Origin of the sequence: Streptomyces sp. WAC04114 (genome assembly GCF_019733245.1) — a bacterium.
Taxonomy (GTDB): Bacteria; Actinomycetota; Actinomycetes; order Streptomycetales; family Streptomycetaceae; genus Streptomyces; species Streptomyces massasporeus_A.
Window position 1 is genome coordinate 1 of sequence record NZ_JAIGQA010000044.1, and the last position, 48,039, is coordinate 48,039.

45 protein-coding genes and 1 pseudogene are annotated in these 48,039 nt (G+C 71.7%); 15 read left to right on the plus strand and 31 right to left on the minus strand.

The window, feature by feature from the left end:
- The 7 genes and pseudogenes from K4G64_RS14675 to K4G64_RS14705 all read right to left on the minus strand — a co-directional run.
- Window positions 1–1,738 (minus strand): annotated as a pseudogene (locus tag K4G64_RS14675) (5,6-dimethylbenzimidazole synthase); the annotation flags it as partial.
- Between the two features lie 367 nt (window positions 1,739–2,105).
- On the minus strand, window positions 2,106–3,326 hold the full coding sequence (gene cbiE / locus K4G64_RS14680) for a precorrin-6y C5,15-methyltransferase (decarboxylating) subunit CbiE (RefSeq protein ID WP_221756482.1): 1,221 nt from the start codon (window positions 3,324–3,326) through the stop codon (window positions 2,106–2,108).
- A gap of 145 nt (window positions 3,327–3,471) precedes the next feature.
- Window positions 3,472–4,104, minus strand: a complete 633-nt coding sequence (locus K4G64_RS14685; protein ID WP_221756483.1) for a GNAT family N-acetyltransferase — start codon at window positions 4,102–4,104, stop codon at window positions 3,472–3,474.
- A 141-nt stretch (window positions 4,105–4,245) separates the two neighbouring features.
- On the minus strand, window positions 4,246–5,064 hold the full coding sequence (locus K4G64_RS14690; RefSeq protein WP_221756484.1) for a MetQ/NlpA family ABC transporter substrate-binding protein: 819 nt from the start codon (window positions 5,062–5,064) through the stop codon (window positions 4,246–4,248).
- 62 nt (window positions 5,065–5,126) lie between these two features.
- The gene (locus K4G64_RS14695) at window positions 5,127–5,834 is read right to left on the minus strand and encodes a methionine ABC transporter permease (RefSeq protein WP_030842956.1); all 708 of its coding nucleotides are present in this window, start codon (window positions 5,832–5,834) and stop codon (window positions 5,127–5,129) included.
- Entirely contained in the window at window positions 5,831–6,865 is a 1,035-nt protein-coding gene (locus tag K4G64_RS14700) for a methionine ABC transporter ATP-binding protein (protein WP_221756485.1), read from the minus strand. The genes K4G64_RS14695 and K4G64_RS14700 overlap by 4 nt, the downstream gene beginning before the upstream one ends.
- A gap of 375 nt (window positions 6,866–7,240) precedes the next feature.
- On the minus strand, window positions 7,241–7,891 hold the full coding sequence (locus tag K4G64_RS14705) for an HAD-IA family hydrolase (protein WP_221756486.1): 651 nt from the start codon (window positions 7,889–7,891) through the stop codon (window positions 7,241–7,243).
- 69 nt (window positions 7,892–7,960) lie between these two features.
- On the opposite strand from K4G64_RS14705, the gene K4G64_RS14710 reads away from it, so the two are divergent.
- Window positions 7,961–8,320 (plus strand): hypothetical protein, encoded by a 360-nt coding sequence (locus K4G64_RS14710; RefSeq protein ID WP_221756487.1) that lies wholly within the window; start codon window positions 7,961–7,963, stop codon window positions 8,318–8,320.
- Window positions 8,301–8,729, plus strand: a complete 429-nt coding sequence (locus K4G64_RS14715) for a hypothetical protein (RefSeq protein ID WP_221756488.1) — start codon at window positions 8,301–8,303, stop codon at window positions 8,727–8,729. Before K4G64_RS14710 ends, K4G64_RS14715 begins: the two co-directional genes overlap by 20 nt.
- 72 nt (window positions 8,730–8,801) lie before the next feature.
- Here K4G64_RS14715 and K4G64_RS14720 read toward each other — a convergent pair whose 3' ends face one another.
- The 3 genes from K4G64_RS14720 to K4G64_RS14730 form a co-directional block, all read right to left on the minus strand.
- The gene (locus tag K4G64_RS14720; RefSeq protein WP_221756523.1) at window positions 8,802–9,299 is read right to left on the minus strand and encodes a GNAT family N-acetyltransferase; all 498 of its coding nucleotides are present in this window, start codon (window positions 9,297–9,299) and stop codon (window positions 8,802–8,804) included.
- A 57-nt stretch (window positions 9,300–9,356) separates the two neighbouring features.
- Window positions 9,357–9,851 carry an RNA polymerase sigma factor gene (locus K4G64_RS14725; protein WP_221756489.1) on the minus strand — a complete coding sequence of 165 codons (495 nt, stop codon included), beginning with the start codon at window positions 9,849–9,851 and terminating at the stop codon, window positions 9,357–9,359.
- A 107-nt stretch (window positions 9,852–9,958) separates the two neighbouring features.
- Window positions 9,959–11,119 (minus strand): glycerophosphodiester phosphodiesterase, encoded by a 1,161-nt coding sequence (locus tag K4G64_RS14730; protein ID WP_221756490.1) that lies wholly within the window; start codon window positions 11,117–11,119, stop codon window positions 9,959–9,961.
- Window positions 11,120–11,504: 385 nt separating this feature from the next.
- On the opposite strand from K4G64_RS14730, the gene K4G64_RS14735 reads away from it, so the two are divergent.
- On the plus strand, window positions 11,505–12,179 hold the full coding sequence (locus K4G64_RS14735; protein ID WP_221756491.1) for a 1-acyl-sn-glycerol-3-phosphate acyltransferase: 675 nt from the start codon (window positions 11,505–11,507) through the stop codon (window positions 12,177–12,179).
- 230 nt (window positions 12,180–12,409) lie between these two features.
- Here the strand turns inward: K4G64_RS14735 and K4G64_RS14740 are convergent, their stop codons facing one another.
- The 4 genes from K4G64_RS14740 to argH form a co-directional block, all read right to left on the minus strand.
- Window positions 12,410–13,945 carry an MFS transporter gene (locus K4G64_RS14740; RefSeq protein WP_221756492.1) on the minus strand — a complete coding sequence of 512 codons (1,536 nt, stop codon included), beginning with the start codon at window positions 13,943–13,945 and terminating at the stop codon, window positions 12,410–12,412.
- Window positions 13,942–14,493, minus strand: coding sequence for a TetR/AcrR family transcriptional regulator (locus K4G64_RS14745; protein WP_221756493.1), 552 nt, complete (start codon window positions 14,491–14,493; stop codon window positions 13,942–13,944). The genes K4G64_RS14740 and K4G64_RS14745 overlap by 4 nt, the downstream gene beginning before the upstream one ends.
- A gap of 90 nt (window positions 14,494–14,583) precedes the next feature.
- Window positions 14,584–15,555 (minus strand): aldo/keto reductase, encoded by a 972-nt coding sequence (locus K4G64_RS14750; RefSeq protein ID WP_221756494.1) that lies wholly within the window; start codon window positions 15,553–15,555, stop codon window positions 14,584–14,586.
- A gap of 202 nt (window positions 15,556–15,757) precedes the next feature.
- Window positions 15,758–17,191 carry an argininosuccinate lyase gene (gene argH, locus K4G64_RS14755; RefSeq protein ID WP_221756495.1) on the minus strand — a complete coding sequence of 478 codons (1,434 nt, stop codon included), beginning with the start codon at window positions 17,189–17,191 and terminating at the stop codon, window positions 15,758–15,760.
- A gap of 224 nt (window positions 17,192–17,415) precedes the next feature.
- Between argH and K4G64_RS14760 the strand changes: the two genes are divergently transcribed.
- The 6 genes from K4G64_RS14760 (at window position 17,416) to K4G64_RS14785 (ending at window position 23,192) form a co-directional block, all read left to right on the plus strand.
- The gene (locus tag K4G64_RS14760) at window positions 17,416–18,360 is read left to right on the plus strand and encodes a hypothetical protein (protein ID WP_221756496.1); all 945 of its coding nucleotides are present in this window, start codon (window positions 17,416–17,418) and stop codon (window positions 18,358–18,360) included.
- Between the two features lie 138 nt (window positions 18,361–18,498).
- Complete coding sequence (locus K4G64_RS14765) at window positions 18,499–19,086, plus strand: pyridoxamine 5'-phosphate oxidase family protein (protein ID WP_221756497.1); 588 nt, start codon at window positions 18,499–18,501, stop codon at window positions 19,084–19,086.
- A gap of 3 nt (window positions 19,087–19,089) precedes the next feature.
- Window positions 19,090–19,788 (plus strand): L,D-transpeptidase, encoded by a 699-nt coding sequence (locus K4G64_RS14770; protein ID WP_221756498.1) that lies wholly within the window; start codon window positions 19,090–19,092, stop codon window positions 19,786–19,788.
- Between the two features lie 129 nt (window positions 19,789–19,917).
- A complete protein-coding gene (locus K4G64_RS14775; RefSeq protein ID WP_221756499.1) occupies window positions 19,918–21,300 on the plus strand; it encodes a ferric reductase-like transmembrane domain-containing protein in 1,383 nt (460 codons plus the stop codon).
- 40 nt (window positions 21,301–21,340) lie between these two features.
- Window positions 21,341–22,396, plus strand: a complete 1,056-nt coding sequence (locus K4G64_RS14780; RefSeq protein WP_221756500.1) for an FMN-binding protein — start codon at window positions 21,341–21,343, stop codon at window positions 22,394–22,396.
- On the plus strand, window positions 22,389–23,192 hold the full coding sequence (locus K4G64_RS14785) for an FAD:protein FMN transferase (protein ID WP_308122371.1): 804 nt from the start codon (window positions 22,389–22,391) through the stop codon (window positions 23,190–23,192). Before K4G64_RS14780 ends, K4G64_RS14785 begins: the two co-directional genes overlap by 8 nt.
- A gap of 245 nt (window positions 23,193–23,437) precedes the next feature.
- On the opposite strand, the gene K4G64_RS14790 is transcribed toward K4G64_RS14785, so the two are convergent.
- The 5 genes from K4G64_RS14790 to argC are packed head-to-tail and all read right to left on the minus strand — an operon-like array spanning window position 23,438 to window position 28,280.
- Entirely contained in the window at window positions 23,438–23,989 is a 552-nt protein-coding gene (locus K4G64_RS14790) for an arginine repressor (protein ID WP_221756501.1), read from the minus strand.
- 7 nt (window positions 23,990–23,996) lie between these two features.
- Window positions 23,997–25,196, minus strand: a complete 1,200-nt coding sequence (locus K4G64_RS14795; RefSeq protein ID WP_221756502.1) for an acetylornithine transaminase — start codon at window positions 25,194–25,196, stop codon at window positions 23,997–23,999.
- A complete protein-coding gene (gene argB / locus K4G64_RS14800) occupies window positions 25,193–26,107 on the minus strand; it encodes an acetylglutamate kinase (protein WP_221756503.1) in 915 nt (304 codons plus the stop codon). Before argB ends, K4G64_RS14795 begins: the two co-directional genes overlap by 4 nt.
- Window positions 26,104–27,255, minus strand: coding sequence for a bifunctional glutamate N-acetyltransferase/amino-acid acetyltransferase ArgJ (gene argJ / locus K4G64_RS14805; protein ID WP_221756504.1), 1,152 nt, complete (start codon window positions 27,253–27,255; stop codon window positions 26,104–26,106). Before argJ ends, argB begins: the two co-directional genes overlap by 4 nt.
- Window positions 27,252–28,280 (minus strand): N-acetyl-gamma-glutamyl-phosphate reductase, encoded by a 1,029-nt coding sequence (argC, locus tag K4G64_RS14810; protein ID WP_221756505.1) that lies wholly within the window; start codon window positions 28,278–28,280, stop codon window positions 27,252–27,254. Before argC ends, argJ begins: the two co-directional genes overlap by 4 nt.
- Before the next feature lie 172 nt (window positions 28,281–28,452).
- Here argC and K4G64_RS14815 point away from each other — a divergent pair, with 172 nt between their 5' ends.
- Window positions 28,453–29,133, plus strand: a complete 681-nt coding sequence (locus K4G64_RS14815) for a DUF6215 domain-containing protein (protein ID WP_221756506.1) — start codon at window positions 28,453–28,455, stop codon at window positions 29,131–29,133.
- Between the two features lie 65 nt (window positions 29,134–29,198).
- Here K4G64_RS14815 and K4G64_RS14820 read toward each other — a convergent pair whose 3' ends face one another.
- Complete coding sequence (locus K4G64_RS14820; protein WP_221756507.1) at window positions 29,199–31,685, minus strand: alpha-L-arabinofuranosidase C-terminal domain-containing protein; 2,487 nt, start codon at window positions 31,683–31,685, stop codon at window positions 29,199–29,201.
- Window positions 31,686–31,822: 137 nt separating this feature from the next.
- Between K4G64_RS14820 and K4G64_RS14825 the strand changes: the two genes are divergently transcribed.
- Window positions 31,823–32,296: a DUF6314 family protein gene (locus K4G64_RS14825; protein ID WP_221756525.1), complete on the plus strand. Its 474-nt coding sequence runs from the start codon at window positions 31,823–31,825 to the stop codon at window positions 32,294–32,296.
- Here K4G64_RS14825 and K4G64_RS14830 read toward each other — a convergent pair.
- The 3 genes from K4G64_RS14830 to K4G64_RS14840 all read right to left on the minus strand — a co-directional run bounded on the left by K4G64_RS14830 (window position 32,278) and on the right by K4G64_RS14840 (window position 34,863).
- Window positions 32,278–32,871, minus strand: coding sequence for a histidine phosphatase family protein (locus K4G64_RS14830; RefSeq protein ID WP_221756508.1), 594 nt, complete (start codon window positions 32,869–32,871; stop codon window positions 32,278–32,280). The two genes, K4G64_RS14825 and K4G64_RS14830, sit on opposite strands and share 19 nt — an antisense overlap.
- Window positions 32,872–32,944: 73 nt before the next feature.
- Window positions 32,945–33,385, minus strand: a complete 441-nt coding sequence (locus K4G64_RS14835; protein ID WP_221756509.1) for a GNAT family N-acetyltransferase — start codon at window positions 33,383–33,385, stop codon at window positions 32,945–32,947.
- A 41-nt stretch (window positions 33,386–33,426) separates the two neighbouring features.
- Window positions 33,427–34,863: a PLP-dependent aminotransferase family protein gene (locus K4G64_RS14840; RefSeq protein ID WP_221756510.1), complete on the minus strand. Its 1,437-nt coding sequence runs from the start codon at window positions 34,861–34,863 to the stop codon at window positions 33,427–33,429.
- On the opposite strand from K4G64_RS14840, the gene K4G64_RS14845 reads away from it, so the two are divergent.
- Together K4G64_RS14845 and K4G64_RS14850 are read left to right on the plus strand one after the other, a co-directional pair.
- Window positions 34,862–35,782, plus strand: a complete 921-nt coding sequence (locus K4G64_RS14845; RefSeq protein ID WP_221756511.1) for a DMT family transporter — start codon at window positions 34,862–34,864, stop codon at window positions 35,780–35,782. The two genes, K4G64_RS14840 and K4G64_RS14845, sit on opposite strands and share 2 nt — an antisense overlap.
- Before the next feature lie 92 nt (window positions 35,783–35,874).
- Window positions 35,875–36,075 carry a DUF1918 domain-containing protein gene (locus tag K4G64_RS14850; RefSeq protein ID WP_221756512.1) on the plus strand — a complete coding sequence of 67 codons (201 nt, stop codon included), beginning with the start codon at window positions 35,875–35,877 and terminating at the stop codon, window positions 36,073–36,075.
- A gap of 1 nt (window position 36,076) precedes the next feature.
- On the opposite strand, the gene K4G64_RS14855 is transcribed toward K4G64_RS14850, so the two are convergent.
- A complete protein-coding gene (locus K4G64_RS14855; protein ID WP_221756513.1) occupies window positions 36,077–37,312 on the minus strand; it encodes a glycoside hydrolase family 10 protein in 1,236 nt (411 codons plus the stop codon).
- 174 nt (window positions 37,313–37,486) lie between these two features.
- On the opposite strand from K4G64_RS14855, the gene K4G64_RS14860 reads away from it, so the two are divergent.
- Together K4G64_RS14860 and K4G64_RS14865 are read left to right on the plus strand one after the other, a co-directional pair.
- Window positions 37,487–38,362, plus strand: a complete 876-nt coding sequence (locus K4G64_RS14860; protein WP_221756514.1) for a 3-hydroxybutyryl-CoA dehydrogenase — start codon at window positions 37,487–37,489, stop codon at window positions 38,360–38,362.
- A 193-nt stretch (window positions 38,363–38,555) separates the two neighbouring features.
- Window positions 38,556–38,813, plus strand: coding sequence for a hypothetical protein (locus K4G64_RS14865; RefSeq protein ID WP_221756515.1), 258 nt, complete (start codon window positions 38,556–38,558; stop codon window positions 38,811–38,813).
- Here K4G64_RS14865 and K4G64_RS14870 read toward each other — a convergent pair.
- The 7 genes from K4G64_RS14870 to K4G64_RS14900 all read right to left on the minus strand — a co-directional run.
- On the minus strand, window positions 38,810–39,340 hold the full coding sequence (locus tag K4G64_RS14870; protein ID WP_221756516.1) for an NUDIX hydrolase: 531 nt from the start codon (window positions 39,338–39,340) through the stop codon (window positions 38,810–38,812). The two genes, K4G64_RS14865 and K4G64_RS14870, sit on opposite strands and share 4 nt — an antisense overlap.
- A 106-nt stretch (window positions 39,341–39,446) precedes the next feature.
- Window positions 39,447–40,787 carry a transcriptional regulator gene (locus tag K4G64_RS14875; protein ID WP_221756517.1) on the minus strand — a complete coding sequence of 447 codons (1,341 nt, stop codon included), beginning with the start codon at window positions 40,785–40,787 and terminating at the stop codon, window positions 39,447–39,449.
- A gap of 268 nt (window positions 40,788–41,055) precedes the next feature.
- Complete coding sequence (locus K4G64_RS14880) at window positions 41,056–42,072, minus strand: PP2C family protein-serine/threonine phosphatase (protein WP_221756518.1); 1,017 nt, start codon at window positions 42,070–42,072, stop codon at window positions 41,056–41,058.
- Window positions 42,073–42,227: 155 nt separating this feature from the next.
- Window positions 42,228–44,741: a phenylalanine--tRNA ligase subunit beta gene (gene pheT, locus K4G64_RS14885; RefSeq protein ID WP_221756519.1), complete on the minus strand. Its 2,514-nt coding sequence runs from the start codon at window positions 44,739–44,741 to the stop codon at window positions 42,228–42,230.
- Window positions 44,741–45,868 (minus strand): phenylalanine--tRNA ligase subunit alpha, encoded by a 1,128-nt coding sequence (gene pheS / locus K4G64_RS14890; RefSeq protein WP_221756520.1) that lies wholly within the window; start codon window positions 45,866–45,868, stop codon window positions 44,741–44,743. Before pheS ends, pheT begins: the two co-directional genes overlap by 1 nt.
- Window positions 45,869–45,996: 128 nt before the next feature.
- Complete coding sequence (locus K4G64_RS14895; RefSeq protein WP_221756521.1) at window positions 45,997–47,139, minus strand: ATP-binding protein; 1,143 nt, start codon at window positions 47,137–47,139, stop codon at window positions 45,997–45,999.
- Between the two features lie 54 nt (window positions 47,140–47,193).
- A partial coding sequence (locus tag K4G64_RS14900; protein WP_221756522.1) for an RNA methyltransferase occupies window positions 47,194–48,039 on the minus strand: 846 nt, incomplete at its 5' end.

Genomic DNA, 48,039 nt, shown 5'->3' on the forward strand with positions numbered 1-48,039 from the left:
GGGGCGCCGTTGCCGCGGGAGGCTGGGTCGGGGCGGTCGCTTCCAGGGTTTCCGGAGCTTCCGGGGCTTCCGGGACCACGGGGGCAGGAGCGGGTGCCTCCGCAGGGACGGCGGCCTGGGCCACCGGCTCCGGGGCGGCCGGAGTGGCCGCGGCCTCGGGCGCCGGGACCGGCCCGGGGGTGGCGACAGCTTCGGCGGCCGGGACCGGCTCAGGGGTGGCGACAGCGTCGGTGGCCGGGGCGACAGCGTCATGGCCGAGCGTGGTGGGTTGCGGAACCGTCGGCTCGGGCTGCTGCGCGACTGGCGCGGCGTCAGGTGCCGCCGGGGGCTCGGGCTGCGGCTGAGGCGCAGCCTCTGCGGCAGTGGCGTCCGGCACCGGTGCGGTGGCCTCGGGAGCAGGGGCAACGTCGGTCGCCGGGGCCGCCGCCTCGGGGGCCTGCGCCGCGGCGTCCGGAACCTGGGCGGGAGCCTCCACACCGGGGGCCTCGGGCGGCGCGACGGCGGCCGGTTCGGCCGGTTCCGGGGCGACAACCGCCTCGGGAACCTGAACCGCCTCGGGGGCGGGGACCGGTGCGACGGCCTGCTCGGCGGCGACCGCAGGAGCCTGTTCGGCGGAGACGTCCGGGACTTGTCCGGCCACGACCGGCTCGGGCGCTGAAGCAGGCTGTGCGATGGCCTCCGGAGCGGCAACGGCCCCGGTGGGATCGCCCGCTACGGCCATGCTCTGCCCGGGAGCCGCGTACCCGGCCTCGGGCGCCTCGGCCTCGACGGCACCGGCGGCAGCAGGGGCGGCCTCACCGACGGCGGCCAGCCCTGCCTGGGCGGCGGCCACTTGGCCCGCCACCGCGTCCACGCCCAGCTCCGCGGGGTCCACCTGCGTGGGCATGACCTCCTCCGCGACGGCGACTTGGGGTCCCTCCGGACCGACGCCCGCTCCTGCGGGGTCAGCCGTCGGGGCCTCACCGGTCTCGGCGGTGGCCGCCGGCTCGCTCGCGGCCTGCTCTGCCTCGGCCGGTGACTGTGCCTGTGCCGGGGCCTGTGCCTGGGTCGGTACCGGCGGGGTCGTGTGGCTGGTCTGCGCCGTCACATCCGCTGTCACGTCCGCCGCCACAGCCGTCGCCGCGTCCGCCGTGCCGCCGGGCGCGACCGCCTGGGCCGTGCCCGCCGGTTCCGTTGCCGGAACAACCGTTTCCGCAGGCGCCACCCCGGCGCTCACCGGCGCCGGGTTCGTGACCGGCGCGCCCCACGGCGCGGCGGGCTGTGACGCCGCCGCCTCGGGGGCGCGAGGGCCGTCGAGGTACTCGGGGCCCGCCGAGGCGGGCACCGGCTGGCGAACGGGCGCGTCCGCCGGACCGCGGTCGGCCAGCGAGCGGACCGGGCTGGCGGAGCTGTCCGGCAGCGGCGGGCCGAGGTGCAGGGGCCTGCGCGGGGAGACCGGCGGGATCGGCGGCGGGTCGGGCAGACGGACCGCGCTGAGGTCGACCGAGCCGCTGTCGCGGCCGGAGATCTCGTGCGGGCCCGGCTGGTGGACGGTCTCCAGGACCGGCTCCGGCGCGGGCGGCGGGACCTCGTTGCCCCAGGCGCCCTGGGCGCCCGGCAGCAGCAGGTCTTCGTCCTCGGTCTCGGCGGTGGTCTCGGAGAGGTAGGTGTACGCACCGGGCGCGGAGGTGCCCGGGTGCTCCACCATGCCTGCGCTCTCCGGCAGTCCCTCGCCCGGGACCTGGCCGGTGTCGGTCATGCGTACCCCTCGCCCATCGGTTAGTGCTCCTACGACCTGCTCGCCCGGAACGGCGCACCGACCGCCCCGCAGTGAAGAACGAGCGTGCGTCCCCAGCGGCACGAACGGTCCGCCCGGAAAAGGCGACAAAGCCATTCACTGGCATTGTTGCGGCCGTAGCACCTTCACGGCAGCTTGATCCGCGACGGTTCCGCTGTGGACTGCGCCACGTTGCGCGTCCTCCGGTTCTGCCGTACCACACACACCCCAAAACGGGCGGGTTTTCCGGACATTGACCGACGAAGCGTCGGGCGTCCTGGTGCGGTGCAGCGATCGGCCAGCCTACCGCGCGCAGTACGACAACCCGATCACGGGGACGGTGGCGGGATCAGGCGCCGCGTCGCGGCAGCACGCCGCTGAGCAGGAACGCGACGCTCCGCTCCTTCTCCGCCCAGGCCCGGGTGTCGAGTTCGACGGACTGCAGCAGGGCGCACTCGACGCCGTAGCCGTGCTCGGTCAGATCGCGGCCGATGAGTTCGGCGGCGTCGCGGGTCGCGGCGTGCGTGACGATGCGCTGCGGACGGCGGTCGGCGACCGCCGAGACGACGGCCGCTCCCCCGCCCCCGACGCGGACGACGTCCGGTTCGGGGAGGTTTTCCAGGATGTGCGGGGCGGTGCCGTGCACGATCTGGAGTTGGACGCCGAGGCGGCGGGCGGCGGCGTCGGTGCGGGCGCAGGCGGCCAGGTCGCTGTCGACGGCGAGGACGGCGGCACCGGCGCGGGCGGCCTCGATGGCGAAGGCCCCGCTGCCGCAGCCGATGTCCCACACCAGGTCGCCGACGCGGGGCCCGAGGTGGGCGAGTTGGGAGGCGCGCAGCAGCTGGGTCTCACCCTCGCCGAGGTCCGCGCCGTACGCGTCGGCGGGCAGGGTCCAGCCGCGCGGCCCGGTGGAGGGGTCGCGGCCGGAGATCCAGCCCCCGGTCTCCCCCGCGGTGCCGGGCCCGGCCGGGCCGCCGAGGACGATGACGACGTTGGGGTCGCGCCAGGTGTGGTCGGCGGCCTTGTCGGAGGTGACGACGGAGACGCGTTCGCGGGCGGTGCCGAGTTCCTCGCAGACGACGAAGGAGCGGTGGACTCCTTCGAGGAGCAGGCCGAGTTCGGCGGGCCCGGCACCGGGTGAGGTGAGGACGGCGACCTTGGTGTGGGCGCGGCATACGTTGACCGCGCGGCGCAGGGTGCGGGGGTGTGCGACGACCACCTGTGCGTCGTCCCAGGGCATGCCCGCGCGGGCGAAGGCGGCGGCGACGGAGGAGACGGCGGGGACGACCTCCACCTCGAGTCCGAACTCGGGGGCGCGCAGGGTGCGGACGACGCCGAAGAAGCCGGGGTCGCCGTCGGCGAGCACGACGGCCGTGCCGCGGTGGGCGGCGATGCGGCGGGCGGCCAGCGCGACACTGCCGAGGCGGATGCGCTCGGCCCCGGCGGGCACCTCGGGGAGCGCCAGGTGGTGGGCGGCACCGGCCACGAGCGTGGCGGCGCCCAGGGCGGCGCTCGCCGCTGCGGTCAGCGGCGAACCGTCCCAGCCGATCACCGTGACCCGGTCGGCCATCGTCGTCAGTCTCCAGGGGTTTTCGCAGGTCGTCTGCGTGGCGTGGTGGGGGAACAACCCGGGGGCGGGCTCCGTGAGGGTACCCGGTGGAGGTGTCGGAGGGAGTTTCGGTGTCGTCGTCACCGTCGTCCTCCGGGGGGTGCGGTCAGTTCCAGTCGCCGAAGGACGTGAAACCGTCGCGGAGCTGTTCGCCGACGCCTTCCAGGTCTTCGGGGAGCAGGCTCCAGACGATGAAGTCCGTGCGTACGTCGGTCCACGCGCCGTCCTCGGCACGGGCCCGGGCTATACAGGCGTTGCGCAGCACGCCCTCGCTGATACAGCCGATCTTCTGGGCGACCTGCTGGGAGGCGGTGTTGTCGGCCGCCGTGCGCAGTTCGATGCGCTCGAACTTCTGGTCCGTGAAGAGCCACTGGGCGGTGACGAGGGCGGCCTCGGAGGCGTAGCCCTCGCCGCGGGCCCAGGGGGCGATGATGTACGACAGCTCGGTGGAGCGGACGTGCCAGTTGGTCTTGGAGAGCTGGATGACGCCGACCAGTCGCTGGGTGAGGAACTCGGTGATCGCGAAGTCGATGCCGTGTCCCTCGGTGCGCTGCGTGGGGGCGTACTCGGTGATCCAGGTGCGGGCGCCGTCCTCCGTGAAGGGCTGGGGGACGGAGGTCCAGGCCGCCACTTGTTCGTCGTTCATCATGGCGGCCAGGGAGGGGACGTCGTCTTCGTCGAGGGGACGCAGCACCAACCGCTCCGTGCTGATGGAGATGTTGGGGAAGGTGCTCGTCATGCGCCGCTCCGTAACCTTCGGTGAACCTTCAGGGCATGCTGAACTGCCCAGCATGCAGCATGAACGCACTGATCCGCACCACGGGGCCCTTCCCACCGGGTGGGGGGAAGGACCCCGTGTGCGCGGGTGCCGGGCGTGGGCTCAGAAGGAGGCGAGCACCGAGCCGGCGTACTTGTCCTGGATGAACTTCTTGACCTCGGGCGAGGTGAGGAGCTTCGCGAGCTTCTTCACGCGCGGGTCGTCCTCCTGGCCCTTCTTCACGGCGAGGAAGTTGCCGTAGGGGTTGTTCTTCGGGGACTCGAGGACGAGGGCGTCCTTGGCGGGCTTGAGGTCGGACTCGATGGCGTAGTTGCCGTTGACCACGGCCGCGTCCACGTCGTCGAGGGAGCGCGGGGTCTGGGCCGCCTCCAGCTCCTTGAACGTGAGGTTCTTGGGGTTCTTGGTGACGTCGGAGGGGGTCGCCTCGTTGCCGACGCCCGCCTTGAGGGTGATGAGCCCGTTGGCGGCGAGGAGCTTGAGGGCGCGGGCCTCGTTGACCGTGTCGTTGGGGATGGCGACGGTCGCACCGCTCTTCAGGTCGTCGGCCTTCTTGACCTTGTGGGAGTAGAGGCCGAGCGGCTCCAGGTGGACCGTGACGACGGGCACGATGTCGGTGCCGTTCTTCTTGTTGAAGTCGTCGAGGTACGGCTTGTTCTGGAAGTAGTTGGCGCCGACGGAGCCGTCCTGCGTCGCCGTGTTCGGCGTGACGTAGTCGGTGAACTCCTTGACCTCCAGGTCGAGGCCCTCCTTCTTCGCCAGATTGTCCTTGACGAAGTTCAGGATCTCGGCGTGCGGGACGGGGCTGGCGGCGACGATCAGGGGTCCGTCGGTGTCGGAGCTGTCCGCGCCGCAGGCGCTGAGCCCGAGGGTGAGGGCTCCGGCGGCGAGAACGGCGGTGGTGATCTTGGCGGTGTTACGCACGAAAAGTGCCTTTCCTTATGACCTTGCGAGTGGTGCGACCTCGTCGTGGGTGGACGAGGAGATCAGGAAGCGGCTTTGAGCAGCCGCAGTTTGGGGGCGGGGCCGGAGTGGGCGCCGCGGCGGTGCAGGGAGCGGGCCGCGTAGTCGCCGGCGAACTGGATGACCGAGATGACGACGGCGAGGATCGCCACGGTGATCCACATCAGCTGGGTCTCGAAGCGCTGGTAGCCGTACCGGATGGCGATGTCTCCGAGGCCTCCGGCGCCGACCGTGCCCGCCATGGCGGAGTAGCCGATGAGGGCGACGATCGTGGTGGTGGTGCTGGAGATCAGCGACGGCAGGGACTCGGGGACGAGCACCTTGCGGACGATGGTCCAGGTGTTGCCGCCCATGGACTGCACGGCCTCGACGAGCCCGTGGTCCACTTCGCGGACGGCCGTCTCGACCAGGCGCGCGAAGAACGGGATGGCGCCTACGGCGAGTGGCACGATGGCCGCCTCGACGCCGATGGTCGTACCGGTGATCGAGCGGGTGAAGCCCATCAGCGCGACCATCAGGATAATGAAGGGCAGGGAGCGGGCGATGTTCACGACCTGCCCGATGACCTTGTTGGCCGCGAGGTTCTGGAGCAGGCCGCCGCGGTCGGTCAGGACCAGCAGGACGCCGAGCGGCAGTCCGCCGACGACGGCGATGAGCGTGGACCAGCCGACCATGTAGAGGGTGTCCCAACACGCCTGCTCCAGCAGGGGCTGCATCTCGGACCAGGTCACTTCGCACCTTCCTTCACCAGTTCGGACTCGTGGCCCGGGAGGTCGATCTGGAGGCCCTGTTCACGCAGGAAGCCGATGGGCACGACGTTGTCCTCGTAGCGGCCGGGCAGTTCGATGCGCATCCGGCCGACCTGGAGGCCGCCGACGGTGTCGATGGCCGCGCCGAGAATCGATATGTCGATGTTGTAGGTGCGGGCGAGCTGCGAGATGACGGGCTGGGTGGCGCTCTCGCCCTGGAAGGTGACGTCGACGACCGTGCGGTCCTCGCCGGAGGCCTCGCCGTCGAGCGGGAACAGCGCCGAGGCGAGTTCGGAGCCGGGGGTCGCGAGGAGCTCGCTGACCGTGCCCGACTCGACGATGCGCCCGTTCTCCATCAGCGCGGCCGAGTCGCAGACCGACTTCACGACGTCCATCTCGTGGGTGATGAGCAGGACGGTCAGACCGAGCTGGCGGTTGAGGTCGCGCAGCAACGCCAGGATCGAGCGGGTGGTTTCGGGGTCGAGGGCGCTGGTGGCCTCGTCGGACAGCAGCACCTTCGGGTCGCCGGCGAGGGCGCGGGCGATGCCGACGCGCTGCTTCTGGCCGCCGGAGAGCTGCGCGGGGTAGGACGAGGCCTTGTCGGCGAGGCCCACCAGGTCGAGCAGCTCCAGCGCCTTGCGGGAGCGTTCCTTCCCGGACTTCCCGAGGATCTCCAGCGGCAGCTCGACGTTGTCCTGGACGGTCCGGGAGGACAGCAGGTTGAAGTGCTGGAAGACCATGCCGATGCGGCTGCGCGCCCGGCGCAGTTCCTTTCCGGCGCGCGGGCCCCGGCCGGCCAGGGCGGTGAGGTCCTGCCCGGCGACGGTCACGGTGCCGGAGGTGGGGCGCTCCAGCAGGTTGACGCAGCGGATGAGCGAGGACTTGCCGGCGCCGGACTGGCCGATGACGCCGTACACCTCGCCTTCACGGACGTGCAGGTCGACGCCGTCCAGGGCGGTGACCTCGCGGCCGCGTGCACGGTAGACCTTGGTCAGGCCCGAGGTGGTGATCACTGGGATTCCGTCACTGTCGAGTGCGCGGGCGTGGGTGTGCCCGGGCACAGGTGCATTCGGTCAGGGACGCGACACGGTTCTCGCTAGGGAGTGGAACCGGGGAGAACATGTGCGCGGGGCGGCTTCGGGTCACGCAGCGCTCAGGGCGTGCGGACAGGCCGCGTCTCGCTTCGGGGCGCGAGCTCAGGGGTGGTGCAGGGGCCCTCTAGAAGGCGCACATTCGACACATACAACGAGCACCGGGCGTCATGGTCGCCTCGGTCGCGGGGATGCGGTAGCTCGTCGTGGTCATGCCGTCAGTAAAACATGTGTACGGTCCTGACCGGCCCTCCGCTGTCCGGATGCTGGACAGCGGTGGACGGAGGTCGCGGCCTGTCAGCCGCGCGGGGAGATCTCCACGCCCTGGTCGGTGACCAGTGCGGACAGGGCCGACAGGTTCTCGACGACCAGGTCGGCACGCAGTTCGTGGGCCTGGTGGGTTGTGGTCAACGCCACGGTGGTCATGCCGGCGGCGCGTCCGGCCGCGAGGCCCGCGGGGGCGTCCTCGAACACGACGCAGTGCGCGGGGTCGACGCCGAGCGCGCGGGCGGCGAGCAGGTAGGGCTCGGGGTCGGGCTTGCCGCGCGTGATGTCGTCGGCGGCGACGAGGGTCTTGGGCAGGATGCCGACGGCGTCGAGCCGGGCCTCGGCCAGCCGCCGGGTGGCGGAGGTGACCACGGCCCAGCGCTCGGCGGGCAGCACGTCGAGGAAGGCCCGGGTGCCCGGCAGCAGGTGCACCCCGTCGTTCGGTACGTCGTCCACCTCCAGGTCCTCGATCCGCGCGACGGCCTGGGGCACGAGCTCGGCGGGCAGGAGGTCGGCGGCTATCTCGGCGGCCGGCCGGCCGTGCAGCTCGACCCGCGCGAACTGCTCCGCCGTGATCCCGTACTCCCCCGCCCACCGCGTCCAGCAGCGGTCCACCGAGGCGAGGGAGGAGACGAGGGTTCCGTCGTTGTCGAAGAGCAGGGCCTGGGCGTGGATCGTCATGTCCTCGACCCTACGGTGCAGGCCAGGGCCGGAAGCATCGGGCCTTTTCGGCCGTAATAAGGTCGCAGCATGCTTGATGCCCTGACGCTGGTGACCGGCGTCGCCGCGCTGCTGCTCGCCGCCTGGTGCGGCTGGGCGGCCTACCGCGACCAGCCGACGAAGGACTGGCACTTCATCGGGATGGCCGTGGTCACGCTGCTGTCGCTGATCCAGCTGGTGGTGGGGATCGTGCTGCTCGCGCAGGGCGAGAAGCCGGAGCAGGGCACGACGATCTTCGTGGCGTATCTGCTGGGGGCGTTCGCGTGCATCCCGGCGGCCGGGTTCATGTCGCTGGCCGAGCGGACCCGGTGGGGTTCGGTGACCGTCGCCGCCGGCGGTGTCGTGCTGGCGGTGCTGGAGGTGCGTCTCCATGACATCTGGGGAGGCTGAGGTGAGCCGGCGCCGGCTGATCAGCGGTCCGGGCACGCTGCTGGTGTGGCTGTACGGCGTGATGGTCGTGGGGGCGGTGTCGCGGTCGGCCTATCAGATCGCGACGGAGTTCGACCGGGCGCCGCTCGCGTACTCGCTGTCGGCGGTGGCGGGCGTCGTGTACGGGTTCATCACGTACACGCTGGTGCGGGGTGGGGAGACGGCACGGAAGGTCGCCCTGGCGTGCTGTGTCGCCGAGTTGGTCGGAGTGCTGACGGTGGGGACCTGGACCCTGGTCGAGCCGTCCGCCTTCCCGGACGCGACCGTGTGGTCGGACTTCGGGATGGGGTACCTCTTCATTCCCGTGCTCTTGCCGGTGTCCGCCATCTACTGGCTGCGCAAGGGTGCGCCCAAGGAGGATGCCGCCTGAGACGCGTCAGGCGGCCGCGGGCCGTCGGTGGCTCGTCACGCAGTTCCCCGCGCCCCTAAAGGAGGCCGATCATCACGCCGTCGCCGCGTAGGTGCTCGCCGGCTTCTCCAGGATGATCACCGGTACGCCGTCGGCGCCCTGGGAGGTGCCCACCGTCTCGTAGCCGACCCTGCGGTAGAGGCGGAGGTTGCCCTCGCTGCGGTGGCCGGTGTGGAGGCGGAAGCGGGTGGCGCCGTGCTGGCCGGCCAGGGCCGATTCGGCGGCACGGAGGAGTCGGGCGCCGATGCCGTGGCCCTGGAGGCGGGGGTGGACGCAGAGCTTGCCGATCGCGGCGGCGCCGTCCTCGGTGGCCGCGCCGCGAACCGAGCCCACGACCTCCTCGCCGAGCCGGGCCACGAAGACGCAGTCGCGCGCGACTTCTTCGCGGACCGAGTCGAGGGTTTGGACGAGCGGGTCGATGCGGTAGTTCCCGTACAGCGCCGCCTCCGGCTGGAAGCACAGGTACTGCAGTCTGAAGATCTGCTCCGCGTCCTGCTCGGTCGCCGCAGAGATGGTCACGCTCATGCCCATGTGCGCACGCCTCCCGCTCATCTGATCACCTGTCGTTCCCCACTCCTATCCCCGTCCTCAGCGGGCCGCAACCTCCGGCGAGAGCAATCTCCGGAGACATCCCAGGCATCTGGAACGTTCCGGCCCAAGACTCCCCTGTGAGATACCCAACTCCCCTGCGATTTCCCGGTATGTCAGGTCTTCAGGCGAGAGCAGGGCCTCCATCAGCCGGGGGCAGCGGCCCGGGAGGCGGCGCACGGCCTCGCGCAGGGCCCGGCCGCGGGCCGCTGCGAGGGCGAGCTGTTCGGGATCGCGCTCCCCGTCGTCGACGGGTTCGGCGATGTACGGCTGTTCGAGGCGGCTCGTACGGCGGGTGCGACGGGCCTCGGCGCGGACGGCGCGGCGGAGCCACCGCTGGGGGTCGGCCGGCGGGTCCTCGGCGTCGAGGCGCTCCAGGAGCCGGAGCCAGACCGCCTGCTCCAGGTCGCCCGGCTCGGTTCCGGCGGAATATGCCTCCGCGGAGGCCTCGGCGGTGAGCAGCGGGCGCAGGGCGGTGACCAGGTCGTGCGTCATATGCGGAGCGACGCGGCCGCCCGGGAGGCGGGTTGCCCGGGCGGCCGAAGCTCACTCGACCGGGGGGTGTGAGCCCGGATGTTGACGTGCTCGGTCGTCGACCGCGCTCAGCCGGTGAAGTCCGCGCGGGCCAGCAGACCCGTGTCGGGCTGGTCGGTGAAGACGCCGTCGATGCCGGTCGCGAAGTACGCCTGGTACGCGCCGAAGACGTCGCCGTAGGCGTCCGCGTCCATGCCCTTGCGGAAGTTCGCGGGCAGGAAGGGGTTCTCGTTGCGCATGGTGTACGGGTGGAGGATGAGGCCGACCTTGTGCGCGTCGGGGACGAGGGTCGTCGGCCGGGTGAGGTTGCCCTGGGCGTCGCGCGGGATGACCAGGTCCAGGGTCGGGCCGATGCCCTGCGCATAGGAGGCGATCTCCCTGAGACCGGCCGGCTTGACCAGGTCGGCGACGGTGCGCGGGTCGCCGGTCTCGACGAAGTCCCAGGGCCGGGAGTTCGCCGAGGAGAGCAGGACGACCAGCGGGTTGTCGACGAGCTTGTGCAGGCGCTGGACGCTGGTCGGCTCGAAGGACTGGAGGATGACCGGGGAGGTGCGGCGGTCCTTGCGGTACGTGCGCAGCAGCTTGGCGACGCGCTCCTCGAGCGGCAGGCCCTGCTTGCGGAAGTAGGTGGGGTGTTTGAGCTCGGGGTAGATCCACACCTGCTTGCCCCGCTTGCGGGTCTGCTCGTCCTGCCACCTCAGGACCTCTTCGAAGGTGGGGATCTCCCAGCGGCCGTTGTAGAGGGTGTTGTGCGGGCGGTTGGCCGGGATGCGCTCGACCGCGCGCAGCGTCTTCAGCTCGGCGAGCGTGAAGTCCTCGGTGAACCAGCCCGTGGTGGAGACGCCGTCGAGCAGTTTGGTCGTCCTGCGGCCGGCGAACTCGGGGTGGTCGGCGACGTCCGTGGTGCCGCCGATCTCCGGCTCGTGACGGCAGACCAGGTGACCGTCCTTCGTCGGGACCAGGTCACCCGCCTCGACGATGTCGGCGCCCAGGTCGAGGGCCAGCTGGTACGAGCCGAAGGTGTGCTCCGGGCGGTAGCCGCTGGCGCCGCGGTGACCGATGATCGTCGGCTTGGGCAGGCTCCGCACTCCGCCGCCGTGCCGGGTGGCGTCGGCACGCGCCGGGCCGGCCATGCCGAGGACCGCTCCGCCGGCGCCGAGCACCGCCGCGCCGAGCAGGGCCCGCCGTCCGGTACCGCTCGTTTCTTCGTTCGACTCCTGCGCTCCCATGAGCGTCCTCCCTGGCCGTTCGGCTCGTCAGTGCGGGCCGATCGTAGGGGCGCGTACATGACGAGTGGGAGACCCCGGGCGGAACACGCGGGTGATGTCGGATGTCGTAGTGGCTGGTGGGGAGGACGAGTTGACGGTTCGTCGCGTCCGTTCGATTCGGTGCGGCTGTTCTGGGAACGCGTCCGGTGAGCCCCGGGGCGAGGTGCGTCACATCGTGTCGGCCCTGTTTCGCGTCGTCGGCGGCGCGCCACCGCAGGTAAACACGCGTCAACAGTGCGTAAGGCCTCGGTGAAGTCGCCGTGCCCGATGTGCGCGATGACCGGGGCCACGAGTATCGTCCTCACCTGCACAGACTCATACAGATCCCTTGACACCGGAGGGCCCGTTGTCCCGCTTCGCGTTCATCAAGGCAGTGCTCGGCCCGGCCATGCGCCTGATGTTCCGCCCACAGGTGGAGGGTGCGGAGCACATTCCCGGCGATGGCCCGGTCATCCTGGCCGGCAACCACCTGACGTTCATCGACTCGATGATCCTGCCGTTGGTCTGCGACCGTCAGGTCGTCTTCATCGGCAAGGACGAGTACGTGACCGGCAAGGGCCTCAAGGGCCGACTGATGGCGTGGTTCTTCACCGGCGTCGGCATGATCCCGGTGGACCGCGACGGTGGCCGGGGTGGTGTCGCCGCGCTGATGACCGGGCGTCGGGTGCTGGAGGAAGGCCGGATGTTCGGCATCTACCCGGAGGGGACGCGGTCGCCCGACGGGCGGCTGTACCGGGGGCGGACGGGAATCGCCCGGCTGACGCTGATGACGGGGGCGCCGGTGGTGCCGTTCGCCATGATCGGCACGGACAAGTTGCAGCCGGGTGGGGCGGGGTTGCCTCGGCCAGGGAAGGTCACGGTGCGGTTCGGTGAGGCGATGGAGTTCTCCCGGTACGAGGGGATGGACCGGGACCGGTATGTGCTGCGGGCCGTGACCGACTCGGTGATGGCCGAGGTCATGCGGCTGTCCGGGCAGGAGTATGTGGACATGTACGCGAGCAAGGCGAAGGAAGCGGCGTAGGTTTTTCGGGGGCGCGGGTGGTCTCGGGTTGCCGGGGAGTGTCGGCGGCTGCGGGTGAGTGGGGGCTTGTCGCGCAGTTCCCCGCGCCCCTGGGGGCGTCGTTGGGGGGAACCCCGTGGCCGTGTCGCGCAGTTCCCCGCGCCCCTGGGGGCGTGACCTCAGGGGCGTCGCCATGAAGGACCCCGTGCCCGCTTTGCGCAGTTCCCCGCGCCCCTGAGAGGGCGGGGGTCCTACGCGTGTTCTGATGCGCTGTCTTCCAGCTTCTGGCCCCGTAGCAGGAACCACGCTGCCACCGCCGCTGCCAGCAGGACTGTCGCGCCCACGCCAGCCGCGAGGGCGAGGCCGTCGACGAAGGACGTGCGGGCCGCGTCCAGCATCGTCGCGGCGTTGTGGGCGGACATCTGCGTGGCCGCCTCGACGGCGCCGCCCAGTGACTCGTGGGCCGCGGCCGGTGTGCCCGCGGGGCCGGTGAAGTCGCGGTAGACGCCGGTCACGATCGAGCCGAGCGCGGCGATACCGAGCGCGGCACCGAGTTCGTACGCCGTCTCGGACACGGCGGAGGCCGAGCCCGCCTGCTCCTTGGGCACGCTGGAGAGGATCACGTCCGCCGTCACGGTGAACGAGAAACCGGCGCCCACGCCGACCACCAGCAGCGCGGTCCCGAGGAGCGGGTAGCCCGTGGACTGGTCGAGCACCGTCAGCGCGGCCAGAGCCAGGCCTATCGCCGCGAGGCCGCCGGAGACCACGGCCCGCACCGAGAAGCGCCGGGCCGCGCGCCCCGCGATCAGTCCGGCCACCACCGCGCCGATCGCCGCGGGCAGTTCGGCCAGCCCGGCCTCGAACGGGCGCCTGCCCTGGACGAGTTGCAGGTACTGGGACAGGAAGAACACCAGCCCGGACAGGCCGAGGATGGTCAGCAGGTCGGCCAGCACCGCCCCGCTGAAGCCGCGGTGGCGGAACAGCCGCATGTCGAGCAGCGGTGTCGGCAGCCTGAGCTGGCGGCGGACGAACCCGTACAGGGCGGCCGCACCCAGCAGACCCGCGGCAAGGGCGCTCCACGCGAAGCCGTGCGTGGCGACCTTCTTGATCGCGTACACGACGCCGATCATGCCGACCAGCGACAGCACGACGCTGACCAGGTCCCAGGGACCGGGATTCTCGGTGCGCGACTCGGGCAGCAGCTTGATCCCGACGAGGACCAGGACGACCATCACGGGCAGGTTGATCAGGAAGACCGAGCCCCACCAGAAGTGCTCCAGCAGGAACCCGCCGACGATCGGGCCGACGGCCGTACCGGCGGAGGCGGTGGCGCCCCAGATGCCGACAGCGAGGCTGCGCTCGCGCGGGTCGTGGAAGAGGTTGCGGATCAGGGCGAGCGTGGCCGGCATCAGGGTCGCGCCGGCGACGCCGAGCAGCGCCCGGGCGACGATCATCATCTCGGGTGTCGTGGCGTAGGCGTTGAACACGGATATCGCGCCGAACGCCGTCGCACCGATCAGCAGGATCCGCTTGCGGCCTATTCGGTCACCCAGGCTGCCCATCGAGACGAGCAGACCGGCGATGACGAACGAGTAGACGTCGCCGATCCACAGCAGCTGCGTGCCGGAGGGCTGCAGGTCCTCGCTGATGTAGGGGGTCGCGAGACCGAGGACGGTCGCGTCGACGGCCACCAGCAGCACGGCGAGCACGAGGACGCCGAGCGCGAGCCAGCGGCCCGGGCGCTTCACGGCCTCCGTCGTCATCGTCGGCTGCAGGGTGCTGGTCATGATTCCTCTCTCCTGAGTGCGCCGCCGAGCAGCAGCTCGACGATCATGTGCTGGAAGTCCTTGGGGGCGCCCTTGCCGCTGTGCACCATCCAGGCGCCGGAGGCCATCAGGCCGTACAGCGCCTCGGTGAGCCAGGCGGGCGTGAGGTCGATGCGGAACTCTCCGTCGAGCTGCCCGCGGCGGAACAGCGCGGAGATCCGGTCGTCGATCAGGGCCCAGCCCGCGTTCTGCTCCTCGCCCTCGAACAGCTGGTTCTCGGTGTAGAGGAACGCGAGCAGCCCGGCGGCGGGCTCCATGGCGCCGACCAGCCGGCGGACGGCCTCGCCGGCCGTGCCCTCGTCGAGCCGGGCCGCGTCCAGGGCGGCCTCGCACTCCGCGATGCCGAGCGCCTCCAGCGCCCGGACGAGGGCGTCGCGCCCCGCGAAGTGGCGGTGCAGCGTGGCCCGGCTGATTCCGGCGGCCTTGGCGACCTCGTCCATGGTCGCGGTGGATTTGCGGGTCAGCAGGGCCGCGGCGGCGCGCAGCACGTGCTCGGGATCGAAAGCCATGAGACAACGATACCCCATATGAGACATCAATGTCTCACTCGGGGCGCGCGTGACTCACGATGGGGGGCGTCGGTGTGAAAGAAGCGGTGATCAGTGCCAGGGCAGCCGCGCGCGCCGCTCCCAGTACGCGGGCGGCTCCTCCACCAGCGTGGCGAGGCGGCTCAGCTGGTCGTCGTCGAGGTCGACCACGGCCGCGTGCAGGTTCGAGGCGAGCTGGTTGGTGGTGGCGGCGCCGGAGAGGACGACACCGGCCCAGGACTGGCGGAGGATCACGGCCAGGGCGACGGCGTCGCAGCCCAGCCCGGCCTGCTCGGCGATCTCCTTGACGACGTCCGGGGCGTGCGGCCCGGCGAGCCGGCCGTTGGCCATGCCCTCCTTGACGATCACGGTGAGCCCGGCGTCGTGCGCCTCGGCGAGGGCGGGGGCGGCCGAGGTCTCCAGCGCGTTGTACGTGGACTGCACGGTACGGAAGAGGGGTTCGCCGTCGACGGTCACGGCGAGGGCGGCGCGGATCGCGTCCGCCTGGGCGGGGCCGCTGGTGGAGAAGCCGACGGTGAGGCCCTGCGCGGCGGCTTCCGCGAGCTTGGCGTGCAGTTCCTTGTCGGTGAGGGCCGGACTGTCCGGGGTCACCGAGTGGATCTGGTAGAGGTCGAGCCGGTCGCCGAGCAGGGCGTCGCTCTCCGCGCGCTGCCGTTCGTAGGTGGCGAGCGTGTGGTCCTTGACCTCGTGCTTCTCGGCGTCGGTGGACCAGTCGGCGGTGTAGGTGTAGCCCCACTTGCTGCCCACGACGATGTCGTCGAGGCCGGGCCTGTCCCTCAGCCAGTCGGCGAGGAACTCCTCGGAGCGGCCGTAGGAGCGGGCGACGTCGAAGTAGCGGACGCCCTGGGCGTAGGCGGCGTCGAGGAGTTCATGGGTGCGGGTGCGCAGCGTTTCGACGCTGCGGTCCTCTCCGAGGTCCTCGTCTCGGCCGAGGTTGATATAGCCGGGGCGTCCTACGGCGGCGAGGCCAAGGCCGATGTGACAGGTGGGGGTTGTGGCGTTCGCGAGGCGGGCGAAGGGCATCGGTGGCTCCGTTCGGTCGACGGCTGACGACCAACGTAACCCGGCAAAAGGGGTGCTTGGCGCCTACAGCAATGACCTTCGCCTTTGAGCTCGACCGTCGCGGTGTTTCGGCGAATGCGGGTCGTCGATCGTCCGCGCTTGTTCGCGCCCACGCGGCGGAGCCGCACATCGATACAGCCCCGCGCCCCCGAGGGCGATGACCTCAGCCCTGGTTCTTGGCCACCGCCCACTCGTGCTGGGCCGCCACGTCCGCCTTCACCTCTGCCAGCTGGACGGCGACCGCGCTCGGGGCCGTGCCGCCCCTGCCGTCGCGGGAGGCCAGGGCGCCGGGGACGTTGAGGACCGTGCGGACCTCGGGAGTGAGGTGCGCGGAGATCTTCGCGAACTCCTCGTCCGTCAGGGCGTCCAGCTCCTTGCCCTGCGACTCGGCGACCTTGACGCACTCGCCGGCGACCTCGTGGGCCACGCGGAACGGGACGCCCTGCTTGACCAGCCACTCGGCGATGTCCGTGGCGAGGGAGAAGCCGGCCGGGGCCAGTTCCTCCATGCGCTCGCGGTGGACGGTGAGGGTGGCCATCATGCCGGTGAAGGCCGGGAGCAGGACCTCCAGCTGGTCGATGGAGTCGAAGACCGGCTCCTTGTCCTCCTGGAGGTCGCGGTTGTACGCGAGCGGGAGGGCCTTGAGCGTGGCCATCAGGCCCGTCAGGTTGCCGATGAGGCGGCCCGACTTGCCACGCGCCAGCTCGGCGATGTCCGGGTTCTTCTTCTGCGGCATGATCGACGAGCCCGTGGAGAAGGCGTCGTGCAGGGTCACGAAGGAGAACTCCTTCGTGTTCCAGATGATCACCTCCTCGGCGATCCGGGAGAGGTTGACCCCGATCATCGCCGTGATGAAGGCGAACTCGGCGACGAAGTCCCGGGAGGCCGTGCCGTCGATGGAGTTGCCGGCCGAGCCGTGCTCGAAGCCCAGGTCCTTCGCGACCGCCTCGGGGTCGAGCCCGAGGGAGGAGCCCGCCAGGGCGCCGGAGCCGTAGGGCGAGACCGCCGTGCGCGCGTCCCACTGGCGCAGCCGCTCCGCGTCCCGGGAGAGGGACTGGACGTGGGCCAGGACGTGGTGGGCGAAGAGGACGGGCTGGGCGTGCTGGAGGTGCGTACGGCCGGGCATGGCCACGTCCGGGTGGGCTTCGGCGAGGCCGATCAGTGCGTCCTGGAGCTCGGCGATCAGGCCGCCGACGATCCGGGCGTGGTCGCGCAGGTACATGCGGAAGAGCGTCGCGACCTGGTCGTTGCGGGAGCGGCCGGCGCGCAGCTTGCCGCCGAGGTCGGGACCGAGGCGCTCCAGGAGGCCGCGCTCCAGAGCGGTGTGGACGTCCTCGTCGGCGATCGTGCCGACGAAGGAGCCGTCGGCGACGTCCGCCTCCAGCTGGTCCAGCCCGGCGATCATGCGGGTCAGCTCGTCGGCCGTGAGCAGGCCGGCCTTGTGCAGCACGCGCGCGTGGGCACGCGAACCGGCGATGTCGTACGGCGCGAGCCGCCAGTCGAAGTGGACGGACGCGGACAGCTTCGCCAGGGCCTCGGCGGGACCGTCGGCGAAACGGCCGCCCCAGAGCCGGACGTCACCGCTGTTGCTGCTCACCTGCGTGCTCCTCAAGGGGTGTGGATGTGCCTCACCGTCATGCATGAGTATTCAGTCCTCTGCATGATTCGTCAATTCGACAGGTTCGGAGAGCGGTTTCCGGTCAGGCGTGAGGAATTTGAAGATCTCTTGAACGCGGGAAACCGCTTACCCGTACCTCTCGCCGAACGCAGGCGCCGCGTCACGACACCCACGACACCCCCGACCCCTAGTGAGGCATCCGCATGTCCAGGGCTCTTCCGAAGTACAACAAGCGTCGCGTCGCTTTCATCGGCGGCGCCGCCGCGGTGGCACTGTCCGGCACCGTGATCGCCGGCTTCGCCCTCGCCGGGGAGACGCCCGACAGCGGCGCCGAGAACGCCCGGACGCTGGCGGGCCCCGGCACCATCTCGTGCCCGGACGTCACCGGCCAGTTGCCCGCGGTCCCCGTCTCGGCGAAGGCGGAGGTCGACAGCAACCTCGCCCAGCTGAACACCCAGATCCAGGAGGCCAACAAGCGCCTGGTCGACACGGTCGGCCAGGGCGGGCCCAACTTCGTCCAGAACGCCATCCTCGGCCCGCTGGAGGACAAGCGCGTCGCCGCCCTCAACCGCATCGAGACTGCCATCGGGCGGGCCGCCGAGAAGCCCGAGGGCCTGGAGGCCTTCGCGGCCTGCCAGCTCAACGCCGGCGGCGGCGCCGGAGCGGGCGAGGCTGCCGGTGGCGAGGCGGGCGCCGGTGCGGAGGCCGGTGCCGGTGCGGAGGCGGGCGGTGAGGCCGGAGCCGGTGCGGGCGCCGAAGAGGGCGGCGCGGGTGCCGAGGCGGGCGCGGGCGCGGAGGCCGGCGGGGGCGCCCAGGAGGGCGGCGCGGGTGCGGGCGAGGCGGGCAACGCCGGTGCCGGCACGATCAGCTGCCCGGACGTCGCCTCCCAGCTGCCGGCCATCCCCGCCTCGGCCCAGGCCGAGGTCGACCGGAACCTGACGCTGCTGGACACGCAGATCGCCGAGGCCAACAAGCGCCTGGTCGACACGGTCGGCCAGGGCGGACCCAACTTCGTCCAGAACGCCATCCTCGGCCCGCTGGAGGACAAGCGGATCTCCACCGTCAACCGCATCGCCACGGCCATCGGCCGCACGGCCGAGAAGCCGGCCGGCCTGGACTCCCTGGCCGCCTGCACGCTCACCAAGTGAGATGACAGGCGCTGTGGCCGCCCCGTGCGAGCGCCGGCCGGGGCGGCCACGCGGACGCCTGCCCGCGGGGTCCGGCAGAGGTGACCGGACCCGCAATTCCTTAGACGGCCGAAAGACTTACGGCAATAATCGTTCGACATGGGAAAGACTCACGAGCGCATAGACGGCCGGCTCCGCACCTTCATCGAGGCGCAGCCGGTCTTCTTCACCGCCACCGCACCCCTGGCCTCCGACGGCACCGTCAACCTCTCCCCCAAGGGCCTGACGGGCTCCTTCGTGGTGCTGGACGAGCTCACCGTGGCCTACCTCGACTTCGCCGGCTCCAACGCCGAGACCATCGCCCATCTGCGGGAGAACGGGCGGATCACCCTGATGTGGTGCGCCTTCCAGGGTCCGCCGAACATCGTGCGCGTGCACGGCAGGGGGGAACCGGTCTTCCGCGACGACCCCCGCTTCGCCGAACTGCTCGCACACTTCCCGGACATCGACCCGACGCCGCACGGCCTGCGGGCGATCATCGTGGTCACCGCCGAACTCGTCCGCGACACCTGCGGGTACGGGGTGCCCTTCATGGCGTACGAGGAGGACCGGGATCTGCACGGCAAGCGTTTCGCCCGCGAGGACGACGCTTCCCTGAGCGCCTACTTCACCAAGAAGGAGCACATCGCCACGAGCCTGGACGGACTACCCGGGCTGCCGCTGCCGCTGCCTCCCTCTACCGTCTGAGACATGCGCCCCGGTGCCACCTCCCTCGCCCTCTGCTCCCTGGCCGTGCTCGGCGCCGCGCCGCCCGCCCCGGCGCCGCCGCTGCCGGCCCGGATGGCGCACACCGGCGGCGGCACCCAGCTGATCACCGCGGTGGCCCCGGAGCGGGCCTCGACGACGGGCACGGTGACCTGGTGGAACCGCGAGGGCGGGCGCTGGATCAAGAGAGGTTCCGCACCCGCCCGGTTCGGGGCGAAGGGCCTCGCCGCCGGCGCCTCGCGCAAGCAGGGGACGAACACCACACCCACCGGCCTCTACGGCCTGCCGTACGCCTTCGGCATCAAGGCGGCGCCGCAAGGGACGGTCTATCCCTACCGCCGGGTGCACCAGGACTCCTGGTGGTGCCAGGACAACGACTCCCGTTCCTACAACCGCTGGACCGAGCCGCGCGCGGCCGACTGCCGGGCCGCCGAGTCCGAGCACCTGATCACGTACCGGGCGCAGTACGCGCACGCGCTCGTCATCGGCTTCAACTACCAGCGTCCCGTGCGGGGGCGGGGCGCGGGCATCTTCCTCCATGTGAACGGGCGGGGGGCGACGGCCGGTTGTGTCTCCGTCTCCGGGGACGCGATGCGGCGGATCCTGCGCTGGGCCGACCCCGCGCGGCGGCCGCACATCGCGGTGGGGACGCGGAGCGGGAGCACGGCCGTCACCCGCCTCTGACGGGCCGGCGACCGGCGGTGAGTGTTACCGGCGGTCACTCCTGTCCGCATCCGACTCGGCACGCGGCTGAACACTCCCGTGTCGCGGCACGTATCTGTGGGCCAAGGGTCAAGTCCCCACGGAGGAACCGTGACCACCACGCTCGCAGGCGGACGTGCCGCCCGCCGCCAGACGATGCGCCGCATCCGCCCGCGCCGCTCCCCGGCCGTCCCGCTGCTGATCGCCCTGTGGGCCGGAGCCGCGGCCGTGCTGTGGCTGTGGTGGGACAACACACCGTCCCTCGCGGACAACACGAGCAAGATCCTGGCCGCGGGCCGGATCACCGGTCTGCTCGCCGGCTACCTCATGGCGCTGGTCGTGCTCCAGATGGCCCGGGTGCCCGCGCTGGAGCGCCGGGTGGGCACCGACCGGGTCGCGCGCTGGCACGCCATGACCGGCCGCTACACGCTCTGCCTGGTCCTCGCCCACGTCTTCCTCATCATGTGGGGCTACGCCCTCCAGGCGGGCAAGGGACTCGGCGACATCGTCCAGCAGACGACCGACTCCATCAACCAGCTGCCGGACATGGGCAAGGCCGCGATCGGCACGGGCCTGCTGTTCCTCATCGGGATCCTGTCGATCGGCGGGGTCCGCCGCATGATCGGCTACGACACCTGGTACCACGTGCACCTGCTCACGTACGCGGCGGTGTACCTGACGTTCTGGCACCAGATCACCACCGGCAACGAATTCGCCGTCGAGCCCGCCGCGAAGACCTTCTGGTACGGGCTGTACGGCGTGGTGACCGCGCTGGTCGTCTGGTACCGGATCCTCACCCCGATCCGGCTCAACCTGCGCCACCGGATGCGTGTCGCGGCGGTCATCGAGGAGACCCCGGGGATCGTGTCCGTGCTGATCAGCGGGCGCAAGCTGCACCGGATGGGCGCGGAGGCCGGGCATTTCTTCCGCTGGCGGTTCAAGGCGCCGGGCATGCGCTTCAGCTCCCACCCCTACTCCCTGTCGGCGGCGCCCCGCCCGGACATGCTGCGGATCACGGTCAAGGCGATCGGCGACCACACCTCCCGGCTGCGTGACCTCGAGCCCGGCACCAAGGTGTGGGCCGAGGGCCCGTACGGCGCGATGACCGCCCAGCGCCGCAGCCGCGGCAAGGTGCTGCTGGTCGCGGGCGGGGTCGGCATCACCCCGATGCGGGCGCTGTTCGAGACGCTGCCGGGCGCGTCCGGCGACATCACCCTTCTCTACCGGGCCAACACCACCCAGGACCTGGCGCTGTGGGGCGAGCTCGCCAAGATCGCCGACGAGCGCGGCGCACGGCTGATGTACGCGGTCAACAGCCCGGACGGGGAACGCCCGGACATCTCCGCGGAGTCCCTCCAGCGCAAGATCCCGGACATCGACGACCACGACGTCTTCATGTGCGGGCCGCCCGGCTTCGCCCAGTCGGTCTACGAGGCACTGCGCGGCGCGGGCGTGCCCGCCCGCCGTATCCATCACGAGTCGTTCGAGATGTGAGCGACGGGACACCAACAGCCCTTCAGGAGTTTGGGAAACGATGAGGAAGTCTCACCCCGTCCGGCGTGCCGTGCTCGCCGGCGCAGCCACCGTCTCCGGGATCGTGCTGCTGCTGTCGCTGAAGCCGGCCTCCGACCCGGGTTCCGCCCAGGCAGCGGGTCAGGCGCCGCCCGCGGCGGCCGGGCAGGCCCCGCAGGGCGGCGTGAACGGCGCGGTCACCGGTGACGCGGCGCAGACGCAGTACGGCGCCGTGCAGGTCCGTCTGACAATGAGCAACGGCAAGATCACCCAGGCCGAGGCGGTCCAGGCGCCCAAGGGCGGCCGCAGCGACCAGATCACCGCCAGCTCGGTGCCCCGCCTCAACCAGGCCGTGGTCGCGGCGCAGGGCGCGGAGATCGACGCGGTCTCGGGCGCCACGTACACCAGCGCCGGGTACAAGAAGTCCCTCCAGTCCGCGCTGGACAAGGCGAAGGCGTCCGCCGGAGCGCAGCAGGGCTCGGGTGGCGCGCAGACGCTGACCGGCGATGTCGCGCAGACGCAGTACGGGCCGGTCCAGGTGCGCGTGACCGTCGCGGGCGGGAAGATCACCAAGGCGGAGGCGGTCCAGGCGCCCAAGGGCGGCCGCAGCGACCAGATCACCGCCAGCTCGGTGCCCCGCCTCAACCAGGCGGCCGTCGCGGCCGGGAACGCGGACGTCGACGCGGTCTCGGGCGCCACGTACACCAGCGCCGCGTACAAGAAGTCCCTCCAGTCCGCGCTGGACAAGGCTCCGGCCGGCGGTGGCTCCTCCCAGGCCGCGGGCTCGGGCGGCGGCCAGGCCGCGACACAGACCCTCACCGGCAAGCCGGCGCAGACGCAGTACGGGCCGGTCCAGGTCCGGGTGACCGTCACCGGCGGGAAGATCACCAAGGCGGAGGCGGTCCAGGCGCCCAAGGGCGGCCGCAGCGACCAGATCACCTCCTCGTCCGTCCCCCGCCTCAACCAGGCGGCCGTCGCGGCCGGGAACGCGCAGATCGACGCCGTGTCCGGTGCGACGTACACCAGCGCCGGCTACAAGCAGTCCCTCCAGTCGGCGCTGGACCAGGCCGGTGGCTGACGCGGTGGCGGACTCCGCACAGGCTCCCGCCGCGGTACGTCATGCCGAGGAGACGATGGGGACCGTCTTCTCCTTCGACGTCCGCGGCGGGGAACCGGCCGTCGTGCGCGCGGCCCTCGACGAGGCCGTCGCCGGGCTGCACCGGGTCGACGAGGTGTTCAGCACGTACCGCGAGGACAGCCAGATCTCACGGCTGCAGCGCGGGGAGGTGACCGTCGCGGAGTGCGATCCCGAGGTCGCCGAGGTCCTGGAACTGGCCGCGGAGGCGGAGCATCTGAGCGAGGGCTGGTTCAGCACGTCGTACCAGGGCCGGCTCGACCCGACCGGCATCGTCAAGGGCTGGGCGGTCGAGCGGGCGGCGCGGCTGCTGGCGGAGGTGCCCGGGGTGTGTGGGGTGAGTCTCAACGGCGGCGGGGACGTGCAGTTGCTCGGGACGCCGGGCGGGCAGCGGCCGTGGCGCGTGGGGGTGTCCGACCCGTTGCGGCCGGGGGGCCTGGCGGCGGTCGTCTCCGCGGCGGGGGTGTCGGAACTGTCCGTGGCCACGTCCGGTACGGCGGAGCGGGGGGACCACATCGTCGATCCCCGGACGGGGCGTTCAGCCGTGACCGACCTGGTGTCCGTCACGGTGGTGGGCCCTCGGCTGACGTGGGTGGACTGCTGGGCGACGGCGGCGTTCGCGATGGGCTCGCGGGAGGGGCTGGCCTGGCTGGAGTCCCTGCCGGACGTGGAGGCGCTGCTGATCACGGCCGGCGACGAGGTGCGGTGCACCGGGGGGTTGGCGGCGCGGCTGGGGTGAGTTTGTGGCTGGGGCCGGGGTGGGTCCGCAGCCCGGCGTAGCGGGGTGCCGCTCTCCTTGGGACGGGCGCCGCCCCCAGCGGCACGCATGCCCGCAGCTGAGCCGACCCAGGGGCGCGGGGAACTGCGCGACAAGCCACACACCACCCGCACACAACCATCCGCGCAACCGCCACGGCCCTCAGGGGCGCGGGGAACTGCGCGATCAGCCGCACACCACCCGCACACGGACACCCGCCCGCACCCCTACGGCGCGTGCCCGTTCTGCGCCAGCCTCAGCAGATGATCCGCCAGGGCCTGCCCACCCGTCGGGTCCCTGCTGATCAGCATCAGCGTGTCGTCGCCCGCGATCGTCCCCAGGATGTCGTGCAGCTCGGCCTGGTCGATCGCCGAGGCCAGGAACTGCGCGGCCCCCGGAGGGGTCCGCAGGACCACGAGGTTCGCCGAGGCCTCCGCGGAGATCAGCAGCTCCTGCGAGAGCCGCCTCATCCGCTCCTCCTTCGCCGACCCGCCCAGCGGAGCCCGGGGCGTACGGAACCCGCCCTCGCTGGGCACCGCGTAGATCAGGTCACCGTCGGCGTTGCGGATCTTCACCGCGTTCAGCTCGTCCAGATCCCGGCTGAGCGTCGCCTGCGTGACGTTCAGCCCGTCGTCGGCGAGCAGCTTCGCCAGCTGGCTCTGCGAGCGGACCGGCTGCCGGTTGAGGATGTCCACGATCCGGCGGTGGCGGGCGGTGCGGGTCTGCGGCACGGCGGGCCCGTTCGCCCCCGGCTGCCCGTGGTCCTGCGCCTGGCTCATCGTCGTCTCATTCCCCGGTTCGTCCGTCCCCGCTCACTGCCTGGAGGATGCCGGGCAGCGCCCCGAGAAGCGCGTCCACCTCGTCGTCGCCGAGGTTCAGCGGCGGCATCAGCCGGACGACGTCGGGGGCGGGCGCGTTCACCAGGAATCCGGCCTCCTGAGCCGCCTGGCGCACCTGGGGCGCGAGCGGCTCGGTGAGCACGATACCCAGGAGGAGTCCCGTACCCCGGACGAAATCGATCAACGGATGGCCGAGGCCCTCGATTCCGTCCCGCAACCTCTCGCTCTGCCGCTTGACGTTCTCCAGCAACCCCTCGTTCTCGATGGTGTCGAGGACGGCGAGCCCGGCGGCGCAGGCGACGGGGTTGCCGCCGAAGGTCGTGCCGTGCTGGCCGGGCTGGAGCAGGTCGGCGGCCCGCCCGAAGGCGACGGTCGCGCCGAGCGGCAGTCCGCCTCCGAGCTGCTTGGCGAGGGTGACGACGTCGGGCAGGACGCCCTCGTGGGCCTGGTACTCGAACCAGTGCCCGGTCCGGCCGATGCCGGTCTGCACCTCGTCGAGGACGAGCAGCGCCCCGGTCGCGGCGGTGATGGCCCGGGCGGCCTTGAGGTAGCCGGCGGGCGGGACGACCACGCCGAGCTCGCCCTGGATCGGCTCCAGGATGACGAGCGCGGTCTCGTCGGTGACGGCGGCGGCCAGGGCCTGCGCGTCGCCGAACGGCACGTGGGTGACGTCGCCGGGCAGCGGCAGGAACGGTTCGCGCTTGCCGGCCTGGCCGGTGAGCGCCAGGGCGCCCATGGTCCGCCCGTGGAAGGCGCCCTCGGTGGCGACGATGTGGGTCCGCCCGGTCAGCCGGCCGATCTTGAAGGCGGCCTCGTTGGCCTCGGCGCCGGAGTTGCAGAAGAAGACCTTGCCGTCCCGGCCGAAGAGACGCAGCAGCCGCTCGGCGAGGGCGACGGTGGGCTCGGCCATGAAGAAGTTGGAGATGTGGCCGAGAGAGCCGATCTGCCGGGTGACGGCCTCGACGACGGCCGGGTGGGCGTGGCCGAGGGCGTTGGTGGCGATGCCGCCGACGAAGTCGAGGTAGGAGGTGCCGTCGGCGTCCCAGACGCGGGTTCCCTCGCCGCGTGCCAAGGGCAGCAGCGGGGTGCCGTAGTTGTTCATGAGCGCGCCCTGCCACCGCTCGGCGTACTCCTGATGGGCGGTCATACGGCTTCCCCCTCGTACTCGTCGGGCACGACCATCGTGCCGATGCCCTCGTCGGTGAAGATCTCCAGCAGGATCGAGTGCTGGACCCGGCCGTCGATGACGCGGGCGGTGGTGACGCCGCCCCGTACGGCGTGCAGGCAGCCCTCCATCTTCGGCACCATGCCGGACGACAGGTCCGGCAGCAGCCGTTCCAGTTCGGTGGCGGTGAGGCGGCTGATCACCTCGTCGCTGTGCGGCCAGTCCTCGTAGAGGCCCTCGACGTCCGTGAGGACCATGAGGGTTTCGGCGCCCAGTGCAGCAGCGAGTGCCGCAGCCGCCGTATCAGCATTGACGTTGTAGACATGTCCGTCGTCCTGGGAGCGGGCGATCGAGGAGACGACCGGGATGCGGCCGTCGGCGAGCAGGGCCTCGATGGCGCCGGTGTCGATCGCGGTGATCTCGCCCACGCGCCCGATGTCGACCAGCTCGCCGTCGATCTCGGGCTGGTGCTTGGTGGCGGTGATGGTGTGCGCGTCCTCGCCGGTCAGGCCGACGGCGAGCGGCCCGTGCTGGTTGAGCAGCCCGACCAGTTCGCGCTGCACCTGCCCGGCCAGCACCATCCGAACGACGTCCATGGCGTCCTCGGTGGTCACCCTCAGGCCGGCCTTGAACTCGCTGACGATGCCGTGCTGGTCGAGGGCGGCGCTGATCTGCGGGCCGCCGCCGTGCACCACGACGGGCTTGAGGCCGGCGTGGTGCAGGAACACCACGTCCTGGGCGAAGGCGGCCTTGAGGTCCTCGTCGATCATGGCGTTGCCGCCGAACTTGATGACGACCGTCTTGCCGTTGTGCCGGACCAGCCAGGGCAGGGCCTCGATGAGGATCTGCGCCTTGGGCAGCGCGGTGTGCTTGCGTGTCGCTCCACTGCTCATGACGAGTACGCGCTGTTCTCGTGGACGTAGTCGGCGGTGAGGTCGTTGGTCCAGATGGTGGCGGTCTCGGACCCGGCAGCGAGGTCGGCGACGATATGCACCTCGCGGTAGCGCATGTCGACCTTGTCGCGGTCCTCGCCGACGCCGCCGTTCTTGCAGACCCACACGCCGTTGATGGCGACGTTCAGTTGGTCGGGCTCGAAGGCGGCGCTCGTCGTGCCGATCGCGGAGAGCACGCGGCCCCAGTTGGGATCCTCGCCGTGGATGGCGCACTTGAGGAGGTTGTTGCGGGCGATGGAGCGGCCCACCTCCACGGCGTCGTCCTCGGACGCGGCGTTGATCACCTCGACCTTGATGTCCTTGCTGGCGCCCTCGGCGTCCCGGATGAGCTGCTGGCCGAGGTCGTCGCAGACCTGCCGTACGGCTTCGGCGAACTCCTCGTACTCCGGGGTGACGTCGGCGGAGCCGGAGGCGAGCAGCAGCACGGTGTCGTTGGTGGACATGCAGCCGTCGGAGTCGACCCGGTCGAAGGTCGTGCGGGTGGCGGCGCGCAGGGCCCGGTCGAGGACGCCGTTCTCCAGGGCCGCGTCGGTGGTGAGGACGACGAGCATGGTGGCGAGGCCGGGGGCGAGCATGCCCGCGCCCTTGGCCATGCCGCCGACGGTCCAGCCGTCCTTGGCCACGACGGACGTCTTGTGGACGGTGTCGGTGGTCTTGATGGCGATGGCGGCCTTCTCACCGCCGTGCTCGCTCAGGGACCCGGCGGCCGTCTCGATGCCCGGGAGCAGCTTGTCCATGGGGAGCAGGACGCCGATGAGGCCGGTCGAGCAGACGGCCACCTCGATGGCGCCCCGCCCGAGCACCTCGGCGGCCTTCTCGGCGGTGGCGTGGGTGTCCTGGAAGCCCTTGGGGCCGGTACAGGCGTTGGCGCCACCGGAGTTGAGGACGACGGCGGACACCTGGCCGCTCTTGAGCACCTGCTCGGACCACAGGACCGGCGCGGCCTTCACGCGGTTGGAGGTGAACACGCCCGCGGCGGCGCGGCGGGGGCCGGTGTTGACCACGAGGGCCAGGTCGGGGTTGCCGTTCTCCTTGATCCCGGCGGCGATGCCCGCCGCCGTGAATCCCTTTGCTGCCGTCACACTCACGGCGCAACTCCGATCGTCGTCAGTCCGGTGGTCTCGTCGAGACCCAGGGCGATGTTCATGCTCTGGACGGCACCGCCCGCGGTGCCCTTGGTGAGGTTGTCGATGGCGCTGATCGCGATGATCCGGCCGGCGTCCGCGTCGTACGCGACCTGCACCTGAACGGCGTTCGAACCGTAGACGGACGCCGTGGCGGGCCACTGGCCCTCGGGGAGCAGGTGCACGAACGGCTCGTCGGCGAAGGCCTTCTCGTAGACGGCGCGCAGGGACTCGCCGGTGACGCCGTCGGCGGCCTTGGCGCTGCACGTGGCGAGGATGCCGCGGGGCATCGGCGCGAGGGTCGGCGTGAAGGACACGGAGACCGGCTTCCCCGCCGCCGCGCTGAGGTTCTGGGTGATCTCGGGGGTGTGCCGGTGCCCGCCGCCGACGCCGTAGGGGGACATCGAGCCCATGACCTCGCTGCCGAGCAGGTGCGGCTTGGGCGCCTTGCCCGCGCCGGAGGTGCCGGACGCGGCGACGATCACGGCCTCGGGTCCGGCCAGGCCCGCCGCGTACGCGGGGAAGAGGGCGAGGGAGACGGCGGTGGGGTAGCAACCGGGCACCGCGACGCGCTTGGACCCCTCCAGCGCGGCACGGGCACCCGGCAGTTCGGGAAGGCCGTAGGGCCAGGTTCCGGCGTGCGGGGAGCCGTAGAACCGCTCCCAGGCTGCGGCGTCGGTCAGCCGGAAGTCGGCGCCCATGTCGATGACGAGCACGTCCGGGCCGAGCTGCTCGGCGACGGCAGCGGACTGCCCGTGCGGCAGGGCGAGGAAGACGACGTCGTGACCGGCGAGGACCTCCGGGGTGGTCTCCTGGAGCACTCGGCCGGCCAGGGGCAGCAGGTGCGGCTGGAGCGCACCGAGCTTTTGTCCCGCGTTCGAGTTCCCGGTCAGGGCGCCGATCTCGACCTCGGGGTGCGCCAGGAGCAGACGCAGCAGTTCCCCGCCCGCGTACCCACTCGCTCCGGCCACTGCCGCTCGTACCGCCATAGATCCTCCTCCTTAGAGGGCATGACTATACGTTTCGCTGCACGTTTATGCAATCCCATGCATGAGTCGTGCCGCCGCCGGAACGGCGCCTCGGAAAACCAGCTTTGTCCTGGCCATGACCACAGGGTAAGGTCCCCGGGCACATTTCAGGGGATCACGGCAGGTGGGGGACATGACCGAGGAAAATGACGGGCACATCAAAGGTTCGAGCGCATGGGGGCAGGCGCTCGCGGCGGTGGTGCTGGTGGGGGCGCTCGGCGGGGGCTTCTGGGGGCTCGCCCGGACGTCGTCCGAGGAGAGGAGCGAGCCGGAGCCGGCCACCTGCTCCGAGAGCGAGACCCCGGCCGCCAAGGGCAAGCACCTCTCCGGCGCGCAGTTGTGCCAGGCGCTGAACCGGTCCGACCTCGCCGCGCTGCTGGGCACGCCGACGGAGATCGCGAAGACGGCCTCCGGCAGCGACAGCTCCATCGGGAAGATCGCCACCCCGCAGGCGCAGGTCGAGTTCGAGACGTACACCGTGACGCTCTCGGCGACCTACGACGACCTGCCGGTGGCCGGCTCGGAGGCGCTGCTCGGGACGGACGCCGTCCGGCAGAAGGTACTGGGCCGGCCGGGCGTGCTCTACTCGACCCGCACCCTCAGCATCAGCTTCCGCCTCGACGGCGAGGACGCCGAGAGCGGCCCCGGCGTTCCGGCCCGGGCCGTGACCGTGGCGCAGGACCCGAAGGACCGCGGCGGCTCCCTCGACGTCACCCTGTGGCGCGCGGACGGAGTGGTACCGGACGACGCGGTGCTGCTGCGTGTCGCGGAGGAGGTCCTGCCCACGGTCCCGGGGTGGAAGTCCGGCGGGTGACGCGCACGCGGTGACGGCGCCGCGCGGCCACCGCCCCGGGGGACATCCGGCCGCGCGGCCGGATGTCAGCTCTGCTTGATCCGCAGGAACGTCACGGAGTGGGCGGGGAAGGTGTAGGTGAACTTCTTCGCCACACCGCGGAACGTGGACGCCACCGGCGTCACCGGCGTGTCCGTCTCGGTGTTCACGGCCGTCTCGTCGGCGGCCAGCGTGGTGACACGGGCCGTGGCGGCGACCTTGGCGCCACCGAGGTCGACGGCCGTACGGGCCTCGGCCGACCGGGCGTTGACGACCTTGACGATCAGGTCTCCGGTCCGGGCGTCCTGGGTGACGACCTGGCGGAACGGCTCGGCCGGCTTGTCGTCCGTGAAGCTGCCCCACTCCTTGCCGTCGAGGAACAGGGTGACCTGACGGCCGCGCACCTTGATGTCGATGTCGTAGGCCCGGCCCGTCTCGATCGACCCGGCCTTCGTCATGAGGGTGCCCTTGCCGCCGTTCACGGCCTGCTCGATCGCGGACTGGGTGTTGTTCCAGCCGCCCAGGTTCCACCAGTAGTAGGTGCCGGTGTCCTTGAGGCCGAAGGCGACGAGGAAGCCCTCCTTGCCGGACTTCTTGGTGGCCTTCACATGCAGGTCGTAGTCCTTCCAGGCCGGGTCGCCCGCCGTGACCATGGTGTTCTCGGCGGCGGTGTCGGTCTGGACGTAGGCCCCGTCCTGGACGCTCCAGCTTCCGGTGCCGTTGTGCTTCCACTTCGAGGCGTCACCGGAGAAGTCGTCGCCGAACAGGGTCGAGCCGTCGGCGGAGGTGACCAACACGTCGTCGTACGCGGCGCTGGTCGCCCACGTCGACAGGCCGACGGCGCCGGTGATGGGACCGCTGACGTGCGGGGTCCCGGTGGCCCGGGAGGGGACCACGCGGTCGCCGACGTTGTTCATGAACAGCTTCTGGACCTCGTAGTTCGCCGAGTTCCAGGAGGCCCGGTTGTTGAACCAGATCATGTCCGGCCGCCACTGGACGTAGTCCTCGTTGGCGAGCAGCGGGGCGTACGAGGCGAGCTTGACGACGTCCGCGTTGCGCTCCAGGCCGGTCATGAAGGCGGCTTCGGCCAGGCCGTTCTTCCAGGCGTTGCCCTGCGAGGCGTACTCACCGAGGAAGACCTGTGGGCCCTCGCGGTCGTAGGAGTCGTAGCGGTCGTTGTTCTGCAGGAACCAGTTCGGGCTGTTGTAGTAGTGCTCGTCGACCATGTCGACCTTGCCCTCGCGGTTCAGCTGCCAGGCGGTGTCGAAGGTCGTGCCGGCGTCGTCCGGGCCCGAGTTGGAGATGACGGTGATGTCCGGGTACTTCGCCTTGATGGCCGTCCGGAACCGCTCGAAGCGGGCGAAGAACTCCTCGGGGAGGTTCTCCTCGTTGCCGACCCCTATGTGGGTCAGGTGGAAGGGCTCGGGGTGGCCCATCCGCGCGCGGACCTTGCCCCACGTCGAGGTCGCCGGGCCGCCTGCGAACTCGATGAGGTCGAGGGTGTCCTGGATGTGCCGCTTGAGCAGCGCCTCGTCGTCGGTGGCCTTGTTCTGGCCGCAGCCGGTCACCAGGGCGGGGACGACGGGCAGCGGCATCGCGCCGATGTCCTCGGAGAAGCGGAAGTACTCGTAGTAGCCGAGGCCGTAGCTCTGGTTGTAGCCCCAGACGTTGGCGTTGGTGGCGCGCTCTTCGACCGGGCCGATGGTGTCCTTCCACTGGTAGCTGCGCTTGCGCTGCCAGTTCGAGGCCTCGCTGTAGTCCTCCATGGAGCCGGTGTTGACCAGGCAGCCGCCGGGGAAGCGCACGAAGCCCGGCTTCAGGGCCGCGATCTTCTCGGCGAGGTCCTTGCGCAGGCCGTTGGGCTGGTTCTTGTACGTCTCGCGCGGGAAGAGCGACACCTCGTCGAGCGCGACGGCGTCCGCCGAGGCGACGGCGAGCCGGCCGCGATTGCTCGTACGGGTCGCCGTGAACGTCGCCCTGTACTTGGCCCAGCCGCCCTTGACGGCGACCTGGCGGGCGGTGGCCAGGCTGCCCGCGGCGTCCTTCAGCGCGACGGTGAGCGTGCTGCCGCTCGCGGCGCGGGCCCACACGGAGAAGTCGTAGCGCTTGCCCTGCTCGACCCTGATGCCGGTGTTGTAGCCGGAGTTCGTGACGGACGAACCGGCGCCCAGGGAGAGGTAGTTGCGGTTGCGTTCGTTGAGCCGCCCGGTGTCGCCGACGACCTGGGCGGTGCCGCCCACCGACCAGGAGGTCAGGGGCGTGTAGGAGCCGTTGTCGGCGGTGGAGTACTCGAAGGATCGGTTCTGCACGAGCTCGGCGTACAGACCGCCGTCGGCGGCCCGGTTGATGTCCTCGAAGAAGACGCCGTACATCGTGTCGTCGATCTTCGCGCCCTGGGTGGACGGGGCGACGGTGATCGCGTAGTCGGTGGCGTCCTCGGCGTGCGCGGGGGGCGGTACGAGGGCCGCTGCTGTCAGGAGGGCGGTGGTCGTGAGACCCAGTCTCCATCGGGTGCGGGCGGCGGTGCGTGGCATGGATACTCCGCGGCTCTCTGGTAGAGGGGTGTTCGAAATATCAGACATTGGTCAGTACTTCGAACGGCAAGATAGGGAGGGGGCGGATGTGCGTCAATGGGCCGCGCAGGAACGGCTGGGACGGAGAGCGGGGCAGCATGGGCGAGTTCTGGCCAGTGCCGGACGCGCTGGCGTATCTGGCCGGGCGCTGGCGGGTGTCACGGTCGGTGCGGGATCTCGCGAGCGGCGCGGAAGGCGAGTTCACCGGTGTGACCGAGTTCGGCCCGCTGCGTGAGGCGGATGCCACCGGCCTCGGCGCACGGGAGACCGACGGGCTGCTGCACCACGAGTCGGGCACCTTCGTCTGGCAGGGCGTCGCCCGGCCCGCCGAGCGGACGCTGTGGTTCCTGCGGGGCCCGGGCGGCACGGCGGAGGTGACGTTCGCCGATGGGCGGCCGTTCCACGACCTCGATCTGACGTCCGGCCGGCATGTCGCCGCCCACCCCTGTGCGGCGGACCTCTACCGCGGCGAGTTCACCGTCCACGACTTCGGCCACTGGCGGACGGTGTGGAACGTCGGCGGCCCCGCCAAGGACCTGATCCTGCGGACCGACTACGCGCGCGAGGGCTGAGGGGACGCCCCGTCGAAGCGCAGGTTCCAGCGACCCGCCCGGCCCGTCACGGCGGTCGTCGACAGCGGGCGGACGTCGATGTTCCAGTACGTCGAGGGCGGCGCCTTCAGGACGTACACCAGGGCGGCCCGGATCACGGACGGCTCGGCCACGGCCACCACCCGGCAGCCGTCCTCGACGGGCCGGGTGTCGAGCCAGCCGCCGACACGGGTGATGAAGTCGACCAGCGACTCACCGCCGTGCGGTGTGGCCCGGGGGTCGGCGAGCCAGGCGTCCACGGCATCCGGCTGCCGAGCCATCGCCTCCCCGAGGGTCAGCCCACGCCACCGGCCCATGTCGCAGTCGCGCAGCCCCAGCTGGACCAGCGGCGCGTACCCGAGCCCCTCCCCCGTCGACCGGCTGCGCGGAGTCGGCGAGCAGTAGCGCAGTTCGGCCGCGGCGAGCGGCAGCAGCTCCTGGGCGAGGCGCTCCACCTCACCCCAGCCGGCCTGGTCCAGCGGCCGGTCGTCCTCGAACCGCTCGGCGAGCAGCGGAGAGCTGCGCGCGGAGGCGACGAACGTGACCCGAAGTGGCATGCGGCGATCGTGGGCGCAGCAAGTGCGCAGGTCAAGAGGTGTTGCCTACGAGTTACCGAGGGTGCGCCCTCCCTCACTCGCCGAAGATGAGCGCCATCCAGTGCTCGGGCCGTTCCAGCGGCGCGAACCCGCGTTTCGCGTACACCCCGTGCGCGTCGTGCGTGGCGAGGAGAACGCGCCGCACCCCGTACTGCCGCATCTCCTCCCGTACGGCGGCCACGAGCGCGCTGCCGACGCCCTTGCCTCGCACCGACGGATCGACGTACACGTCACACAGCCAGGCGAAGGTCGCCCGGTCCGTGATCACCCGGGCGTAGGCGACCTGCTCCCCCGACACCGTCTCGTGGACGCCGAAGTTGAGCGATCCCTCGATCGCCCGGTCCTGCTTCTCCCGGGTGCGCCCCAGCGCCCAGTAGGCGTCGGTGGACAGCCAGTGGTGCACGCGCTCGCGGTCGACGCGGCCGGGGTCGGTGGAGATCTCGTAGCCCTCGGGCAGGCTCGGCGTGTCGGTCATGTCCGTGATGCTCGCAGTCCGCCCGCGGGGGCGTCGAGCGGTTATCCCAGCACCTCGTCGCAGGCCTTGCGCAGCCGTCGGACGCCCTCCGCGATCTCTCCGGTCCCGGCGACCGCCGCGAAGCTGAGCCTCAGGTGCGCGGCCGGGGGTTCGGCGCTGAAGTACGGGCGGCCGGGCGTGAGGGCGACGCCGGCGCGCAGGGCCGCGGCGGTCAGGGCCGACTCGTCCGTCCCGTCGGGCAGGCGGGGCCAGAGGTGGTAGCCGCCGGAGGGGATGTAAGGCAGGGCCAGCTCCGGCAGGTGCAGGGCGAGGGCGCCGGTCATCGCATCCCGCCGGGTCTTCAACTCCGCGGAGACGGCGCGCAGATGACGTGGCCAGGCGGGCGAGCCGACGAGTTCGAGCGCGGCCTCCTGGAGCGGGCGCGGCACGAAGAACGTGTCGACGACCTGGATGGCGCGCAGCCTCTCCAGCACCGGCCCACGCGCGGCCAGGGCGCTCACCCGGAAGCTCGGCGAGGTCGCCTTGGTCAGCGAGCAGACGTGGACGACGACGCCGTCGGGGTCGTCGGCGGCCAGCGGGCGCGGCAGGGGCCCGGCGTCCTCGTGCACGAGCCGCCGCACGAAGTCGTCCTCGACGACGAACGCGCCCGCCTCGCGGGCGATGCGCAGCACCTCGGCGCGGCGCTCAGGGGCGAGCACCGCACCGGTGGGGTTCTGGAAGAGCGGCTGGCAGACGAAGGCCGGGGCTCCCGTGGCGCGGAAGGCGTCCGCGAGCAGCGCCGGTTTCACGCCGTCGGCGTCCACCGGGACCGGCACCGGGCGCAGACCGGCGGCCCGGGCGATGGCGAGCATGCCGGGGTAGGTGGGCGACTCCACCAGGACGGGGGCGCCGGGCGGGGCGAGGGCGCGCAGGGCGGTGGTGAGCGCGGACTGTCCGCCCGCGGTGACCAGCACTTCGGCGGCGGTGAGGGACCCGCCGATGCCGCGCGCGAACCACTCGCGCAGTTCCGGAAGCCCCTCCATGGGCGGACGCCCCCAGGCACCGGGACGGCGTCCGGCCCGTGAGAGGGCCGCTGCCATCGCCCGCTCCGGCTGCAAGGACGGGTGCAGATAACCGCCGTTGAACTCGATCACGCCGGGCGGCGGGGCGGCCAGCGACACCAGCACTCCGGAGGCGTCGACCGAGCGCGGGACGAGATCGGCGGCCCCATCGGCGCTGAGGGCGACCTCCTGCCAGGAAGTGTCCCCGGCAGGGGCCGGTGCCGTCCGGGCCGGTGCGCGGAACGCGCCCGCCCCGGGCCGGGTGACCACGAGCCCCTCGGCGGCGAGCTGGGCCAGAGCCCGCGACACTGTCACGGGGCTCACCCGGAACCGCTCCACCAGAGCCCGACTCGATGGCAGCTTTCCACCAGGAGAGTAGCGGTCGAGCTCCCGCTTCAACTGTTCCGCCAGTACACCCACGCTGCTACGCTCTTGCATGAGAGCACAGAGTAGCGCTACTGCCGCACCTTCGATAGCAGTCGCCACCTCGGAGCCGGAGCGTCCCAGCTTCGGCACCCTCCAGGCCGCCCTCGGCGTCGTCGCCTTCTCCCTCACGTTCCCGGCCACCGCCTGGGGGCTGGAGGGCTTCGGGCCCTGGACGCTGGTCGCCGTACGGAGCGTGCTGGCCGCGCTGATCGCGGGCGGCTGTCTGCTGGCCCTGCGCGTGCCGCTGCCCGCGCGCCGGCACTGGGCCGGACTCGCGGTGGTCGGGGCCGGTGTCGTCCTCGGCTTCCCCCTGCTGACCACGCTGGCGCTCGAGACCTCCACCACCGCGCACGCCGCCGTCGTGGTCGGACTGCTCCCGCTGACCACCGCCCTCTTCTCCGCGCTGCGCGTCGGCACCCGGCCCTCGCGCACCTTCTGGATCGCGGCCCTGGCGGGCGCGGCCGCGGTGCTGGCCTTCACCGTGCGGCAGAGCGGCGGCGCCCTGTCCACCGCCGACCTGTACCTCTTCGCCGCGCTGCTGGTCTGCGCGGCCGGCTACACCGAGGGCGGACGGCTGGCCCGGGTCATGCCGGGCTGGCAGGTGATCGGCTGGGCGCTGGTGCTGTGCCTGCCGCTGACGGTGCCGGTCGCCGCGCTCGCCCTGGCGCACGAACCCGTGCACCTGACCGCCCACAGCGTCACCGGCCTGCTGTGGGTGGCGGCGGGCTCGCAGTTCGTCGGGCTGGTCGTCTGGTACCGCGGCATGGCGGCCATCGGCATCCCGAAGGCCAGCCAGTTGCAGCTCGCCCAGCCGCTGCTCACACTGGTGTGGTCGGTGCTGCTGCTGGGCGAGCACCTCACGGTCGCCGCCCCGCTGACGGCCGCGGCGGTGCTGGTCTGCATCGCCGTCACACAGCGATCACGCGGCTGAGCGGGAGCGCGCACGGCCACTGCCAACAGGCGCCCCCCGCCGTAGACTCGGAGGCCACGGACCGCTGCTCGCACATCGTGAGGAGGCCCAGAATGCGCGCAACCGTGGGCGACCAGCTTGTCCAGCACGGCAGGGTGGTCGGTCAGCACGACAAGGTCGGTGAGATCGTCGAAGTGCTCGGCCAGAAGGGCAACCCCCCGTACCGCGTCCGCTTCGAGGACGGGCACGAGGGCGTGTGCTCCCCGGGACCCGACACCGAGATTCGGCACCGGGAGACCACCACCGGGCCATGACTCAGCGCGGGGGCGGCGCCGGCTGCCCGTAGTGGTCGGCGACGACCCGCGCCATCGCCCCGATCCGGTCCGCCGCCACGTCCTTGGCGGCGAAGTAGACGTGCCCGCGCACCTGTGCGTGCTCCCCGGCCAGCGTCAGGTGCCGGGACAGCTCGCCCGTCTGCTGCCACGCCGTGGGCTGCGCCGGGTCGCCCGTCTTGTACAGCGCCTCCCCGATGTAGAGCTGTGTCGAGCTGCCGCGCGCGACCTCCGCCCACCAGGGCACCAGCTTCGCGTAGTCGGCGGCGGCGAAGCCGATGTTCCAGTACAGCTGCGGGACGATGTAGTCGATCCAGCCCTCGCGCACCCACGTGCGGGTGTCGGCGTGCAGATCGTCGTATGTCTCCACACCCGCCTTGGTGTCCGAGCCGAGCGGGTCGGTCCCGGCGTTGCGCCACACGCCGAAGGGGCTGATGCCGAAGCGTGCGTCCGGCCGGACCTCCTTGACGCGGTCCGCCGTCTCCCGCACCAGCCGGTCGATGTTGTCCCGGCGCCAGGCGGCCCGGTCCGGGAAGCCGCCGCCGTGCTCGTCGTAGGCCGCGTCGTCGTCGAAGGTCTGCCCGGCCACGGGGTACGGGTAGAAGTAGTCGTCGAAGTGGACGCCGTCCACGGGGTACTTCGCCACCGCGTCGAGCATCGCGTCCTCGACGAAGGCGCGGACCTCGGGCAGCCCCGGGTTGTAGAAGAGCTTCCCGCCGTACGTCACCACCCAGTCGGGGTTCTCGCGAGCGGGGTGGGAGGCGGCCAGACGGGACGGGTCGGCGTGCACGGCGATCCGGTACGGGTTGAACCAGGCGTGCAGCTGAAGGCCACGGGCGTGGGCCTCCTCGACGGCCGTGCCCAGCGGGTCCCAGCCGGGGTTTTTGCCCTGGGTGCCGGTCAGGTACTGCGACCAGGGCTCGTACGGTGAGGGCCACATCGCGTCCGCCGTGGGCCGGACCTGGAAGAAGACGGTGTTGAGGTGGTTGCCGGCCGCCGTGTCGAGATGCGTGAGCAGTTCGGCGCGCTGCTGCGACGCGGTCAGCCCGGACTTCGAGGGCCAGTCGCGGTTGGCCACGGACGCGATCCACACGCCCCGCATCTCGGAGTCGGCTGCCCCGCCCCGGTGTCCGGTCGCGGCCGACGCCCGAGGAATCATCGTGAAAGCCGACAGCGCCGCCACCGCGAACGCCCTGCGTGAGACTCGTCCCATCCGCATGCCCCAAAAAGCCGCGGATCCGCCCGGTCGCGGATCGCTCCAGGCCCAGCATGCCCGAAGCGGACCCGCCCCCCGCGATCGATCATCGATACTTCGGAGTAACGTGCTCGAACGGAGCAGGAGCCGGGACCCGGCGAGCCTGCCCGGACGTGGATCAGCAGCGAAAGGGACGATGTGACGGACATCCCAGCGGGAGACATTGCACGCGTCGGAGTCGTGGGCTGCGGTCAGATGGGCGCGGGCATCGCCGAGGTGTGCGCCCGGGCCGGCCTGGACGTCAAGGTCGCCGAGACCACCGGCGAGGCCCTGGAGATCGGCCGCACCCGGCTGTTCACCTCCCTGGCCAAGGCAGCCGAGCGCGGCAAGATCACCGAGGAGGAGCAGGAGGACACGCTGGCCCGCCTGAGCTTCACCACGGACCTCGGCGAGTTCGCCGACCGTGACCTGGTGATCGAGGCCGTGGTCGAGAACGAGCAGGTCAAGACCGAGATCTTCCAGGTGCTCGACCAGGTCGTGACCCGGCCTGACGCGATCCTGGCCTCCAACACCTCCTCGATCCCGCTGGTGAAGCTCGCGGTGGCGACGTCGCGGCCCGACCAGGTCATCGGCGTCCACTTCTTCAACCCGGCCCCGGTGCAGAAGCTCGTCGAGCTGATCCCGGCGCTCACCACGTCCGAGGGCACGATCAGCCGCGCCCAGCTGTTCACCGAGAAGCTGCTCGGCAAGCACGCCATCCGCGCCCAGGACCGCTCCGGCTTCGTGGTCAACGCGCTGCTGATCCCGTATCTGCTGTCCGCGATCCGGATGTTCGAGACGGGCATCGCCAGCCGCGAGGACATCGACAACGGCATGGAGATGGGCTGCGCCCACCCGATGGGCCCCCTGAAGCTCTCCGACCTGATCGGCCTGGACACGGTCGCCTCGGTCGCCCAGTCCATGTACGAGGAGTACAAGGAGCCGCTGTACGCCGCTCCCCCGCTCCTGCAGCGCATGGTCGACGCGGGCCGGCTCGGCCGCAAGACGGGCTCGGGCTTCTACACGTACGGCTGATTACAGACGGTCAGATTCCGGCCATGTACGCGGGCCCGGCACCGGAAGGGTGCCGGGCCCGCGTCATTCACACACCGTGTGCGCTCCGGGCTCGCATATGCCACTCACACACTCTCCCCATGCGTCCACCAGGCGAGTTCACTTTCCCTGCGCATGCAAGGGATGACAGACGACTACGGAAAGGAGCGGACTCGTGACCGCCGATCCCGAGCATCCCGTCGTGTCCGGAGAACTCGCAGAGTTACGACGTCGCCTCGACGTCGCCTACGCCCGTGTGGAGGGCGGGCTGGCTCTGCTCACGCACCGCAGCGAGGAGACCGCCAAGGAAGTGGACGAGCTGAACACCCGGATCCACACACTGGAACACACGCGCTGGCCGCTGCCCGCGGTCGCCGCCCTCACCGCCGTGGGTGCTCTCGTCGTGGCGATCTGGCAGGCGATCGGACACTAGCCGATCCTGAGATGGTGCAGCAGGAGTAACGCGGCCGCCATGTTGGCGGCCGGGACCTCGCCGCGGGCGACCATGTCGGGGACGAGCTTGAGAGGCACCCATTCCCGGCGGTCCGACTCGAAGTCGTCCACGGGGTGCCCGACGTAGTCGCCCTCGTCGGCCCAGTACACGTGGTGCCGGGCGTCGGTGAGCCCGTTGGACGGCTCCACGCTCATGAGGTGGCGCAGGGGTCCCGGCCGCCAGCCGGTTTCCTCCTCCAGTTCCCTGGCGGCCGCGCGGGCGATGTCCTCGCCGTCCTCGACCACCCCGGCCGCGAGTTCCCACCCCCAGCTGTCGGTGATGAAGCGGTGCCGCCAGAGCAGCAGCACCTCGTTGGCCTCGTTGACGACCGTGGCCACCGCTACGGGCCGCAGCCGTATGAGGAAGTGGTCCAGATGCCGGCCGTCGGGCAGTTCGACATCCGCGAGATTGACGCTGAACCAGCGGTTTGAGTACACAGCTTGTTCGTTGTGTTTCGTCCACTGCACGGTTCTGCCACCTTCCGTCGAGTAAGTGGCAATATCGCAGCAGGGACGGAGAGACAGCAGGCGCACGGGAAGCGCCTCGTGGCGACACGGGCACCACAGCCCGGGTCTACAACGGTACGCGCAAGGCCCCGTCAATGAGTTCGGCCGCCTCGGCCGTGCCCGCGCAGCCGCTGCGCACCAGGTGCTCCCGCACCGCACGCAGCCGGTCGCGCAGCCGCTGGGACTCCATGCCCCGGGCCTGCTCGGCCATCTGCACGGCGATGGCAACCGCCTTGTCCGCATTGCCCTGCCGCAGCTCGATGGTGCTGAGCATCGCCAGCCGGTGCACCCGGCCGCGGTCGTGCGCCGGGTTGTCGACGGCGGCCGCGGCATGCTCCCCGGCGGCCGCGATCTCCCCGAGGCTCAACAGCGCCTCCGCCACCTGCACGTTGACGAGCCCGGGCTGGACATAACCGGTCTCGTCGGGCTCGCGCCCACGCCGGATGCGCTCCGCGGACTGCTCGGCCCGCCGGATGCAGGACAGGGCGCTGGTGCCGTCGCCGAGATGCGCGTACGCCTTGGCCTGCATCGCGTACAGGTCGGAGGCGAGCGCCGGGGTGATGTGCTTGCCGGCGGCCCGCAGCGCGGCCTCCGCGAAGGCCACCGACTGCCGGTACTCCCGCATGAACAGCGACTGGTTGACGAGCAGGGCGATCACATACGCCCCGAGCCCCCGGTCCCCGCTGGCCTTCGCGAGCCGCAGCGCCTGGTGGAAGTAGCGCTGGGCGAGTCCGTGGGCGTCGGAGTCGTACGCGCAGATGCCGGCGACCGCCACCAACCCGCCGGTGGCCCGGTGCAGTTGCCGGCCGGTCTCGTCGGTGTAGCTGCCGCGCAGCAGCGGGGCGGCCTCGGCGTTGAGGAAGCCGACGATCCGGGCCCGCGTCGCGATGCCCCCGGCCTTGCGGTACATCTGCTCGTAGTGCGCGCGGGCCGCCCGCAGCATCTCCAGGTCGCCCGTGGTGACCCGGTGTCTGCCGCCGCGAGAGACGTCCACGTCCTCGGGCGGGTTCTCCCACTCCCACACCGGCATCACGGCGGGCGTGCCGGTGAGCGCGGGCGCGCCCAGGATGTGCGGACGCTGCTGCTGGTCGGAGCGCCACAGTGCGGTGGCCCGTTCGACGAACCCGGACAGCGACCCGGTGTGCGGGGCGGACGGCTCGCCGGGCACGCCGAGACCGATGTCGTCGAGAGTGACCTGCCGCTGCAGCCGGCCCGCGAGCACCTCGCAGATCAGGTCGGGCACCTGGCCCCGGGGCCGCTGTCCCTTCAACCACCGGGCGACGGCGGTGTGTTCGTACCTCAGGGACAGACCACGTGCCCGTCCCGCCTGGTTGACGTGTGCGGCCAGCCCCGCGTGCGAGATCCCCGCCTCGTCCAGGATCGCGTCGAGCAGAGTGTTGGGCTGCATGTGGGCCCCCCGGATGGCTCGGTGCGGACAGGTTAGTGGGTTCGCCTTCACACGGGGTGTGAACGGAGTGCTCGAATCCGTAGGGTGTGCGCACTGTCGCTCAGAGTCGCCGACCGGTTGACTGAATTGCCTCGAAAGAGGCCGGCCGGGCCGCCGGCTCCCCCTCGTACAGTGCGGCGGCCCGCACCAGCCGTCCGCCCGGCTGCCTGCCCGACACTCCGTGGCGGGGCGGACGGCTCCGCCGGCCCGAGCCGTGGAGCGCGGGGTGTCAGAGGTGTGTGGTCGGCTGCGGCGACGTCGTGGCCGTTCGCGCGGCTCCCCGCGCCCCGAGGTGGGCAGGTCGCCCGTTCCTCAGTACCAGCAGCGCGATGTCGTCCGGTGGGGTGCCCCGGGTGTGGTGCCGCAGAGCGGTCGAGATCCTGCCGACGACCGCCTGCGAGAAGAGCGGGCCTTCCGCCACCGCACTCGACAGCGCGGTCGCCAGGGGAAAGAACCGGCCACGAGCGTCCCGGGCGTCCTGCGCGCCGTCCGTGAAGAGGAACAACGCGTCACCGGGCTCGAGACGGCCGAGCCCCACCGTCGGCAGCACCGGTGGCAGCGGGAACAGGCCCAGCGGCGGATGCGGGTCGCCGGGGGCGAGTTGTTCCGCCCGGACACCGCTCAGCAGGTACGGCCAGGGGTGGCCGCAGTTCAGCGCGAGCATCTCGCCGTCGGGCCGGATCTCCACGAGGAGCAGGGTCACGAACTCCTCGGCGGCGCTCGCGGGATGCTCCTGGCGCAGATGACGGGCCAGGGCGCGATCGAGCCGGCGCAGCACCCCGTCGAGGTCCTGCTCGTCGTGAGCGGCCTCGCGGAAGCAGCCCAGCACGGCGGCGACGGTGCCGAACGCGCCGATCCCGTGCCCGCGTACGTCGCCCATCACGGCCCGCACGCCGTGCTCGGTGGCGGCGACCTCGTACAGGTCGCCACCGACCGCGGCGCCATGCTCCGCCGAGACCTGGGCGGCGGCCACGTCCAGCCCGTCGATCCGGGAGGGCAAGGGCCGCAGCAATGCGCGCTGCGCGGCGCCGGCGACCCGGCGCACCAGCCGCAGTTCCCGCATCAGCGAATGCCGCACCTGGAGGAGCAGCGCGGTCCCGACCGCGAAGAACACGGCACTGGTGACGATCCGCGCCCGAAGACCTGTCTCCTGGGCGAGCGGACAGAGCAGTTTGAACGCGACGGCCGCCGCGCCCCACGCGATGGGAAGACCGAGGCTGCGCACCCGACCCCTGACGCGGATCATGCCGACGGCCCCCCAATAGGCCCTGACACACGGAATCGGACCGGCCCGAGAAGGCCGGTCCGATTCTGTCGACAGCACGCCGGAAAAGGGGGCGATCACCCACCTTTACCACTCAAAAGAGTGAGGTGACCCGACCTCTCTCAGGGCGCGGTCACTCAGCTCCGCAGCTCCGCACCCACACGCTCACCCGCGAGGGCGACCGCCGCGTCCCGGGCCGCGGAAGCCTCGTCCACGGTCAGCGTCCGGTCGGGGGCGCGGAACCGCAGCGCGTACGCCAGCGACTTCCGCCCCTCGCCCAGCTGCTCGGCGTTCTCGTACACGTCGAACAGCCGGATGGACTCCAGCAGTTCCCCGGCCCCGTCCCGCAGTGCCGCCTCGACGTCCGCGGCCGACACGAACGCGTCGACGACCAGGGCGACGTCCTGCGTGGCGACCGGGAACGTGGAGATCCGGGGTGCCACCACCGTGGCGTCACCGGCGGCCTCCACCGCGTCCAGGTCGAGCTCCATCGCGCAGGTGCGCGCGGGCAGCCCGAGGGCCTTCACGACCCGCGGGTGCAACTCGCCCGCGTGCCCGACGATCCGCTCGGCGCCGTCCACGCTGACCGCCAGCTCGGCGCACCGACCGGGGTGCCACGGCCCGTACTGGCCCTTGCGGATGACGAGCTCGGCGCCGGCCTCGCGGGCGACGGACCGTGCGGCCTCGACCGCGTCGGCCCAGTCGGCCGGACGGCCCTTGCCCCACCAGCCGGCCTGCTCGCGCGCCCCGGCGAGGACCACGGCGATGTGCCGCGGCTGCTCGGGCAGCGCCGCGTTCAGCTCGGCGAGCTCCTCGTCGGTCGGGCGGCGATCGACGGGGAGGACGGCGGCGATCCGCTGCTCCTCGCGCGGGTGGAAGACCAGACCGGACTCGAACAGCGCGAGGTCGTGCGAGCCCCGGCCGTCGTTGCGCCGCAGGGCGGCGAGCAGACCCGGCAGCAGCGACGTGCGCAGCGCGGGCTCCTCGTCGCTCAGCGGGTTGCTGAGCTTCACGACGCGGCGGGCCGGGTCGTCCTTGTCCAGACCGAGCTGGTCGAAGACCTGCTCGCCGATGAACGGGTAGTTCGGCGCCTCGACGTATCCGGCACCGGCCAGGGCGCGGCCGACGCGGCGGTGCAGCCGCTGCCGGTCCGTCAGGCCAAGACCCGCCGGCGGCTTGGGCAGCGTGGAGGGCAGGTTCTCGTAGCCCTCCAGCCGGATGACCTCTTCGGCGAGGTCGTTCGGGTCGGTGAGGTCGGGCCGCCAGGACGGGACGGTGACGATCAGCTCGTCCTGCCCGTACACGTCGCAGCCGACCTCCTGGAGGCGGCGCACGACGGTCTCGCGGCCGTAGGCGACGCCCGCGACCTTGTCCGGGTGGTCGGCCGGGATGGTGATGGTGCGCGGCGCGGACGGGGCGACGACCTCGGTGACGCCGGCCTCGGCGGTGCCGCCCGCGAGCAGGACCAGCAGGTCGACGGTGCGCTGCGCGGCGGCCGCCGCGGCCTGCGGGTCGACGCCGCGCTCGAAGCGCCGGGACGCCTCGGAGGACAGCTTGTGGCGGCGGGCGGTGCGCGCGATCGACACGGCGTCGAAGTGCGCGGCCTCGATGACGACGTCCGCCGTGGCGTTCTCGAGGTTGTCGTGGTCGGCGATCTCCGTGTTGGCGCCGCCCATGACACCGGCGAGCCCGATCGGGCCGCGGTCGTCGGTGATCACCAGGTCCTCGGCGTCCAGCGTGCGCTCGACACCGTCGAGGGTGGTGAGCTTCTCGCCCGCCTCGGCCCGGCGCACCCCGATGGTGCCCTGGACCAGGCCGCGGTCGTAGGCGTGCAGGGGCTGGCCGAGCTCCATCATCACGTAGTTCGTGACGTCGACGGCGAGCGAGATCGGGCGCATGCCGACCTTCTGCAGACGGCGCTGGAGCCAGATCGGGGAGCGCGCCTCGGCGCTGAGGCCGGTCACCGTGCGGGCGGTGAAGCGGTCGCAGCCGGTGGGGTCGGAGATCTGCACCGGGTAGCCGTAGGCGTTCGGGGCGGGCACGTCGATCAGCGCCGGGTCGCGCAGCGGCAGGCCGTAGGCGATGGCCGTCTCGCGGGCCACGCCGCGCAGCGACAGGCAGTAGCCGCGGTCGGGCGTGACCGCGATGTCGAGGACCTCGTCGACCAGTTCCAGCAGTTCGACGGCGTCCTTGCCGATCTCGGTCTCCGGCGGCAGGACGATGATGCCCTTGGTGCCGTCGTCGCCCATGTTCAGCTCGTCGCTGGAGCAGATCATGCCGCGCGACATCCGGCCGTAGGTCTTGCGCTCGGCGATCTGGAAGTCACCGGGCAGGACGGCGCCGGGCAGGGCCACGACGACCTTGTCGCCCACGGCGAAGTTGCGGGCGCCGCAGATGATCTCCTGCGGCTCGCCGGTGCCGTTGGCCTGGCCGACGTCGACGGTGCAGAAGCGGATCGGCTTCTTGAAGTCCGTCAGCTCCTCGATCGTCGCCACCTGGCCGACGACCAGCGGGCCCTTGAGGTCGGCGCCGAGCTGCTCGACGGTCTCGACCTCCAGACCGGCCGAAATGAGCTTGGCCTGCACGTCACGACCGGTCTCCGTCTCCGGCAGGTCGACGTACTCCCGCAGCCAAGAAAGCGGGACCCGCATCAGATCTCCATCCCGAACGGCCGGGTGAACCGGACGTCACCCTCGACCATGTCTCGCATGTCTTCGACGTTGTGGCGGAACATCAGCATCCGCTCGATGCCGAACCCGAAGGCGAACCCGCTGTACTTCTCGGGGTCGACGCCGCAGGCGGTGAGCACCCGCGGGTTGACCATGCCGCAGCCGCCGAGCTCGATCCAGCCCTCGGAGGAGCAGGTGCGGCAGGGGCGGTCGGGGTTGCCGATCGACTCGCCCTTGCAGACGTAGCAGAGCATGTCCATCTCGGCGCTGGGCTCGGTGAACGGGAAGAAGTTCGGCCGCAGCCGGGTCTTCATGTCCGCGCCGAACAGGGCCTGGACCATGTGGTCCAGGGTGCCCTTGAGGTCGGCCATCGTCAGGCCCTCGTCGACCGCCAGCAGCTCGATCTGGTGGAAGACGGGCGTGTGCGTGGCGTCCAGCTCGTCGGTGCGGAACACCCGGCCGGGGCAGACGATGTAGACCGGCAGCTCACGGTCGAGCAGCGCGCGGGCCTGCACCGGGGAGGTGTGGGTGCGCAGCACGACGCCGGACCCGGATTCGTCGGTGCCCTCGGGGCCCTGGACGAAGAAGGTGTCCTGCATCTGCCGGGCCGGGTGGTCGGGCAGGAAGTTCAGGGCGTCGAAGTTGAACCACTCCGCCTCGGCCTCCGGCCCCTCGGCGACCTCGTAGCCCATGGCCACGAAGACGTCCGCGACCCGCTCCATCATGGTGGTGAGCGGGTGCCGGGCGCCGGGCGGTACGCGGTCGTACGGCAGCGTGACGTCCACCGCCTCCTCGACGAGCACGCGCGCGTCCCGCTCGGCCTCGAGCTCCACCTGGCGGGCGGCGAGGGCCTTGTTCACGGCGCCCCGGGCCTGGCCGACGCGCTTGCCGGCGTCGGCCTTGGCGTGCGGGGGCAGGGCGCCGATCTCGCGGTTGGCGAGGGCCAGCGGGGAGGTGGGGCCGGTCTGGGCGACCTTGGCCTCGTGGAGCGCGTCGAGGGAGTCCGCGGCGGCGAAGGCGGCGAGCGCCTCGTCCCGCATGCGCTCGATCTCTTCCGGTTTCAACGTCTCGACCTCGACAGGGTCGTACGACTTATTCGGTGCCGACATCTCTTCCCGTGCTTCCGATTGGCTGGCTGGAGGTCCCCGTCTCCGACTCGGACGGCCGCCTGAAGGGACACAAAGGTGCCAATGGCCGAGTCTAACGGGGTGGAGGTACGCGAATGCGCCCGCGGTGCTCAGGCGAGATAGGCCGGAGCGCTCACGGGCAACGTAAATCGGAACTCGGCGCCGGCGCCGGGGGCGCGGCCGACCGTGATGGTGCCGCCGTGGGCTTCGACGATGCCCTTGACAATGTAGAGCCCGAGGCCCGTCCCACCGCGCTTGCTGCCCCGCCAGAAGCGGGTGAAGACGCGGTTCATGGACTCCTCCGGGATGCCGGGCCCCTCGTCGCTCACCGTGACCGACGTACCGGTGTCCTCGTCCTCGCGGGGGGACGCCGTGGCCGTGACGTCGATCGTGACAGTTCCCTCGCCGTGCCGCACGGCATTTTCCAGCAGGTTGCTGAGCACCTGGTCGATCTTGTCGGGGTCGGCCCACAGGTCGGGCAGCGGCTGCTGGACGCGCAGCAGGAACCGGTCGGCGGGCTGCCCCGCGGCGACGTAGGCCTGGATGTGCCGCCCGACGGCGGCGCCGATGTCGACGGGCTGGCGCCGCACCTCCAGGCGGCCGGAGTCGATCCGGGAGATGTCGAGCAGCTCGGCGATGAGCCGGGTGACCCGGTCGGCGTCGGCGTCGACGGTCTCCAGCATCAGGCGCTTCTGGTCGTCGGTGAAGCGTTCCCATTTGGCCAGCAGGGTGGCGGTGAAGCCCTTGACGGAGGTCAGCGGGGAGCGCAGTTCGTGGGCGACGGTGGCGATCAGCTCGGCGTGGCTGCGCTCGGTGCGGCGGCGGGCCTCGGTGTCGCGCAGGGTGACGACCAGGCGCCGCAGGGGTCCGGTGGGATGGGTGCGGACGTAGCGCGCGCAGACCAGCACCTCGCGGCCGCCGGGCAGGAGCAGGTTGCGCTCGGGCTGTCCGACGCGGATGGCGAGGCCGCCGTACGGGTCGGTCAGCTGCCACCAGCGCCGGCCCTCCAGGTCCTCTAACGGCAGGGCCTTCTCCAGGCGCTGCCCGAGGGCGTCCCGGGCGCGGACAGCGGTGATGCGCTCGGCGGCCGCGTTGAAGCAGATGACGCGGCCCTGCTCGTCGGCGACGACGAGTCCGTCGGGCAGCTGGTCGGGGTCGATGCCGAGTCCGGCGGGATCACCGGGTGGCCGGGACGCGGCGGGCGGCATCCCGGCGTCCTGGGCTCCCGGTGCGCTGCTCGTGCCGACACTCATCCCCGTACCCCACCTCCAAGGCTCCGCAGAGGGGTCCCTGAGCTGGTCACCCTACTAGTTCCCGGTGACGGAGCGGCACCCTCCGAAGGCGCGCTGTGCACGCGCCGACGCATAGAGACATACGGCGGCGGCGGTGGCGAGGTTCAGGCTCTCGGCCTTCCCGTGGATCGGAACGCGCACGACGGCGTCCGTGAGGGCGCGGGTCTCCTCCGGAAGGCCCCACGCCTCGTTGCCGAAGACCCAGGCGGTCGGCCCGCCCATGGTGCCCTTGTCGAGCTCGTCGTCGAGGTCGCGGTCGCCCGCGCCGTCGGCGGCGACGACCCGGACGCCGGCGTCCCGCAACCGCTCGACGGCCTGCTCCACGGGGACGCCGACGGCGACGGGCAGGTGGAACAGGGAGCCGACGGAGGCACGGACGGCCTTGGGATTGTACACGTCGACGGAGGCGTCGGTCAGCACGACGGCCTCGGCTCCGGCGGCGTCGGCGCAGCGCAGCACGGTCCCGGCGTTGCCGGGGTCACGGACGTTGGCGAGGAGGGCGACCAGCCGCGGGCGGGCCGCGAGGACCTCCTCGAAGGGCGTGTCCAGGAACCGGCAGACACCGACCAGGCCCTGCGGGGTGACGGTGGTGGAGATGTCGGCGATGACCTGCTCGGCGGCGAGGTGCACGCGGGCTCCGGCCTCCCGGGCCGTTCCGACGATGTCGGCGTAGCGCTCGGCGGCCTCTGTCGTGGTGAACAGCTCCACGAGGGTGGCGGTGTCCCCGGCCCGGTGCCCGGCGGCTTCCCGCACGGCCTGCGGCCCCTCCGCGAGGAACAGCCGGTCCTTCCCCCGGAAGTTCCGCTTGGCCAGCCGCCGCGCGGCCAGGACGCGGGGGGAGCGGGGGGAGATGAGCTCGGG

Bases quoted from the DNA above. Each gene is read 5' to 3' on its own strand.
- pheT (WP_221756519.1), bottom strand. From the start codon at position 44,741: ATGCGGGTCCCGCTTTCTTGGCTGCGGGAGTACGTCGACCTGCCGGAG.
- K4G64_RS14745 (WP_221756493.1), bottom strand. From the start codon at position 14,493: ATGGCTTTCGATCCCGAGCACGTGCTGCGCGCCGCCGCGGCCCTGCTG.
- K4G64_RS14780 (WP_221756500.1), top strand. From the start codon at position 21,341: ATGAGGAAGTCTCACCCCGTCCGGCGTGCCGTGCTCGCCGGCGCAGCC.
- K4G64_RS14850 (WP_221756512.1), top strand. From the start codon at position 35,875: ATGCGCGCAACCGTGGGCGACCAGCTTGTCCAGCACGGCAGGGTGGTC.
- K4G64_RS14895 (WP_221756521.1), bottom strand. From the start codon at position 47,139: ATGAGTGTCGGCACGAGCAGCGCACCGGGAGCCCAGGACGCCGGGATG.
- K4G64_RS14880 (WP_221756518.1), bottom strand. From the start codon at position 42,072: ATGATCCGCGTCAGGGGTCGGGTGCGCAGCCTCGGTCTTCCCATCGCG.
- K4G64_RS14765 (WP_221756497.1), top strand. From the start codon at position 18,499: ATGGGAAAGACTCACGAGCGCATAGACGGCCGGCTCCGCACCTTCATC.
- K4G64_RS14790 (WP_221756501.1), bottom strand. From the start codon at position 23,989: ATGAGCCAGGCGCAGGACCACGGGCAGCCGGGGGCGAACGGGCCCGCC.
- K4G64_RS14795 (WP_221756502.1), bottom strand. From the start codon at position 25,196: ATGACCGCCCATCAGGAGTACGCCGAGCGGTGGCAGGGCGCGCTCATG.
- K4G64_RS14725 (WP_221756489.1), bottom strand. From the start codon at position 9,851: ATGACGCACGACCTGGTCACCGCCCTGCGCCCGCTGCTCACCGCCGAG.
- cbiE (WP_221756482.1), bottom strand. From the start codon at position 3,326: ATGGCCGACCGGGTCACGGTGATCGGCTGGGACGGTTCGCCGCTGACC.
- K4G64_RS14830 (WP_221756508.1), bottom strand. From the start codon at position 32,871: ATGCCACTTCGGGTCACGTTCGTCGCCTCCGCGCGCAGCTCTCCGCTG.
- K4G64_RS14710 (WP_221756487.1), top strand. From the start codon at position 7,961: ATGCTTGATGCCCTGACGCTGGTGACCGGCGTCGCCGCGCTGCTGCTC.
- K4G64_RS14720 (WP_221756523.1), bottom strand. From the start codon at position 9,299: ATGGGCATGAGCGTGACCATCTCTGCGGCGACCGAGCAGGACGCGGAG.
- argC (WP_221756505.1), bottom strand. From the start codon at position 28,280: ATGGCGGTACGAGCGGCAGTGGCCGGAGCGAGTGGGTACGCGGGCGGG.
- K4G64_RS14815 (WP_221756506.1), top strand. From the start codon at position 28,453: ATGACCGAGGAAAATGACGGGCACATCAAAGGTTCGAGCGCATGGGGG.
- K4G64_RS14845 (WP_221756511.1), top strand. From the start codon at position 34,862: ATGAGAGCACAGAGTAGCGCTACTGCCGCACCTTCGATAGCAGTCGCC.
- K4G64_RS14730 (WP_221756490.1), bottom strand. From the start codon at position 11,119: ATGGGAGCGCAGGAGTCGAACGAAGAAACGAGCGGTACCGGACGGCGG.
- argB (WP_221756503.1), bottom strand. From the start codon at position 26,107: ATGAGCAGTGGAGCGACACGCAAGCACACCGCGCTGCCCAAGGCGCAG.
- K4G64_RS14685 (WP_221756483.1), bottom strand. From the start codon at position 4,104: ATGACGAGCACCTTCCCCAACATCTCCATCAGCACGGAGCGGTTGGTG.
- K4G64_RS14740 (WP_221756492.1), bottom strand. From the start codon at position 13,945: ATGACCAGCACCCTGCAGCCGACGATGACGACGGAGGCCGTGAAGCGC.
- pheS (WP_221756520.1), bottom strand. From the start codon at position 45,868: ATGTCGGCACCGAATAAGTCGTACGACCCTGTCGAGGTCGAGACGTTG.
- K4G64_RS14855 (WP_221756513.1), bottom strand. From the start codon at position 37,312: ATGCGGATGGGACGAGTCTCACGCAGGGCGTTCGCGGTGGCGGCGCTG.
- K4G64_RS14705 (WP_221756486.1), bottom strand. From the start codon at position 7,891: ATGACGATCCACGCCCAGGCCCTGCTCTTCGACAACGACGGAACCCTC.
- K4G64_RS14820 (WP_221756507.1), bottom strand. From the start codon at position 31,685: ATGCCACGCACCGCCGCCCGCACCCGATGGAGACTGGGTCTCACGACC.
- K4G64_RS14760 (WP_221756496.1), top strand. From the start codon at position 17,416: ATGTCCAGGGCTCTTCCGAAGTACAACAAGCGTCGCGTCGCTTTCATC.
- K4G64_RS14715 (WP_221756488.1), top strand. From the start codon at position 8,301: ATGACATCTGGGGAGGCTGAGGTGAGCCGGCGCCGGCTGATCAGCGGT.
- K4G64_RS14835 (WP_221756509.1), bottom strand. From the start codon at position 33,385: ATGACCGACACGCCGAGCCTGCCCGAGGGCTACGAGATCTCCACCGAC.
- K4G64_RS14875 (WP_221756517.1), bottom strand. From the start codon at position 40,787: ATGCAGCCCAACACTCTGCTCGACGCGATCCTGGACGAGGCGGGGATC.
- K4G64_RS14770 (WP_221756498.1), top strand. From the start codon at position 19,090: ATGCGCCCCGGTGCCACCTCCCTCGCCCTCTGCTCCCTGGCCGTGCTC.
- K4G64_RS14840 (WP_221756510.1), bottom strand. From the start codon at position 34,863: ATGCAAGAGCGTAGCAGCGTGGGTGTACTGGCGGAACAGTTGAAGCGG.
- K4G64_RS14825 (WP_221756525.1), top strand. From the start codon at position 31,823: ATGGGCGAGTTCTGGCCAGTGCCGGACGCGCTGGCGTATCTGGCCGGG.
- K4G64_RS14750 (WP_221756494.1), bottom strand. From the start codon at position 15,555: ATGCCCTTCGCCCGCCTCGCGAACGCCACAACCCCCACCTGTCACATC.